This window comes from Kocuria sp., from assembly GCF_030538595.1.
Taxonomy (GTDB): Bacteria; Actinomycetota; Actinomycetes; order Actinomycetales; family Micrococcaceae; genus Kocuria.
The window spans coordinates 1-46,410 of record NZ_JAUNTS010000015.1 but is presented as its reverse complement, the minus strand read 5'-3'; the positions used below and the strand labels follow the sequence as shown (position 1 = coordinate 46,410).

Below are 46,410 nucleotides of genomic sequence, written 5' to 3'. Positions count from 1 at the left end.
GGTGGCCGCCCTGGATCAGGTAGCCCCATGGGGCGTGGAGCAGGTGCCGGAGGCCCAGGTGCTCGCAGCGGCAAGCCCGGTGCAGGAAAGCCGAGCTCCGGCAGGCCCGGTGCAGATCGGAGCGGTGCACCTAAGTCAGGCCCGGCCAAGGCCGGCGCACCCAAATCCGGCCCCGCCAAGTCGAGTTCCGCTCCGGGCAGCAAGCCTCGTCCGGGGAAAGCCGGTGCAGGCAAGCTGGGAGCCAAGGGCAACATCCCAGCGCGGGACAGGAGCGAGCGCGCCTACGGCAACACCGACCGCTACGGCCGGAAGATGCCGGACAAGGTGGCAATCTACGGGCCGCACCGTCGGCGTCGTCCCAAGAACCCGCCGGTGGATCGCCTGGACATCCATGATTCTGAGGGTGTGCGCCTGCAGAAGCTGCTGGCCAACGCAGGTGTGGCATCGCGGCGAGTGTGTGAGGACATGATCACCGAAGGCCGTGTGATGGTCGATGGTGAAGTGATCACCGAACTGGGCGTGCGAGTAGACCCCAAGACCGCGGAAATCACCGTGGACGGGTTGCCGATTCAGCTGGATGACAAGCTGGTGTACTACGCCTTCAACAAACCCGAAGGTGTCATTTCCACCATGGAAGATCAGGAGGGGCGCCCGTGCATCTCCGATTTCCTGGTTTCGCACCGTCACCAGCACCGGGTGTTCCACGTGGGGCGCCTGGACATTGAAACCGAAGGGTTGCTGCTGCTGACCAACGACGGCGAGTTGACCAACCGCCTCACCCACCCCTCCTACGAAGTTCCCAAGACCTATCTGGTGCAGGTCCGCGGCCCCATGGAAAAGGGCATTGGCGAACAGATGAAGGAGGGAATCATGTTGGAGGACGGAATCGCCAAGGTGGATTCCTTCCGTCTGGTGGATTCCGTACCTGGGCACATTCTGGTGGAGGTGATCCTGCACTCGGGCCGTAACCGCATTGTGCGCCGCCTCTTTGATGCCGTGGGCCACCCCGTGGAGCGCCTGGTCCGCACCCAGATCGGCCCCATCCGCATTGGCAACCAGAAACAGGGTGTGGTCCGTGACCTTTCCAAGACGGAGGTGGGTCATCTGCTGGCTTCCGTGGGATTGAGCAGCTGAGGTGGCTGACCAGGGGCGTTCGGCTCCTGAGCGCACCCCGGAGATGACGACGACGGCCCCGGTTGGTTCCGTCCTGATCATCGGCGCCGGGTTGCTGGGTGCTTCCATCGGGTTGGGCCTGCGCAACCTAGGGGTGGAAACCTGGCTGCGGGATGCCTCCCCGACCACTGAAGCCGTGGGGGAGGACATTGGCGCTGGACTGAGTGAACGTGCCTGGGCTGCAGGGGCGGCTGCGGGTGGCGGTGGTGCCGGCCCAGCAGAGGGGCCGCAGGATCGCCCGGTGCTGGCTCCGCAGCTGGTGGTGGTGGCCACCCCGCCGGATGTGACAGTGGATCTTGTGGCGGCTGCCCTGCGGGAGTTCCCAGACGCCGTGGTCACAGATGTGGCATCGGTCAAGGGCTCCATCCTGCGCGGGCTGGAAGAACGCGGGGCTGATCTGACACGTTACGTGGGTTCTCACCCCATGGCCGGGCGGGAGAAATCCGGGCCGGTGGCAGCACGCGGTGAACTCTTCACCTCCATGCCGTGGGTGTTGTGCTCGGCGCCGCAGACCGCTCCCTCCACTCGTCGGTTGGTCAAGGCGCTCGCGGTGGAGCTGGGAGCCACCGTCACGGAGATGTCCGCCGATGAACACGACACCACCGTGGCACTGATTTCCCACCTGCCCCAGGTGATGTCCTCCCTGCTGGCCTCCCGGCTGCAGGACACCCCGCTGCACCACCTGGCGCTGTCCGGTCAGGGGTTGCGGGACACCACCCGGATTGCCGGGTCCGATCCCGGGTTGTGGGTACAGATCCTGACCGCCAATGCGGCCTCCGTGGTCCCAGCGTTGCACGGAGTGCAGGAGGACCTGCAACGGCTCATCGCCACCTTGGAGGCTCCCACGGCACCGGGGTCTCGGTTGGATGTGGCGCAGCTGATTTCCGAAGGCAACGCCGGTCAGGCCCGCATCCCGGGCAAACACGGCGGAGCGCCCAAGGCATTCGCGCAGCTCACCGTCCTGGTGGATGACGTGCCGGGCACCATTGCCCATCTGCTCAGCTTCATCGGGGAGATCGGGATCAACCTGGAAGACTTGAGACTTGATCACTCACCGGGCCAACCGGTGGGTCTGGCGGAGGTCTCCGTGGAGCCCAACCGCCGGGACGAACTGGTGGAAGCGCTCACCGCAAACGGATGGAAGGTGGTCCAGTGACCAACTCGGGGCAGACACCAACACAGGTGGTAGTGGCCATTGACGGACCCTCGGGCTCCGGCAAGTCCTCCGTGTCCAAGGAGATCGCCCGTCGCCTGGACCTGGGTTACCTGGACACCGGTGCCATGTACCGCGCGGTCACCTGGTGGGCCATGACGGAGGGTACTGACTGGGAGGATGGCGGCGCCGTCGTCGTTGCTGCCCAGGAAGCTCCCGTGGAGATTTCTACGGACCCCGACCGCCAGTTCGTGCAGGTGGGGGCCACGGATGTGACGGCTGCGATCCGCACTCCGGAGGTGACCTCCCATGTGTCTGCGGTGGCCACCGTGCCTGCCGCGCGGGAGGTTTTGGTGGCCCGGCAGCGCCAGATCATTGCCGATTCCGGGCGGCGCATTGTGGCTGAAGGCCGGGACATCACCACCGTGGTGGCCCCCGATGCCGAGGTGCGGATTTTGCTGGTGGCCAATGAGCAGGCGCGGATGAATCGTCGCGGTGCCCAGCTGGGCGGCTCTCAGGATGCCGAGTCCCTGCGCGCGCAGGTTGTGGGGCGGGATGCCAAGGACTCAACTGTGGTCAATTTCTCCACTGCGGCCGATGGTGTGATCACCCTGGACAACTCGGAGTTGAACCTGGAACAGACCGTGCAAGCGGTGCTGGACCTGATTTTCCGGGCCGTGCCGGACCTGGCGTGAAACCCCGGCATTGCCCGCCCAAGTAACAGACTTGACTATTTTTGAGAGGAGAGTGCTCCATGACTGAGAACTCAACCCCAAACCTGGAACCCTGGCAGCACCCGGTGGACCCCTACGTGGAATCGGTGCTGGGAGGGGAGGCGGACGACGTCGTTGAACGCTTGGCCGCGATTGACGACGACGAAGCCGACCAGCGTGCCGATGCCCTCCGTGCCGGGCTGGACGAGTACGAACTGGACGATGAAGACCTGGCCCTCTTGCAAGACTGGGAGGATGACGCCTTTGGTGGGCTGACCCGGAAGCCTGCCCCGGTGGTGGCTGTGGTGGGACGGCCCAATGTGGGTAAATCCACCCTGGTCAACCGTGTGATCGGACGCCGTGAGGCTGTGGTGGAGGATGTCCCGGGCGTGACCCGTGACCGGGTTTCCTACAGTGCGGAGTGGCTGGGCCGTCCGTTCACCATGGTGGACACCGGCGGGTGGGAATCGGATGCCCGCGGGATCGACAAGTCCGTGGCGGAGCAGGCCGAACTGGCCGTGGCCCGCGCGGATGCGGTGCTGCTGGTCCTGGACACCACGGTGGGGGTGACGGCCACGGATGAGGCGATCGTGAAGATGCTGCGCCGTGCCGGGCGCCCCGTGATTCTGGTGGCCAACAAGTGTGACTCCCCGGCGTTGGAGTTGCAGGCCACCGAGCTGTGGTCGCTGGGGATGGGGGAGCCGTACCCCGTCTCCGCGCTGCACGGCAAGGGCGCCGGTGACCTACTGGATGCCCTGTTCGAGGTCTTGCCGGAGTTTTCTGAGGTCGCTGAGCCGGAGGTGCTGGGCGGTCCGCGCCGTGTGGCCCTGATCGGACGGCCCAACGTGGGCAAGTCCTCTCTGCTGAACAAGTTGGCAGGCGCTGAGCGCGTGGTGGTCAATGATCTGGCCGGCACCACCCGTGATCCCGTGGATGAAATGGTGGAACTGGGTGGGCGTCCGTGGCGTTTTGTGGACACCGCGGGTATTCGCAGGCGGGTGCACATGGCGCAAGGCGCTGACTATTACGCCTCGTTGCGTACCCAGTCGGCTTTGGAGCGCACCGAAGTTGCGGTGGTGCTCCTGGATGTTTCGGAGCCTCTGGCGGAGCAGGACGTTCGGATCCTGCAGATGGCCATTGATTCCGGGCGTGCCCTGGTGCTGGCCTTCAACAAGTGGGATCTGCTGGATGAGGAGCGCAGATACTACCTGGAGCGCGAGATCGAGAAGGATCTGGCGCACGTGGCCTGGGCGCCGCGGGTGAACATCTCCGCCAAGACCGGGTGGCACAAGGACAAGCTGGTGCCGGCTCTGGAGAAGTCCTTGGATTCCTGGGACACCCGCATCTCCACCGGGCGACTCAACGCGTTCCTGGGTGAGCTGGTGGCCGCCCACCCGCACCCGCTGCGTGGTGGCAAGCAGCCGCGCATCCTGTTCGGTACGCAAGCCTCCGCCCGCCCGCCCAAGTTCGTGCTGTTCACCACCGGGTTCCTGGATCCCGGATACCGGCGCTTCATCACCCGGCGGCTGCGGGAGACCTTCGGGTTTGAGGGCACCCCCATTGAGGTGGCCATGCGCGTGCGGGAGCGCCGTCCGCGCAAGCGCTGATTCTTTGCTCTCCGGCTGCGCTCGCCGGGTTCCCAGATCATGGGGGACGTAGTGATTTCACCTGAAATTGCTACGTCCCCCATGATTTCGCCAGCACCCCCACGACGACGACGCCCGGGTCACCTCCCGTGGGGTGCACACGTGGAGCCGGTACCCTTGTTCGGTGCATGAGATTCCGGCCCGCAGCCATATTTTCGTGGACGAGTCCAAGGCGGGTGCGTACTACGTAGTGGCTAGTGCCTTGGCCGCCGTTGACGTTTCGCGTGCCCGGCGCAACGTCCAGCGCTTGCTGTTGCCGGGGCAGAAGCGCATCCACTTCACCGATGAGAAAGATGCACGTCGAAAGCAGCTGTTGGACGCATTTGCACAACTGGATGTCACGGTCCATGTCTACCTGACCAAAGGAATGAAAGATCGCCAAGCCCGCCCGCTTTGTCTAGAACGTCTGGTGGAGGACCTTTTGGGCGCCGGGGCCGATCGGCTATGTATCGAACGCGACGATTCCACATTGGTGGCCGACAAGCGGATCCTGGCTGACTGCTTACGCGGTAGGGGCGACGCCTTCAGATACGACTTCTTGAAGGCTTCAGAGGAGCCGCTGCTGTGGATATCTGACGCCGTGGCGTGGTGCTATCAGCGTGGGGGCCAGTGGAAGGTCAGGTCCAAAGCTCTGGTGGCGGGCGTAACCACGGTGTCAGCCTGAGTCCGGAAAAGCGTAAGCCAGGCTCGTCGAACCGTCCGGATGACTGCCTGGCTTACTTCGCGGGGCTAGTGCCCGTTGCACCCCTAACTATACGCCCACCGGCACAGCAGTACCAGAGGGGTGGACTGCGCACTCGCTCGCCGAGATCATGTGGTAGTGCACATTTCAGCTTCAAATGTGCACTACCACATGATCTCGGCTTCTGCCTTTCCTGGCCGACGACGACGCCCGGGTCACCTCCCGTGGGGCGCACACCTGGCACCGGTTACACCCGGGACACGTCATGCTGGTATGAAGTAACCAAGGGGCCCGGCCCGGCGTGACGGTCACAAAATAGACAGGTGTCACCTAAGCTGGTCCCAGCACCGCACACACTCAACGCCGAGTGGAGCGGGTAACCGCATGAAACTGCGTCAGGGACTGGGGCCCGTTTGATCACGACGACGCCCCCATCCAGTCCCGGATAGAAGGAGTGCCTGTGTTCAAGAAGATCCTGGTGGCCAACCGCGGCGAAATCGCCGTACGTGCCTTCCGAGCCGCCTACGAGCTGGGCGCCAAGACGGTGGCTGTCTACCCGATCGAGGACCGCAACTCGATTCACCGCCAGAAGGCGGATGAGGCTTACCGCATTGGCACGGAGGGCCACCCCGTCAAGGCATACCTGGACGTGGATGAAATCATCCGTGTGGCCAAGGAATCCGGGGCAGACGCCGTGTACCCGGGCTACGGTTTCCTTTCCGAGAACCCCGGCTTGGCCAAGGCTTGCGCGGAGAACGGCATCACGTTCATCGGCCCCTCCGCCGATGTCCTGGATCTGGCCGGGAACAAGGTTGCTGCTCTGAAGGCTGCCAAGAAGGCGGGCATTCCCACGCTGCAGGATTCGGAGCCGTCGTCGGACCCGGAAGAATTGCTTGCGGTGGCGGATGAGATCGGGTTCCCCATCTTTGTGAAGGCCGTGGCCGGTGGTGGCGGCCGCGGTATGCGCCGCGTGGAAACTCCAGAGGAACTGCCGGAGGCTCTGGAATCCGCCATGCGGGAGGCTGGGACCGCATTCGGTGATCCCACCGTGTTCCTGGAGCAGGCCGTGCTGCGCCCGCGCCACATTGAGGTGCAGATCCTGGCCGATGCCACGGGCGAGACCGTGCACCTGTTCGAGCGTGACTGCTCCCTGCAGCGCCGTCACCAAAAGGTGGTGGAGATTGCGCCCGCCCCCAACCTGGACCCAGACGTCCGGGAGGCCCTGCACAACGACGCCGTGAAGTTCGCCAGGGAGCTCGGTTACGTCAATGCCGGTACGGTCGAGTTCCTGCTGGACACCGTGGGGGAGCGTGCCGGTGAGCACGTGTTCATCGAGATGAACCCGCGTATCCAGGTGGAGCACACCGTGACAGAGGAAGTCACGGACGTGGACCTGGTCCAGGCCCAGATGCGCATTGCCGCCGGCGAGACCCTGGAACAGATCGGGATTCGCCAGGAAGAACTGGGCGTGCGTGGTTTTGCCATGCAGTGCCGTATCACCACGGAGGATCCGGCCAATGGGTTCCGCCCCGACGTCGGGAAAGTCACCGCATACCGTTCGGCCGGTGGCGCCGGGGTGCGGTTGGATGGCGGCACGTTGTACGCCGGGGCGGAGATTTCTCCCCACTTTGATTCCATGCTGGTCAAGCTCACCTGCCGCGGGCGGGATTACGAAACCACTGTGCACCGCGCTCGTCGTGCGCTGGCTGAGTTCCGTATCCGCGGTGTGGCCACCAACATCCCGTTCCTGCAGTCCGTGCTGGAGGACCCGGAGTTCCTGGCAGGCAATGTGACCACGGACTTCATCGAGCGTCGTCCGGAGCTGCTGGAGGCTCGCGGCACCGCCGATCGCGGCACCCGCGCGCTGACCTACCTGGCCGAAGTCACGGTCAACAAGCCCAACGGTGAGCGCATTGAGGGCATTGACCCCCGCACCAAGCTGCCGCGGTACCCCGGTGACAAGGTGGAGGACCCGGACCGGTCCCCGTTGGACGGGCCCGGTGAGCACACTCCGCCGGATGGCTGGCGCAAGGTTCTCCTGGATGAGGGGCCGGAAGGTTTTGCGGCCAAGCTGCGCGCACAGACCGCCGTGGCTGTCACGGACACCACCATGCGCGATGCCCACCAGTCCCTGCTGGCCACCCGCATCCGTACCCGCGACCTCTTGGCCGCAGCGCCCGCGTACGCGCACACGCTGCCGCAGCTGTTCTCCATGGAGGCATGGGGCGGGGCCACGTACGACGTCGCGCTGCGATTCCTGGGTGAGGACCCGTGGGAGCGGCTGCGGTACCTGCGTTCGGCCATGCCGAACATTCCCATCCAGATGCTGCTGCGCGGCCGCAACACCGTGGGCTACACCCCGTATCCCACGGAGGTCACGGACGCCTTTGTGAAGGAGGCGGCGGAGACCGGGATTGACATTTTCCGCATCTTTGACGCACTCAACGATGTCTCCCAGATGGCGCCCGCCATTTCTGCCGTCCGGTCCACCGGGACCGCGGTGGCTGAGGTGGCGCTGTGCTACACATCTGATCTGCTGGATCCGGCGGAGAAGGTCTACACGCTGGAGTACTATCTGGATCTGGCGCAGCAGTGCGTGGATGCCGGTGCGCACATTCTGGCGATCAAGGACATGGCAGGTCTGCTGCGTCCAGAGGCGGCACGCCGCCTGGTCACGGCACTGCGCGAGCGGTTTGACCTGCCCGTACACCTGCACACCCACGACACCGCCGGCGGTCAGATCGGTACACTGCTGGCAGCGATCGACGCCGGGGTGGATGCGGTGGACGTTGCCACGGCCACCATGGCGGGAACGACGTCGCAGCCCTCGGCTTCCGCGCTGGTGGCCGCTTTGGCGCACACCGAGCGGGACACCGGGCTCTCTCTGGATGCCGTGTGCGACATGGAACCGTACTGGGAGATCATTCGCGGGATTTACAAGCCGTTCGAGTCCGGTCTGTCCGGGCCCACGGGTCGTGTGTACCGGCACGAGATTCCCGGTGGTCAGCTCTCCAACTTGCGCCAGCAGGCCATTGCGCTGGGGCTGGGGGAGAAGTTTGAGCAGGTCGAGGACATGTACTACGCCGCAGACCGCATGCTGGGGCACCTGGTGAAGGTGACGCCGTCGTCCAAGGTGGTGGGGGATCTGGCCCTGCAACTGGTGGGGATGAACGTGGATCCGGCGGAGTTCGAGGAGAATCCGCAAAACTTTGACATCCCGGATTCGGTGATCGGGTTCCTCAACGGTGAACTGGGCACCCCGCCTGCTGGCTGGCCGGAGCCGTTCCGGACCCGTGCCTTGGAAGGACGGCATGAGAAGCCTGCGGTGGCGGAGCTGTCCTCCGAGGATTTGGCCGGTTTGTCCGGTGAGTCCGCCGTGCGGCGGGCCACGCTGAACCGTCTGCTGTTCCCCGGCCCCACGGCCGACTTTGAGTCCAAGCAGAAGGACTACGGGGACATCTCCGTGCTGCACACGCGTGACTTCCTGTACGGGTTGATCCCGGAGCGGGAGCACGTGATTTCGTTGGGCAAGGGTGTGCGTCTGCTGGTGACCCTGCAGGCCATTGGCCCAGCTGACGACAAGGGCATGCGCACCGTGATGGTCACCCTGAACGGTCAGATGCGGATGTTGGAAATTCGGGACACCTCTGTGGCCACGGAGTTTGTGGAGGCGGAGAAGGCTGATACCTCCAAGCCGGGCCACGTGGCGGCACCGTTTGCGGGTTCCATCACTGCCACCGTTTCTGAGGGCGATTCCGTGTCTGCGGGCGACCGTGTGGCCACCATTGAGGCCATGAAGATGGAAGCCTCCGTGACCACGCCCGTGGGCGGCACGGTCAAGCGCGTGGTGATCACGGGTCCGTCGCCGGTGGCCGGTGGGGACCTGGTGGTGGAGATCGAGCCGGAGTGATGCCGGTTTTGTCCTGGCCGGCGCTGCCGGTGAGGACTTGATGGTTGGACGGCCCGGTGCCCCTGATGCGGGGGTGCCGGGCTGTTCCGTGTGGAGCGGGATGGCGATGTGAAATCGCCTGGCGGTTGGGGTAATGTATGGCGGGTGCTTGAGGCGGTCTGACCGTCTTGTGAAGCACATGTGGGCGGCTCACCGCCTGCGGGATGTGGCGCAGCTTGGTAGCGCACTTGACTGGGGGTCAAGGGGTCGCAGGTTCAAATCCTGTCATCCCGACATAACAGCCCAGGTGAGAGAAGGTTTCTCACCTGGGCTTCGTCATGTTCGGGTTAGCGGACAAAATGGGGGTTATAGGCAGGAATGTGTGTATGGGCCGGGCGTGTTACGGGCGCCAGCGGCCTGCCCAGCCGTGTTGGATACCGTTGCCGTCTTCCCAGGAGAACGCGGTGCCAAGTTGTGGTCCTTTGGGTTCTTCAAGGTAAGCCCGGGCTGTGGTTGTGGTTGTGGGTGCCCAGTGCTCGGGGCGGGCCAAGCTCCAGGGGCTGTGGGGCGCGTCAGTGAGGCTGTTGAGCAGCCACTCGATCGCTGTGCGGGCGTGGGCCTCGGGTAGGCCCCGGTGGTGGCGTAGGAGGTCTTTGATAGCCGTGTTCGGTCCGCCTTCCAGTGGGGGGTGGTTCGTGGTCGTGGTGTTGAGGGGTCGATGGTGAGCCAGGTGAAAAGTTCGTCGCGAGTCAGCAGGCCCCGGAACAGGTTGCGGCAGGTTCGTAGCTGGCGGTGGGTGTACCACCACTGCGGATGGGCTGAGATTCCTCGGGGGCGTTGGTTGTGTTTGCCGGGGTAGCTGCGGTGTTTCAAGAACCCGTCCCAGCGTGTTTCCCACCGGGCGTATTCAAGGATCCAGGCCCAGGCCTGGTCAAGGTCTTTGACTTTCATCAACGCTTTCGTCAGCGCGCGTAACTGCTTACCAGCTTCCAATCTGGGGTTCATCGTCACGTGCCTGGTCACGGTTTGGAAGATATGGAAATAGCAGCGCTGCACCCGAGTCTCAGGCCAGGACTGGGCTAGTGCGGCAGCGATACCGCGACCACCGTCGATGACAACCATCTGTGGGGCGGGTAGGCGTTGCAATAGCGCCGTCCAAGCAGCGGTGGACTCCCGGTCACACCATTGCCATCTGAGTACGTGGTGGCCGTCGTGAGCGATGTGTAGACACCAGCCCTGCAGGTAGGTGCCATCAAGTATGACCGTGGACGAAACTTCCCCAGTTGAGGGTGGTTGGGGCACGGGGATGTTCCAACACCACCTCGTGGCAGCCCGGAACGAACGCCCTGTACCGCCCTGGCTGCGTTGTGAACCGGTGCCTTGTACCCAGGTGATGAAGTCGGCTAGTTGGGCCTTGCCGGTGATGTCTTGCCGGTAGCGCACAGTGGAGGCACCGCAGTATTTGCATCGCCATCGGGTGCGACCGGCACTGGTTAAGCCGTTCTTCACGAGTTTGGTCGCACATACCTCACAGCGAGGGTGATTTCGGGTAGCGGGCACTGAACATGCTCCCCGAGCATGTTCAACCCAGCATCATCCCTGACCAGACCCGGGAAAACCGTGGTTCTGTACACACATTCCTGCCGCTAACCCTCAGGGCCGTGTCCCATGGGGTCAGCGCAGTGGGCCGAGATAGTTCCGGATCGGGTCGATGGTGTGGCGAGCGATGACCTCACCGGTATCGGCGTTGGAGATGTCCACCACACGGCCGTGGGTTAACAGCAGCACGGGCACACCGATATGACGGGGCCCGACACCGAGATAACGCATGCTACTTGCGGAGCCCAGTGAGATCTTCCCGCTCTTTCGACCCAGTCGGTCCGGGGAGTCTGCTGCATGGATGAATGACAGGTGGGGTTACGTTGCCTGAGCCGCTGGTGTGGTCGTGATGGTCCCGTATTCGAAGGGGGTCAATGGGCCGAGTGCGTCTTGTCGGCGTCCGCGGTGGTAGGTTCTCCCGATCCGGCGCACGATCGCAGTCCGGAGTTTTCGTGGATGCGCCAGGAACGGCGGGCGACCACGATCTTCTGGAGCAGTGTGAAGAAGGACTCCATAGCGGCGTTGTTACCGGCCGCGCCGACAAGACCCATCGACCCGGCCACGTCGTGGCGGTTGACCAGGTCTCTATGGACCGGGCCTGCCGGTCTCACCCCGACTGGGCTTCTTGCCCAACGTGCTCCACCAGGCATTGTTCGAGCAGATTCGCCATGCCCTCCGTTCGGTCATCGGCTGACCAGCCTTGCGGGCCTCATCGAGGACGAACCGTTAGCCGAACTCCCGGCCGTCGCGGTGCGCGTCGAGCGGCGGGTTGGTCCGATATGCCTCGTCGTATTCGACATCAGTCACCGGGCATGCACGCCACCGGTCATAGGGCTGGAGGGCGAGCGCGAGGAACCGACACGTCACCGCGACGGCAATACCATCGGCGGGGAGCTCCTCCACGTGCCGGTAGAGCCTTTTCGCGGCAGATTGGCTCGCGACAGTTTGGTGGCCGGACGTCGCAGAACCTCGTTCTCGCTCTCAAGCAGCCTATTTCGGCGACGCTGCTCGGCTTGCTCGCTGGCAGTGGCGCCCTTCTTCATGCCGTCTTCGGCGTCGGCCTTCTTCAACTACGCCTACAACGTCGTGAAATGGATCCCGAAGTCCTTCGCGATCTGGGACAGCTCCACACCGGGTTCGCGGTTCCTGGCCACTCGCACGACATCGTCACGGAACTTTTTGGGATACGGCTTCAACACAGTGCACATCCTTCCAGCCCAGCCGCACATGGTCTAAGCAGTTCAGAGGTCACCTACCCGTGCAGCAGACCCGGTGGACATACCCCGGACAGTCCCCGTAGCTGGGGAATTTCGACGTTGATTCAGACATGTATTCCCACGTCCCGCCGCTGAACACCGTCATATCAACACGAAAAACCTGGTGAGGGTGTGCCTGGCTTGAACTTCGTCGAGTTACTTCTCAAGTCATTCATCGAGCGCCTTGACGAGAGCGTCCTGGGCATCACTGTAGAAAATGAACGAGACTTTCGTTGCTACCTCGTCGCTGACATCGAGGAGCTGGCGGCGCGCGGACACAGGCAGGAGCAAAGCAGATGCCCCCTTCTCCATCGCGTGCTCTGCGAGCGCTGCGGCGTTCAGGACTGCCTCGACCCCGCCCCCTAGAGACAGGTTGCCGACCGCAATCAACCCGCCACGCAACGACCGCTGAAGCATTGCGGAAGCAAGTGCGAGAAGAATAGGGAGGCCGAGGCCAGCCCCGGTTTTGGCAGCGTCCAGGGCTCGGACCTGCGCGGTGAGGTTGTGTTCGCGCGGATCGCGGTCAGCCACAAGATAACGCGCCTGGGTGATGAGGTTCTGCTCAGCTACCTTGAAACTTTCCCGGAGGGTTGCCGGTGCGGCTTGATTAAGGAGCCCCCGCCCCCCCGATCCAGGTGTATCGGCCGCCTCGACCCGGTAGAGCCCGGGACCGGCGTCACCGCTCCCCTCGGAGATCGCCCAGACTTGACCTGGCGGCAGTGGGTCAATACTGATTGAATCGGGACTCGCTAGTTCAGGGGTCGCTACAAACTGTTCGATGCCCTCGCCAAGGCGATAACCGAACTGGGTGTTCCTGAACTCGGCAGCACCGATGCGACGCTGCTGCTCCTTAACTCGGCGGCGGCACTCAAGGGCAATGCGCACTGCCCACTCTAGGTCCTCGTCGGTGATGGCGGTTTCGGCATCGGGGTAAAGCAATTTGATCAACCCGTCCACCGTCTTGTTCACTGCGGACAGGTCGCGACCCGAGAGAGCCTCAGAGTAGTGGACACGGCCCTGGATCGATGTGAGACGTGACTGGTCTCGCAGTCGCGACCAGCACTCGGACAGAAAGTCGCTCACGAGCCCAAAGTGATGGGTGAGGTATGCCGGGTTGAGCTTCGGTACATCCCAGCCGGGCAGGTAGGCGTGGATGCGGTCCATGAACGCGGTATCGTCGCGCATCTCTGGGGGCAGCGGCGAGAGTAGGTGGCCAATGCGCTGCTGATGCGCGACATCGACATCGAAGTTGCCGACAAGCACGATCGAACCGTCGGCGCGGATGGACTCACGGCCGCGGGAGAACTCGCCGGACTCCATGTATCCCTTCATGATGTTGACCCCGTCCTTTTGATCAAAGGACACTCCTGAGACTTCGTCGAAGCACACCACGTCGTACTGAGCAATGAGGCCGCGTTGGCCGGTCGCGTTGTTGACGAACATGCGCGCGACGGTTGCCTTGCCGCCGGAAATCAGGTGCGCGTACGGCGAAACTTGTTGGAACAGGTGTGACTTGCCGGTACCACGAGGCCCGAGCTCCACCATGTTGAAATTCCGCTGCACGAACGGCACCATGCGCAGCAGCAGGACATCTTGTTCGCGTTCACTGAGTTGCGCGGGTTCGAAGCCAACCGATCGAAGCAACAGGTGCTTCCATTGCTGCGTTGTGAATCGTGAGCGACCTTCGGCCAGTCGTGCGAGTGAGTCGCGGGTTGAGAGCTGGATGGGGCGCAACGACCCTACGGCGAAGGGCTTGCCGTTGTTTTCTTCCGCAATCGCGGAGTCGTAGAACAGGTCCACCTCGGCGTAGAAGCCTCCAGTCAGCATGCGCTCGTTGTCACGCACGACCGCATCATCGATCCTCACGTCGCTCAGGCCCAAGCTTGGCAGCTCGGCGACATACGCGTTCGACTTCGCGTCGAGTCGGGCCTTCACAAGATCGATGAGCTTGATTGTCATGCGCTCGCGTGCGCGCGACTTGAACAGCTCCTCCTCACCCGCGCGAACGGTGCGGTCGGCGAGCAGACGCCGCACGACCTGGAGGCCCTCTTCGATCTCTTCGGGATCGGTCGTGGCACAGTAGCGACCAATGAGGAACTCACCCACGTAAGTCGGGACGGGGTACGCACCCTTGAACTGTTGCGCGAGGTCCTTGCGGACCACGTACCCCTCGAATGCCGCGGCCGCGGTCTCGTCGATTTCGTCCAGCGTGATCGCGTCGGTCATGCGGCGCCTCCCACCGTTGTTCGTTCTTGTGCTACAACCGTTCCGTTCGCGTCCAGAAGGACGACCCACGCAGTGGCGCCCTCGGGGGCTTGTTCTTCATCAACGAGTACCTTGACTTCGCCTGGTTCTGTGGGAGCCTTCGGGCCACCCACAACGCTCGATGCGTCTGCCGGGCTGAGCCGAATCTCACCGACGATATCGGCTTCGGCGGGGCCGTAGTCGATGCGACACCGCTGTCCCGTCCATCGGACGGTCTCGATCCGGGCCGGTGACCCCGCGGAGTCGCCGTGTGTCACAGTGACGACAGGAATCACACACTCCTGAAGACTCAGTCCACCGTGCTCGTACAGGCGACCTGCCTCGAACGCTGTAGCTCCGGGAGCACTCACCATGTCGACAGACAGGTCCCACGTCCACGGCAGGATGGGAAAGTCCGGGCGCGCCGCTGCGGCCTTCAACCGCGCCACGCGCGGCTTGCGTGCCGCGTCACCTTCCGTCACCTGAAGCGGCAACACGACCTTCTTCGCCGGCTGGCCAGGCAAAAGGAAGCCGTGATCAGTGACGATGACGACTTTGCGCCATCCTGCTTCGAGCAGCCCACGAACCCGCTCAGCAATAAGGTCGAGTTGCTGGTCAACGAGATCGGCCAGTGCATGTCCGTGGGAGTGCCCGAGCGAGTCGATCGAGTTCGTTTGTGTCCACGCCTTGCCGCGCGCGTCACCAACGTCGGCGGCGTCCCATTCGAGGAACTGCACGTTCGCTTCCGCGAGCGCTGATCGCAGAATGGGCCCCTTGAGAGAGCGCCCTCGGCTGTCGGCCGCGTCGAAGGCGGTTCCTCCGCCAGCGGTGATCGCTATGGGGGCGACCGCCGGCTGGCCGGTCGGTGTCACACTCGGGAATGCGGCCAATCTTGGCTCGACGACAACGGCGAACGGCGAGAGATGTCGCGTCACTCTTGAAGCGAGATCGAAGCGCAGCGCGTCAACGTAGACGACGACGGTACCTGCTGAGATGTCCAGACCAGCCTGACCGCCGTAGTCCTTCACCGATGCTTGCTGGAACGTCCGCGCGCGCTCGTCGACCCATGGATCATAGAGCGAGCCAAGCGCAGTGGTGACTGCGGCACGGTCTTGTGCGCTCTTGGCGGCAGCAATAGCCCGCAAGGCGAGGTCATCGATCACATGCCCTTCGTTGCCATACCAGTCGACCTGGGTTTTCAGGTCTGTCGCGAGCGCTGCGGCCGATGCCCGATTCGATAGCTCGGCGAGGTACCCAACCGCACGCGCGAGCGGTGCCTGGCCGAGAGTGGCCCAGACGCTGTCTTCACGCGCCGAGTGTGTGGCAGCGAGTTGCTTTACGCGCGCGCCAGGATTCGGGTGAGTCTCCAGCGCACGGAGCTCGGTCCGGAGCGCCTCCTCCTGGTCGCGATTCCACGACGGCCAGGAGTCGGCATGAGATTCTGCGTCTTCAAAGAGCGGCACAATAGACGGGCGTGATTGGTCTAGAAGACCAGGGATATTCGGATACCGTTCGGGACTTTCCACAAACCGCTGCCATACGGCGTTCCAATCGCCCTGACGTGCTCCGAGCTTGCTAGCCGCGCTGAGCGCACCATCCTTCTCTGGGGTGAATCCGTAGACCGACTTGCAGGAGGCAATGAAGGCTTGCCATCGCGCGCCTTCAATCGAGGCCTGTACTGTGTTCGGATCATTCATCCATTCGAGGAGGGTGCGAACTGAGTCATCAAGCACGAGGCGGTGCAGGCGCGACGAGTCGAGTCTCCCCATGCGCTTGAGGTCGTCAACCTTCTCGAAGAGGAGCTTGCCCAAGACATGCGTAAGGGCAGACCTGGTAGCAACGTCCCCAGGGATGTCGAGGCCTGCGCCCTGCTTTGAGGCGAGGAACGAGTGGGGTGTCCATGGCCTCTGGTGATGAGCGGACGGCCACCAATTTGAGCGGACGGCCACTTCGGCGAGCGGTGAAAGTGAATCGTCGAGAGTCGATGCCTCGGCGACGGAGCTTCTGCTGATACCGGGTAAATAGATCACCCAAGGGTTGCGATCACCGCGCTCGGCGAGATGCGCCGGGAGTTCTATGGCGTCTGGTGAGGCAAGGACGGCACGGAGCCAGAGTGCAGGACCACGCGCGGCTGCGGGGTCGTACTCACCGAGAACGAGGATGGGCACCGCCTCCTGAAGGCTGCGGATCACTGGTTCCCATGCGCGCTCGGGATCGGCCCACAGCACGGCGGCGGGCTCCGATGCGGCGCCCGGGTTGAAGGCAGCCGCGTCGCGCAGGGCCTTGGCGACGACGGCACGGACGAGGGTCATTGAGCGGCCTCCGCCTCGCGTCGAGCTCTACGACGTTCTTCCAATGTTGGATGAAGGTCGTTGTGGCGCTCTGTACCATCGGGGTTCTTGCCGCGATCCTTCTTCCAGTGCACGTTAACCTTCGACCGGAGCGCTCCGGCCTCTACGAAAGGCCGGATGTTGAGGCGCACGCCGTCGTCAAGGTCAGGTTCCCAGCCGATCGGCTGCTCGGACATGGCTTTCCAACGCACGTAGATGTCGTAGGGAGGTGCGCCTTCGAGGATGAGCTTGAGGCGCCGCTGGAGCTCCTCAGCCGCGGCAAGGCGCGCATCGGCCCCCGCTCGCTTGGCGCGGGCCTCGTGCTTCTGCCGCTCAATCCAGGCTCCAAGCGACGTGAAGGTCAACTTCTCCAGCGTTCGTCGGTCGAGCTTGTGATAGTTAACGATCACCGCGAACCCGTCCTTGCGGCCATCCCAGATGTGCCACAGGAACGGCCGGTTGTCGAATACTCGGACGTGCTGGTTGAAGAAGAAGTCTCGGAGCCAGTCGTCGAGCCGCCCGTTCTTGCCACCCGCCTCGGTGACGAGTTGGCGTTCCAGACCACTGGACCACCCTGCGCCGTAGGCAGTCGCGAGCAGTTGTCTGAGACGAGTCGCGAGATCGGGCTCCCCTGGCAGTGGTGTAAGCGCCGCTATGCCATCCGCGTCGACCAGTTGATCGAGAGCGTCAGGTAGCTGGTCTCGCCACCGGAAACCGAGTAGTCGCGCCACGCCCACCTGAAGCGGGTACGCCGACCCCGGCAAGCTTCCCGAGAATAGCCACTGCGATGGATTTACGACCTCGGGCAACGGAATGTGCGCACCGTCGACAGCCTTGCGCCATTTGTCTACGTCAAACGCAGCATTTAGGACAGTTGCAGTTGATGCGCCAACTTTCGTGTCAATCGCGCGTACCGCACGCTCAAGCTCCCCAGACTCAGCAAATGCCCAGATAGCGGCGAGATCGTCCTGGCGCCTAGGAACTGCAATGACGCAACTCTTGTCGAAGAGGCCCCCGAGATATATTGCGCACCGGAAGGTGCTCATACGACCGATAATTACCCCGCGTTGGTTCAAGTGATTGAGTCCCTGGATTCTCGCTCCGTCAGATTCGACCAGCGCCCCGGCTCCACGGTCCCAGCGGACGACGTACTCAAGTCCCGCGTACGGGGCGGTCGCAGTTGGTGCGCCTTGCATCCCGGCCCAACGCTGCCCATCGAAGTTGATCTCCCAGAAATGCCGGACAAAGCGGCCGTTGTCGCCGGTAGATAGACCTTCCGCGCCCGTTGAAACCGATGACAGCCTTGTGGTGAAGTTCTGCACAGTGGCGCTGAACGCGATCCCCTTGTTTGCACGCCAAGACTCCGGATCGATGAGGGCGAACGGGCCATCGCGGAGCTGCCGAGCTTTCCCTTCAAGGGAGTCTTCTTCCACGGCAGTCACACTCAACGCACGCACCTCGCTTTTGGAGGCGGCTGGTGCACCAATGCCAATGAGCGCGGGCTGCACCACCTCCCCGCCGATCTCTCGGAAGGCACGTGGACCAAGCGGGCAGTACATCCTCATGGCAGCATGCTCAAGTAGATCCTTCCTGAACTCTCCAAAGCTCCGAAGAAACCCCAGCTGTCCCGGGACGACTGCGGCGATGTGCTTCGATGCCCCCGAAGTGGCTGACCATCGGAGAAGGAAAGCGGCCCCGAGTTCGCCACCGGCCTGGGGGAACTCCCACTGGATGTGGTCCCGGAGGTTCTCTGACTGCAACTGTGAACCCAGATACGGAACATTCGTCGCGATCAGTGTGTAGCTGCGCCCTAGCAGACCAGCAGCCGCGACGACGTCATCGACCGCGTCGCCCAGGACCGGACTTGCTGGACGCTCGTTCTGAACGGCGACTCGGAGCACATCGCCCACCTGTCTCCACCCGATTCCGACACTCGTGTCTTTCGAGAAGAGACCGTCTCCCATTCCATCTGGGCGTGGGTCGATAAGCGACCCTAGGGTGTCCGCATTGCGGAACAGGGCGTGTAGCGCGCCCATCACCTTTCGCAGTTCTCCGTCGTCTCTCGCAAGGCTTTCCCAGTCCATGCGCGACGCACGCACGGGAACGCCAGAGCAGGCGATCTGGGGAGCGGGCAAGTCCCGGAATCCGCCCTGCTTCCAAGCTTCGAGGGCGACGTTGAAGGTAGCGATCTGCGTGCAGCGTGGGTCGAGTTCGAGACCGTGGAGGTTGTCCCGCAGGACCGCATCTTGCGCCTTGGCAGTGGCCAGCCCCTCCTCCTCGGCGCGCATGCGCCACAGCATCCCGAACATGGCAACCAGGAAGTGACCCGAGCCGCAGCAGGGGTCCATAACCGTCACGTCCGCGGCGCGATCAGGCCACTCGTTGAACGAACCCGCCGCAAGCGTGCCATCGTCGCTGCGTCGCAGATACTCCCAGCCTTCAATCAGCGGGGAGTCGGGGTGACGCGCAGCCCACCATGCGCCGAGGGAGTTCTCCAGCAGGAAGCGCACCATGTAGTTCTCGGTGAACAATTGCGTGACGGGTGAGAGGTCGGCTCCGCCGATTTTGACCCCCGAGTCGTTCACTCGCTTTTTTTCCGCCGTCTGCCAGAACTGATACACCCACCCGAGTGCGTCCTCAGTTGTGAACACTTCGGCAGGGATCGCCAGCAGGAGCCGTTCCAGGACGTTGCGATGCTCGGCGGGGAATCGCACCTGGACCGCAGGGTCGGTGAGACGGAAGACGCCGGGCAGAATCTCGGACGCGAACTGTGCGGCGACCGCCCACGCGTCCGGCTCACCAAGGTCGGGTGCGAGGTCGCTGCAGTCGTCGAGCGACAGCGGGATGTCGCGAAACTCGGGGTGCCGCAGGAGGCCGTTCACCTCCAGGAAGCGCGCAAACAGCAACCGGTGCCACTGTTCGTAGGCCACGTCATGAATCAAGTTGGTGAGCGGCGCACCCGCATGTGCGGTGTCGTCCCCAAGTTGCCGAGCCTTATCTCGAAGCGCCAGGCGAAGCGTGTTCTGTTCGTCATTCAGATAAGCGGGTCGACTCGGCTCACCAATCGCGAGTGCCCGCAGTGCGTCCTCAGCTGCGCGCTGTGCCGCCTCACGGGCGCGTTGCGTCTGGGTATCGAGGAAACGGCGTTGCTCTGAGTTGAGCACAGTGGTTGTAGATGTGGTCATGGTTAGCCCTTCACCACGACCGTGTCGTTGCTGCTCATGGCATCGAGCAGCTGCACTCGCAGGTCATCGACGTACCGCTCAACTTCGTCGGCGCTGCTCAAGCTCGCAGTTGCCACAGTGACCGTAGTGGTCGTCGCGGCTGGGGTCGTGAGCCGCAAGGCCGCCTCCAAGGCGCGAGAGGCACGCTGAGGAATCGCATCCAGTTCGGCCGTCCACCCTTGGAGCGGCCGCGCCCGCGCTGCCGACAGCACAGCCGCCGGATCAGCAAGGTTCGGCTCCTGCTCTTCCATGAGGCGGTTTTCCTCAAGGATTGCTGCGCGATGTGCGTCGTCGAGGGCGTTCCACCCTGTCTGCTGCTCAAGTCCCTCGACAGCCTGCTTCCGGGCAGTGGCCAGTGAAGCCGCAGCTGTGTGGATTGCGTCGCGGAGCGCGTCGGCGAGGTCCTTGACGATCGGTGCCACGGGGTCGGAGTCAGCAAAGAGGTCGCGGCTCACGTCGAGCGCGTCCAGCCGGTCACGGACCGCCGTCGCGCTGGCGAGGCCCCTGGAAGACGCGGCGAGCGAACGAGCCAGTTCCAGCGAAGGCAGCCGGCTCCTGCGCCGCCACTCGTACTCCGCGAGCTCGTTGCTGAAGCTCGTGAGGTCGTCCTTCGCGCTCAGCAGGGCATGCACTCGGTCGTTGCCAGAGTTGGAGACGATGATCTGGATGTTGCTCGGCACGCTTATGTCGGGCAGTGGCGCGGGTCCGCTCACGTCCTTCGCGCGCTGAAAGAGCGACTTCACGGCCTGCTCGACCGCTGAGATGAGCCCATCGTTGTCGGTCGGGAACCCGAGAGTGCTAAGCACCTGACGTGCCTGAATCTTCTCGGCGGGCTTAAGAACCGTAATCTCGCGGCGGAACTGCACGTTGCCGAGGCGAGTCTGTTTGAGCACGTCGGCCGTTGTCGCGTCGCTTCCGTTGATCGTTGCGCGGATCACCCCTGTATCGAGGAGCACTCCAAGCGATGCCATAAGCGCATCCCTGGGCCAGCCGAGCGGCTTTGAGGTGACAGCCTTCTCGACGTCACTCGCAGACGTGCCGGCCGCACCGATGTGGCTCAGCACTTCCTTGACCACCCGATGTTGCTCAGGGTCTGCGTCATACTGGACGGCTTTGAGAGCATCGGCGGCCGACCCGTTCCGGACCCGGGCGATCACCTGCGGCCAGCGACTGTCGTCGGCCTCCGAGAAGCGCGGGAACAGACGCGTGGCGGCATCCTGGGCGCCCGCTTCGATCCTCTCACGCAGCGTGACTCCGCTTGGCGAAGTCCCGCCTCCAAGGAGGACGGACGCCTTCGAAATCACGTCACGGACGTGAGCGTTGACCTGGTCCGTTGCTCGGTTGAGACGGGTCTGCATTGCGCTTCGCGCCTGCTTGCCTTCGTCGTCCTGCGGGATCCCCTGCTGGTCGATCACGCGCTGCGCCGCGATCTTGTTGCGGACTGCTGCGACGAACGCGGGTGCCTGGATACGAGGAAGGTGTACGAGAACGATCGGCGATTCGACGCCGAGGCTTCGGGCCGCCTCGTCAAACTGCTTTGCGGTGATGCCTTCGTCCCACTCAGAGCGGAGCCACACCGGGATTGCCTCAGACTCTGGCGGCAACGAGGCGTCGGCGTGCAGGGCGATTTTGCGGGACTCCTTGGCGCGACCTTGCTGGATTGTTGTGGGGAGCGCCCGATTGACTTCCGCGAGCAGCAGCGAATTGCGCTCAGTGCTCACTTCACTGTCGGTGACTTGCGCGTGGTGCCTGCGAAGGGATTCGTCCCACTCGCGGCCGGCCTTGGTCTGAAGTCGATACTCCTCACCGTCTCGTTGGAGAACGCCCTCGTCGGAGAGTGCGTCGAGCACGGTGGGCATCTTCTGTCGAAGCAGGTCGCCGTCATGTGCGAGGTCTTCGACGAGGAGGTCGACGAGGTGTTCCGCCGTCGCGCGCACACCGATGTCACCGTGACCGGACGTTGGGAGCAGGCCGATGAGGTGGATGAGGCCGAGGACGCGGCCGCGGAGAGCGTCCTTCTGTGCCTCTTCGTGGATAAGCGTCTGCGTCTCCTTGAGGAGGAACCCTGCGCCATTCAGGTCCTCGTTCTTCTGCGCATACAGGAAGTCGGCGCCGACGACGGTTCCCACTGAATCGGATGCGACCTTCCGATTCGCCTCATGCACGATGCGGAGCTGGGAGCGCAGTTGACCTGCGCGGCCGGCGTCGGCCTGGCGAAGGACGCTCGCCCAGAAACGGCGGCGTACTGGGAGCAGTGGGTAGTCCTCGTCGAGGTCCTTGTCATCCTCGGCAGTGTGCTGAATCTTGCTGCCGATGAGCTGCCGAGAAACCGGCCCGGCTACCGACGCTAGAGTGCTGGCGAGAACGGGCTTCGCCGCGGGCTCCTTGCTCAGCAGTACACGCCGGACGACGGCGTCGACATCCTGGTTCTTGAGCACAACCTTGACGGTGAAACGGTCCTGAATCTTCTGGAGCGTTGAGTCTGCCGTCAGTTCCTGCTGACCGGTCGCCACGAGGAGCACGTGCCCATCGAGTTCCCGTGAGACGGACTCGACGAGGTTCTGCACCTCCATGGCCCGGCCGCCGTCGCTACTGATGTACTGCTGTACCTCGTCGAGGACGATCAGCGATGGCGGGGTCTGCCCCCCGCCGACGTAATCAAGGATCTTTTTGAGCAGCGCAATCGTCTCATCCGTGGAGAACGAGCGGGTGTCTGGCGGGAACTGGTTGCGCAGCGCCGCACGGACGTCCTTGGCCGATGCAGCGAACTCCGGGTCGGTGGCGAGTATGGCGTTCGCGAGCAGCGTGCTGAGGTTGTACTCGCCCAACTCTTGGATGAGGTCACCGCCGTTGGCCGTGACGTGGTCACGCACGGCATCAAGGTGCCCGTTGGTCGCCAGCCACAGCGCAACTTGGGCGGGCGCGATGCGTGTGGGCAGCCCTGCCGCGCCCAGAACGATGGAAAGGAACACAGAGTTCAACGTCTCGCCGCTGCGGTCAAGTGCACCCGCGGCGGCCCAGGGCGCAGCACCATCGCGTCGGCCGAGCGTCGTCAGCTCTGTCAACTGATCCTGGACACCCTGCGGGATGTCCGTGAGGCCGCGCGCGGTGGCACCGTTCGGGAACTTCGTGTCACCCCACAGATGCTGGAGCACACGAACGAGATGCGACTTACCGCTGCCGTAGAAGCCCGAAACCCACACCGCTGGCTGGGTCGTCCGGTTGCGGTGGCTGGTGTACGAATCGAGAATGCGCTGGAGGCCGTGTTCGTACTCGCCCTCGCAGACGAAACTCTCCAACTCGTACTTGAGTACGTCCCATTGGTTGGAGTCCTCGGGCCGGTCAACGTTGGTCACGCCGTCGTTCGGAATCTCGAAGCTGAGTGGAGGTCGGACGAAGAGATTGTTGTTGGTAGTCACACGAGGTCCTTCTGCGGGTCGATGACGCGAGCGCGGTAGTTGAACCCATCGCGTGCGTCGAGCAAACGGAATGAATGAGTCTCCGGCTCGTGAAGCCCGGGGAAGAGTACGAGAAGTCGACCTGTCACCGCAGAGTCAACTGACTTGATCACGCTCGACGCCCGCAAGAACGGAAAGATCGCCCCGATGCCGACAAGCGCCACAACGGCACTCGCGGGAGCCGCTTCGAGGGCTTCACGGATGCGGGACCCCAGCGCCGTCTCGAATTGGTCAAGGATCGACTGCGTGAGGTCACTCGGCTCCTCGAAGAAGGCCTCCGCGTGGCGGTGCGAAGACACCCAGTGCCCGAAGTCATCGGTGACATCCACGACGTGCCAGCCGTGCCCCGATTGAATCGTCGCCAGCTCCAGGCTCGGCAAAGCGTGCCGAAGCTGGCGCTCTAGGTCCGGCGGGTAGACGAGCATCCACACACGCTCGCCACCGGAAACGTCGTCCTTCCAGGAGAGAGCTAGCTCGGCTTTGTATGCATCGACCAGGTCTGAGACGCGACTCATGCCTCACCACCTAGGGCTGGGAACGACACATCGACCACGCTGCCTGCCACCAGGAGGTCGAGGACCCCCTGTGTGTGAGCATCACGCAGCTTCTCCAATGAACGGCCGGGGGTGATCCCGAGGATCTGAGACCACGGGTTGTCGAGGACTCTCAGGCCGCGGCCGCCAGCAAGATGACCAAGATAAGCCGAGTAGGCGATCGCTGCGGGGCGGGCCTCTACCGCAATGCGCACCTTCTTGGATCGTCCGACAAGATGCCCCGTCTGAGTCTAGGAGGCACCCGTGTTGCGGCCAGTCTTTCCGAGCGTCGACTCCGACATCTCTTCACCCAACTCGGCTGTGACCGCAGCGGTGAGGTCAGCTGACGTGACGCTCGACCCCGCCGGGAGGTCGACGATTGCGGCGAACGACGCTCGAAGTATCTGGTCGCGAGTGAAAGCTAGTAGGCCCGCGAGGAGTGGTCGTGAGCTGGGGTCGATGTCCCAGAAGCGCCTCAGCGCCGCGAACTCGGCACGGCCTGGGTCGAGAAAGTACAACTCGCGTAGGTGGCGGAACGACCGCTGCCGACCAGCCTGAGTCGGCCGACCGAGAACGTTGCCTTCAACGACCGCATCGCGGTATTGCTCTGCGGATGCATCAAACGGCATTTCCCGCAGCAGCTCGACCAGGTGCGGAATGCCGATGGTGTGGCTCGCGGTGGTGCGCAGGGTGCCCATGGCGAAGTTGTTCTCAGCACTTCCAGCACTCGTTATCACTAGCTCCTCTTTCCCAACAGGCACGGATCACCGCTCGCCAATAGATGTCAGGCAGAACCCTCGTGCTGGCCAGATTCCAGTAGGACCCATCGACATTCCAACCTCCATCCGGGGTTCTCTCGTGCTGCGCCGCCTCGCCATCTCACCATCGTCGCTCATGCTCGCTTCGAACGCTAAAGCACGACCAACCTAGGGGCTGGTCGAGGTCGTCGCTCTCATTCAGGTCCAGATAGTGACTTCGGCGCGCCATAGTCGGTGTAAATGCCGTCTGCTAGCAGCCAAAGCGCCTCCGCAGTGCATACTCCTCATTCTATGACCCAAATACGCCGACTTATCCACCTTGTCGGGTGCTGTGCGCTTCGAACAAGGCCGGACCGAGCGTGGCGTGGGAATGAGGTGCACCGGATTGGGCTTATGTCAGGCTCAGGATTTTCCCACATCCAACGGCAATGACCTAACTCTCGAGACCATCGAACCAATCGGTGCAGGTATGTTGGAAGGAGCTAGCTGGGAGATGCAGTTGCACTCACCCCCTGAAACCGCCCAAACCCATGGTGACGAGGTCGTTTGCGTGGCACCTGTGGTTTAACCAGACGCGGTGGCGTCCGCCGATTCTCTGCGGTCGCGTGTGATGCATGTCGTGTGCATGTTCAGTATGCTTAATGTATGACAACCATCCAAGTGCGAAACGTCTCAGACTCCACTAGCCGGGCACTCAAGGCCAAGGCTGCACTCGAGGGCCGTTCGCTAAGCGACTACCTCCTGGCTGAGCTGGAGCGTCTGGCCCAAGCTCCGAGCCGGGCCGAACTCCTGGGCCAACTTGCCGCTCAGTCTCGCAAGAGCCTGCCTGCCGCCGAGGACATGCTGGCCGCTGAGCGGGCAAGCCGGTGACACTCGTTGTTGATGCGTCTGCAATTGCCGAGCTTCTCCTGAGAACTGATCGAGGTGCCCAGATGGCTGGCGTCATCGCTCAGGAACACCTGGTGGCCCCGCCGCACCTGACGGTCGAGGTTGTCTCTGTCTTGCGCCGCTGGAACTTGAGCGATCTCATCACGGGCCAAGAAGCACGTAGAGCCCTGCAAATATTCAGGCAGTTGGGGATTCATGAGCTTCCTGCGGCAGATCTCCTCAACGATGTCTGGGAACTCCGTCACAACACGTCTGCTTATGACGCCATGTACGTTGCTCTGGCTCGTCGACTCGGCTGCAAGCTCCTCACCCTGGACGCCAGGCTCGGCAAAACTGCCCCAGAAACGGTCATGACCATCTAAGACCAACGGCCCCGGTCCTCACCTGAAACAGCAAGTGAGGAGCGGGGCCGCTGTCGTCAGCCTTTACCAGGCCATCAACCAGCTCACTTCACGTCGAACCGGTCCGCGTTCATGACCTTGGCCCATGCGGCAACAAAGTCGTGCACGAACTTCTCGGTCGCGTCATCAGCCGCGTAGACCTCGGCAACGGTGCGCAGCTCCGAGTTGGAGCCGAACACCAGGTCGTTGCGGGTACCGGTCAGCTCAACACCATCGGCAGTCACACCGCGGTACTGGCCCTCAGCCACCTTCTCCCAGGACGTGTCGATGTCCGTCAACGCCACCAGGAAGTCGTTGGACAGCACACCCACCCGGTCGGTGAACACACCATCGGCAGAAGAGCCGTACACAGCCCCCAACACACGCAGGCCTGCCACCAGTACGGTCATCTCCGGAGCGGAGAGACCCAACAGGTTGGCCCGATCAATCAGCGCGAACTCCGCTGGGAACTCCTTGTTCCCACGCGGATCGTAGTTGCGGAAACCATCCACCTTGGGCTCCAGGTAACCAAAGGACTCAACATCGGTCTGCTCCTGGGTGGCATCGCCACGGCCGCCGGTAAACGGCACGGACACCTCAAAACCGCCGTCGGCAGCAGCCTTCTCCACGGCCCAGTTGCCCGCGATCACCAAGGTGTCCGCAAAGGAAACCCCGTGATCAGCGGCAATGGACTCCAGCGCAGAAATCACCGGCCCGGTCACGGCAGGCTCGTTGACCTCCCAGGACCGCTGCGGTTCCAGGCGAATACGCCCACCGTTGGCGCCACCCCGGAAATCAGAATGACGGAAGGTAGAAGCAGCAGCCCAGGCAGTCTTGACCACATCGGTCACGGACAGCCCGGCACCAGCCACGGCCTCCTTCACAGCGGACACCTCAGAAGCACCCGGCACGGACGGTGCGGCCGGAATCGGATCCATCCACACCAGTTCCTCGGAGGGAACCTCGGCGCCCAAGTGGCGAGCCAACGGTCCCATGTCACGGTGCGTCAGCTTGAACCAGGCACGGGAGTACGCATCCTGGAACGCCGCAAAATCGTCCTTGAACCGCCGAGAAACGGCATCGTAGGCAGGATCAAAACGCAGCGCCAAGTCGGAGGTCAGCATGCGCGGCTCACGCCGCCCGTTGCCGTCGGCCTCCGGAACCATGTCCGAACCGCCACCGTTGACCGGACGCCACTGCTGGGCACCGGCGGGGGAGTGGAACAGCTCCCACTCGTAGGCGTAGAGGATGTGGAAGAACTCGTTGTCCCAGCGGGTGGGGTGGTAGGTCCAGGTCACTTCCAGGCCGGAGGTGATGGCATCCCGGCCGGAACCGGAGCCGTAAGAGGACTTCCAGCCCAGACCCATCTGCTCCAACGGGGCAGCCTCGGGCTCTGGACCAACATGGTCCGGAACTTCAGCCGCACCGTGGGTCTTGCCGAACGTGTGACCACCGGCAATCAGGGCCACGGTCTCCTCATCGTTCATCCCCATGCGGCCAAAGGTGTCGCGGATGTCCCGTGCGGACTTGATGGGATCGGGTTCGCCTTCCGGGCCCTCCGGGTTGACGTAGATCAGACCCATTTCCACGGCAGCCAGCGGGTTCTCCAGATCGCGGTCACCCTTGTACCGCTCGGAACCGCCGTTGGTCCACTCGGTCTCCGGACCCCAGTAAACATCGTCCTCGGGTTCGTAAGCGTCCATGCGACCACCGGAGAAACCAAACGTGGGCATGCCCATGATCTCGTGAGCCACATTGCCGGTCAGCACAATCAGGTCAGCCCAGGACAAGTTCTGGCCGTACTTCTTCTTGACCGGCCACAGCAGACGCCGAGCCTTGTCCAGGGAGGCGTTGTCCGGCCAGGAGTTCAGCGGAGCAAACCGCTGCTGACCGGTACCGGCGCCGCCGCGGCCGTCCTGGGAACGGTAGGTACCGGCCGAGTGCCACGCCATACGGATCATGAACGGGCCGTAGTTGCCAAAGTCAGCGGGCCACCAGTCCTTGGAGGTGGTCAGCACTTCAGCAATGGCAGCCTTGACCTCCGCCAGATCCAGCGACTCGAAAGCGGCGCCGTAATCAAAATCCGGATCGTGTGGGCTGATCACCGGCTGTTCCTTGGCCAGGATCTTCAGGTTCAAGCGGTTGGGCCACCACTGCTGGTTGGCGTCCCCGGAGGTGGGGTGCGGCAGTGCGCCACCGTGCGCCACGGGGCACTTGCCCTCCGGGGAAGCATGGATGGGCTCCGAAGGCAGGCCCGTGGCCTCGGTCTCGGTCATCTCACCAACGGTGGTGGAGTCATTGCCGTAGGGCAGGTTTTCAGTGCTCACTTGCGTTCCTTTCAATCGTGACAAATCGGGGGTCTGGAAAGTTGCGTACTCAGGTGACCCTGGACGACGACGTCGCCGTGGTTGCCCGGGCATTCTCCGCCCGGCAATCCGGGCACAGCCCCCAGTAGTAGATCTCCGCCTCATCCACCAGGTACCCGTGGTTGTCCTCCAGATGGAGACAGGGGGCAACCCCGGTGGAACACGGAACGTCCACCAGCTGGGAGCAGCCGCGGCACACCAGGTGATGGTGGTTGTCATGGCGCCGGAGTTCATAGCGCGCGGAGGAGCCGGCCGGCTGCAAAGAACGCACCAGACCCGCTTGGGTCAGGGCATGGAGACAGTCGTACACGGCTTGGTGAGACACCGCCGGAATCTGCTCACGGACCGCCTCCAGAATGGTGGCAGCATCCGAATGCTGATGATCCCGTAAAGCGCTCAACACAGCCACGCGGGGCCGCGTAACCCGCAGCCCGGCATGGCGCAGCAGAGTGCGCTCCGGGTGATGGTCAGCGGTGTCTGTGCTCATGGTCACCATGGTGCACGCTTTTCTGGAATGCTTCAAGAAAGGCAGCCCTGCCCTGCGTGTCGGCAGGCTGAACCGCCGGTGAATTTTCCCGTCAACGCCCGGTCACCTGCGCGTCATGGCGAATCTGCCCGGCACCAACCCATGCTCTGGGATACTTCTCCCGTGACAGATTCGCCACAGGATGTACCCCAGAACACCCACCCCAGTCCGCTGATGCCCAGTCCGCTGCTGGCCGGTGGTCGTGCCCCGGCTCCACGCACGCTGGTGGATGTTTTCTTGGGTACCGTGCAACGCCACGGCACCTCCCCGGCGCTGGATGCCGGGGGGACCACGCTGACCTATGACGAGTTTCATCACGCGGCGGGGGAAGTGGCTGCACACCTCAACCACTTGGGCATTGGCCCCGGTGACAAGGTGGGTGTGCGTGTCCCCTCCGGCACCGCTGATCTGTACGTGGCCATCATGGGAACCCTGCTGGCCGGGGCCGCTTACGTCCCGGTGGACGCCGACGACCCCGACGAGCGCGCCCGAACCGTCTTCTCCGAATCCCACGCGGCCGCCGTGATCACCGCAGATTTAGTGATCACCAGCCGCCTCACCGAAACCCGCGAGCCTGGCCAACCCGCGGCGTCGTCGTTGACCGATGACTGCTGGGTGATTTTCACCTCCGGCTCCACGGGCAAACCCAAGGGTGTGGCGGTGAGCCACCGCAGCGCAGCGGCCTTTGTGGACGCAGAATCACGCCTGTTTCTGCAAGCCCAACCCATCGGCCCCGGGGATCGTGTGATGGCGGGGCTGTCCGTGGCATTCGATGCCAGCTGTGAGGAAATGTGGCTGGCCTGGGCCCACGGTGCCTGTCTGGTTCCCGCACCGCGCTCGCTGGTGCGTTCTGGCATGGACCTGGGGCCCTGGCTGGTGGCCAATGCGGTCACGGTGGTCTCCACGGTCCCCACGCTGGTCTCCCTGTGGCCGGCCGAGGCCCTGAACAACGTGCGCTTGCTGATCCTGGGTGGAGAGGCGTGCCCGCCGGAGATCGGCGCGCGACTGGCCAATCAGAACCGCGAAGTCTGGAACACCTACGGCCCCACGGAAGCCACCGTGGTGGCCTGCGCCGCACAGCTCACGGGCGAACCTCCGGTGCGAATCGGCCTGCCCCTGGACGGTTGGGATCTGGCGGTGGTGGACGCTGACGGGCACCCCGTCCCGGAGGGCGAAAGCGGGGAACTCATCATCGGCGGCGTGGGACTGGCCCGCTATCTGGACCCGGCCAAGGACGCCGAAAAATACGCCCCCATGCCCACGCTGGGCTGGGAACGCGCGTACCGCTCAGGCGATGTGGTGGTCAACGATCCCGCCGGGCTGCTGTTCAAAGGCCGCGCCGATGACCAGGTCAAGGTGGGTGGTCGCCGCATTGAACTGGGGGAGATCGACGCCGCCCTGCTGGCACTGCCCGGGGTGGTGGGTGCCGCCGCAGCGGTGCGCAAGACCGCCAGCGGCAACTCGCTGATCGTGGGCTATCTGACCGTGGATGACACCTTCGACCGCGCAGCCGGCCTGGAGACACTACGGGCGGACATGCCCGCCGCCCTGGTGCCGCGCCTGGCCGTGGTGGATGACCTCCCCACCCGAACCAGCGGCAAGATCGACCGTGACGCCTTACCCTGGCCGCTTCCCGACGACGGCGCGACCGCCTCCGGGGAGCTGGGGGAGACCGCCGCATGGCTCGGGGAGATCTGGAAGGACGTGTTGGGCTCACGCCCGAGCACTGCCGAGGAGGACTTTTTTGCCCTGGGAGGTGGGTCCCTCACGGCAGCTCAGATCATCGCCCGGGTGCGGGAACGCCACGTCAACGCCACGGTGGCTGACGTCTACGAACACCCGCAGCTCCATGATTTCGCCGCGTGGCTGGATGCCTCGGACAGCCCCGTGGGTCGTCTGAACGAGCACGTCAACCCGGTTCCGCCCAAAACCCAGATCGGGCAGACAGCGGCCCTGCTGGCGCTACGCACCGTAGGGGGTCTGCGGCTCCTGCTCTGGCTGGCCGTGGGCGTCAAGGTGGCAGACCTCTTGGGCTGGACGCTGCCCGGTCAAACCGTGGGCCTGGTGCCCTGGTGGCTGTTGGTGGTCGGCTGGGTCCTGCTGATCTCCCCACCGGGACGCCTGATGGTGGCCGCAGGGGGAGCCCGGGGCATCCTGGCCGGGGTGGGTCCGGGGCGCTATCCCCGCGGCGGCAAGATCCACCTGCGACTGTGGCTGGCTGAACGCTGGGTGGATGAAATGGGGGTTGGCACCATCGGTGCAGCCGGCATGATCCGCTGGTACGCAAGGATGCTGGGCTGCCAGGTGGGCCGCGACGTCGACCTCCATGCCGTGCCCCCCGTGACCGGTCTGCTGAAACTCGGGGCCGGGGCGTCCGTGGAACCAGAAGTGGACCTTCAAGGTCACTGGATCGACGGCGCCACCGTCCACATCGGTCAGATCACGGTGGGCAAGCAGGCCCGGGTTGGTGCTCGCTCCACGTTGACCCCCGGCGCTCGCATTGGCGCCGGTGCTGAAGTGGCTCCCGGCTCCACGGTTTTTGGCACGGTGGAGAGCCAGGAGCGCTGGTCCGGATGCCCTGCAGCCCCGATCGGAGATGCCCGCGGTCCCTGGGGGGATCGGCCCGCGTCTCGTCCGGTGTTCACGGTGTTGTACGGACTCACGGCGGTGATGATCGCGTGCCTGCCTGCGGTGGCCACCCTGGTGGGACTGGCCGTGCTGTGGTTACCGGTCAGTGGTACAACCACCTTGGGTCAGGCGGTGCTCACGGCCGCTGTGTGGCTGCCACTGGCGGGCATGGTGGGCTACGCGGCCTTGGCCCTCATGATCCTTGTGCTGGTCCGCCTGTGCGCCATCGGACTCACAGGCGGACCACACCCCGTCCAAAGCCGCCAGGCGCTTCAGGCCTGGACCACGCTGCGCCTCATGGACGAGGCCCGGACCTGGCTGTTCCCGCTCTACGCCGGGATGGCCACCACGTGGTGGCTTCGGGCGCTGGGTGCGCACGTGGGCCGGGATGCTGAAGCCTCCACCGTGCTGATGATCCCCAGCCTGACCCGAGTGGGTGCCCAAGCCTTCCTGGCCGATGACACCTTGATCGGCGGCTATGAATTAGGCGGTGGCTGGTTGCGCATCGAGCGGGTCAAGATTGGCCGCGGTGCCTTTGTGGGCAATTCCGGGATGACGGCTCCGGGGCGTAAGGTTCCCAAGGAATCGCTGGTGGCGGTGCTGTCAGCAGCCCCGCGGCGCAAGAAGGCCAAGGCCGGTTCCTCCTGGGTGGGCTCCCCGCCGGAGAAACTGCGCCGCACCCCGGGCGAGGTCGATTCCTCCCGGACCTACCAGCCCACCACGGGACTGCGGGTGATGCGCGGATTGATCGAAACCTTGCGCATCCTGGCCTTGCTGGCACACCTCTACCTGTACCTGTTGGCTTTCGCCGCGCTTGCTGCGGTGGCTGCCCACTGGAACCTGATGGCGGCAGGTGCGGTGTCCGGCGTCGTTCTGCTGGGGTGCGGGTTGTTGGCCGTGCTGGGTGCAGCTCTGGCCAAATGGGCCTTGGTGGGGCGGTGGAAGGTCTCTGAACACCCCCTGTGGTCAAGTCATGTGTGGCGCGGCGAATTGGCCGATGCCTTTGTGGAGGCCGTGGCCGTACCGTGGCTGCTGCGCTTCATCCCCGGCACGGCGCTGCTCAACCTCTACTTCAGACTCATGGGTGCCACTGTGGGCCGCGGTGTGTGGAGTGAAACGTACTGGTTACCCGAACACGATTTGATTGAGCTGGGAGAGGCAGCCACGATCAACCGCGGATGCGTGGTGCAAACCCACCTGTTCCACGACCGTGTGCTGGCCATGGACACCGTGCGTTTGGGGCCGGGGGCCACGTTGGGACCCAACTCCGTGATCCTGCCGGCGGCAATCTTGGGCCGTTATGCCACCGTGGGCCCAGGCTCCCTGGTCATGCGCGGGGAATCCGCACCAGACAAAACGCGCTGGGTGGGCAACCCCATTGGACCCTGGGTGGAGGACGACGACTAGACTTCCGGACTGTCAGCCCACGTTGTATCTGTCCCGATCGGAGCCGAATGACCAACCCAGACCCGTACCTGAGAGGCCACGGTGACACCCGCTACCGGGTGTCTCATTACGATCTCAACCTCAGGTACAAGGTGTCATCCAACCGGTTGGAGGAGCAGGCTCAGCTCTACGTGGAGATCGTGGAACCCACGCCTAAGATCGACGTCGACCTTTACGGGCTGCGCGTGGGCAAAGTGCTGCTGGATGGCCGCCCGGCCAAGTTCCGGCACCGCGGACACCGGGTGACGGTGGAAGTGGGGGACCGGGTCCCGGGCAGCCGATTCCTGTTGACCTTCAAGGTCACCGGAAACCCGCGCCCCGTACCCGGAGTGCACGGGGCTGCGGGCTGGGAAGAACTCACGGACGGTTCCATGGTGGGCTCCCAGCCGCAGGGTGCCTCCGGTTGGTTCCCCTGCAACAACGACGCCGCCAACAAAGCCACCTACCGCATTCAAGTCATCACCGATCCTGAGTACCACGTGGTGGCCAACGGAACCCTGACGGATTCCACCCGCAGTGGCGCCACCCGTACCTGGACCTACGTGATGGATCGGCCCATGGCACCGTATCTGGCCACCGTCCAGATCGGTCCCTATGTGGCTCAGAAGCGGCCGGCCTCCGTGCCGGTGGAAGTGGTGCATCCGCGTGGCGTTCATGTGGGTCCCGGGTCCGCGTTTGAACGCCAGGCTGACATGGTGGAGTTCTTCTCTGAGGTGTTCGGTCCCTACCCGTTTGCGGAATACCGTGCCGTGATCGTGGACGACGACCTTGAGATTCCACTGGAGGCTCAAGGCTTGAGCACGTTCGGTCGGAATCTGGTGGCTCCGGAATGGAACAACGAACGGCTGGTGGCCCACGAACTGGCCCACCAGTGGTTCGGCAACAGTGTGACCAGCCGCCAGCTCAGTGACATCTGGTTGCATGAGGGATTCGCCTGCTACGCCGAATGGCTCTGGTCAGAACATCGGGGATCGTCTGCTTCTGCGCAACAGCGCGCGGAAGAGCACTACGCGGGGCTGTCCTCCACGCCCATGTTCCGGACTCTGGCTGATCCCGGCGTGCGCAACATGTTCGACGACTGGGTCTACAAACGCGGTGCGCTGACCCTGCACGCCCTGCGCGCTGAGTTGGGGGATGCCACGTTCTTTGACCTCCTGCGCGCGTGGACCCGTCAGTACGCCGGCTCCACGGTCACCACCGACGACTTTGAGGCCCACTGTCTGCGCTGGGCCGGATCATCTGCCGCTGCTGTGGATGACCTTTTGCGAGCATGGTTGCATCAGTCGGAGCTGCCTGAATTGCCCGAGCTTTCCACGGAGCCGGGTCGGGGCTGAAAGGCACTGGTGCGGGACTGAACCTGCCGTTCGGAGCTGAACAGTCCCGGTCAGTGCAGCCGCACGTTGACCCTTTCCGGGCCGACTGCGGGTGTGATTGCCACCGAGCAGCACCAATCGGGGCGCAGATCGACGTCGATCACCGTGCCCGCAGGCCCTTCCAGCACTGCTCCCGATGGGCTGAGGTGGACTGAGCGCGGGTCGGTGACCAGCCCGGTGCCGTGCGCTTTGAGTAGAGCTTCCTTGCGGACCCAGAGGCGGGTGCGGTCGTCGTCGTTGTGGCAGTGCTCCTGCGGGTGCGGGGCCACGGAGTCGAAGCCGGGAAAAGAGGCGGCACCGGTGGCCTCCAGGTCGATGCCAACCTGTGCGCCGGTGCACACGGCGACCACGCCCTGATCACCCACGCGTGGCCGGGACAGGGACACACCCGGAAGTGAGGCGGTGACGCCGTCCGCGCCCCCGCGTACCACGGGCCTGCCGTGCTGCGAGCTTCCACAGGAGGCGCACGCGTGGGTGAGGTGCAAGTTTGTCAGTCCGGTGATTTCACTTGCCAGTGCGGAAAGCGCTGTGTGCAGCTGCGCGATCGGAGCCATCCGGACATGGACATCCAGGTGCCGGTTTGCAGAAGAGCTCTGATTCATGTCGTATATGATGCTATTCTCTTGATCGTGACCCAGGTCACATTTGTTAACTCGCCACGCTCCTGCGGGTCCTCACCGTCGGGAAGTGTGACCGGGGATACTTGAGGCCATTCGCGGGAAGCACAACCACCCGCAGGGGACCGTACTGGCAGCACAGGCTAGTGCGCACGCACCACACAGGAGGATCCATGTCCGGACGTACCCATATCTTCAAGGCTGCCGCGTTGACCGGCATTGCTGCATTGGCCCTCACCGCGTGCGGTGACAGCGGAAGCGGTGGCGGTGGGGAAGAGGGCGATCCCTACAAGATCGGTATCACTCAGATTGTCTCCCATCCCTCCCTGGACGCTGCCCGCGAGGGCTTCAAGTCTGCCTTCGATGAAGAAGGCATTGACGTCGAGTGGGATGAACAGAATGCCCAGGGTGAGCAGGCCACCGCCTCCAACATCGCGGGCACCTTTGCCAATGACAACAAGGACCTGGTCCTGGCCATCGCCACCCCCACCGCGCAGGCAGCCGCCCAGGCCATCCAGGACAAGCCCATCATCTTCACGGCTGTAACTGATCCCGTGGAAGCCGGTTTGGTGGACTCCTGGGAGGAACCCGGTGGCAATGTCACGGGTACTTCTGACATGAACCCCGTCAAGGAGCAGCTGGAACTGCTCAAGGAACTGGACCCGAATGTCCAGACCGTGGGCATTGTCTACTCCTCCGGTGAGGCCAACTCGCAGGTGCAGGTGGACATGGCCAAGGAAGCCGCCTCCGAACTGGACCTGGAGATCCAGGAAGCCACGGTGACCAATTCCTCCGAGGTCCAGCAGGGCTTGCAGTCCCTGAATGTTGACGCCATCTACGTCCCCACGGACAACGTGGTGGTTTCCGCCCTGGAAACCGTGATCCAGTACGGGGAGGAAAACCAGCTGCCCATCCTGGCTGCTGAGGGCGATTCCGTGACCCGCGGAGCTGTTGCCACCTACGGCATCGACTACGAGGCCCTGGGCAAGCAGGCCGGTGAAATGGCCATCCGCGTGCTGCGCGATGGCGAGGACCCGGCCACCATGCCGGTTGAGCAGCAAACCGAACTCCAGCTCTACATCAACCCGGAGGCTGCTGCCGCTCAGGGTGTTGAGATCCCGCAGGAGGTGCGCGACCGCGCCGACGTCGTTGTGGGTGAGGACGTGGAGGCCCAGGATCCCGCCGAGGCCGGCGACCAGTGATCTGGGCGGAGTGGGCCGCTCCGGTGGACATCGGAGCGGCCCACCCTCTGCCGTATTTCACGTGACTCTGATCTGACGAGGACCCATGACAACTGCTGTTGAACTCGGGCTGATTTACGCCATTGTGGCGCTGGGCGTGTATCTCACGTTCCGCGTCCTGAACTTTCCTGACCTCACCGTGGACGGGTCTTTTACGGCCGGCGCGGGAACTGCCGGGGTATTGATCGTCCAGGGTGTCAACCCATTCCTGGCCACCGCTGCGGCGTTCGTGGCCGGTGCCATTGCGGGATTGATCACCGGCCTGTTGCACACCAAAGGCAATATCAACGGGCTTTTGGCGGGCATCCTGACCATGATCGGGTTGTATTCCATCAACCTGCGCATCATGGGCGCCGCCAACGTGCCCCTGCTGCGCGAGGACACGTTGTTCACGCTGCTGTACAGCAATGTCAGCCGGGGTATCGGCTCCATTGCGGTGCTGCTGATCGTGGCACTGCTGTTCAAAGTGGTGATTGATTGGTACCTGCACACGGATGCGGGATTGGCTTTGCAAGCCACCGGCGACAACGAAATGATGATCCGCTCCTTTGCGGTGTCCACGGATCGGCAAAAGATTTATGGCCTCATGATTTCCAACGGGCTGGTGGCTGTGGCCGGCGCTCTGATTGCCCAATATCAGGGCTTTGTGGACATTCAAATGGGTATCGGTCTGATTCTGGTGGGGCTAGCCTCCGTGATTGTGGGTCAGGCGATCTTTGGCAGCCGCGTGGTCATTCAGGCCACCCTGGCGGTGGTCCTGGGGGCGGTGCTCTACCGCTTGGCCATCCAGTTCGCGCTCAACGCCGGCCTGAACCCCAACGACATGAAATTGCTCTCAGCTCTCCTGGTCATTGCCGCGTTGCTGCTGCCGCAGTGGTCCGGGTTCCGCAAGTTTGCGCGCTGGCGGCGCGGGCTGGGTGCGGGTAGTGCCGGAGCCGGTTTGACCAACGACGGCGCCGCGGCCGCCTCTGAGGCCACCATGCCGGAGCGCGACCCCAACCAGCCACCCACCGTGGCGACTGAAACCGTTGCGGCGAATGGAACGGGTGGTGGCGGCGTCAGCGATGCCGGTGGAGCTGCTGGTACTGCTGGCGGTGCGGGTGCCGCTGGAAACAAGGGGGTTTGAGCATGCTCAACATCAGCGATGTGTCCAAGACCTTTTTCCCGGGGACCGTCAATGAGCGCAAGGCTCTGGTGAATGTTTCCCTGAACTTGGCCCAGGGCGATTTTGTGACCGTGATTGGCTCCAACGGCGCCGGTAAGTCCACCATTCTGAACACCATTGCCGGGCGCATTCAGCAGGACCGCGGGCGCGTTGAGATTGCAGGCAAGGAGATTTCCAAGCAGAAGGAGTTTCAACGGGCCTCCCGGATTGGTCGGGTGTTCCAGGACCCCATGGCAGGCACCGCTCCCAACCTCACGGTGGAGGAGAACCTGTCCTTGGCTGACCGGCGCGGAGCTTTCCGCGGTTTGGCTCGTGCAGTCTCCGGATCAAAACGGGAACGGTTTGCAGAAGAACTCAAAGCCCTGGAACTGGGGCTGGAGAACCGGCTGAAAACCAAGGTGGGTTTGCTCTCCGGAGGTCAGCGCCAAGCATTGAGCTTGCTCATGGCCACGTTCTCCAAGCCCAAGGTGCTGTTACTGGATGAACACACAGCGGCCTTGGACCCCCAACGCGCCGAGTTGGTTACCCGCCTGACCAAACAGGTGGTCCAAGCCCAGGGCCTCACCACGCTCATGGTCACGCACAACATGGCCCAAGCGTTGGAGGTGGGCAACAGGCTGATCATGATGCACGAAGGCCGGATCATCCTGGATGCAACCCCGGCGGAGAAAAGCCAGATGACACCGGAGGATTTGCTGCACCGCTTCTCCCAACTCAAAGGTGCCGCACTGGATGACAAAACCATGCTCCAGTAGGTGTTTTCGTGGCCGCTCGTCCTGCTGGGTACGGGTTCGCCACTTTTGGGTACGCAAACGACCACTGGATCACCCGATTCGTGGTCGTTTGCGTACTCACGGTTGGCGCAGCCGCACGTTTGATCCACTCAGCAACGACGACGACCTACCGCCTCCCGCGTGCAGAGCACAGATCCCACAGGATCAGCACAGCTTCACGCTGAGGTGCCCACAGCACGCGGGCGTGTACTACTGCCATGTCCATACAGGAACACGTCACGCGGGCCAGCGACCCCGCCGCCCACCGCAGCGAATCCGCGGAAACCGTCACAGGCAGAACACCCGCCGAGTTGTCGGCTTATCACAGGGCCATGGCAAGCCTCAGAGGCCGACGAAACACAGTGGCCACCTGGTGGCTGGCAGCCATGGCCCTGGTGGGCGGTGTGGTGATGGCCCTGACGGTGGAGTCCATCTTCCCGATCGTGCTGAGCACCTCTGGCGTGCTGGATGCCATCTCCGTTGTCAGTGCGGCAGCTGGAACCCTCGGCATCTTGTTCTTGGTGGTGCTGGCATCCCGCGTTCCAGCGTTGGAGAAAGCTGTTGGCCAGGACGGCCTGATTGCGTGGCACAAAGTCTTGGGCCCCGTGTCCCTGTGGCTGATTGCCGTACACATCACTGCCACGGTGCTCTCCACTGCCTTTGCGGCTACGGGCAATGCCGTGAGCGCAACCATTTCCTTCCTGTTCTCCGACGGTGATTTGATCCTGGCGCTCCTGGGTGCCCTGGTGTTCCTGCTGGGTGGGGTGACTTCCTGGTCCAAGGTCCGTGGCAGATTGCCCCGTTCCCTGTGGTGGAGCATCCACCTGAGTTTGTACGCCGGCATCATCCTGGCGTTCTTCCACCAGATCACGGCTGGTGGGCCCTTTGTCAGCGGCTTGAGCAAGGTGCTGTGGATCGGGGTGTACGTGGGTGTTGCAGCAGTGGTTGTGGTGTATCGCGTGCTGCGTCCACTGATGGCCTCCAACCGTCATGCGATCAGGGTGGAAGCCGTGGTCAACGAGTCCCCGGGCGTTGTCTCCATCTGGATGCGCGGTCACAAACTGGAGGAGCTGGGTGTTGAACCCGGCCAGTTCATGTCCTTCCGCTTCTTCACGGCCGGACTTGCCTGGCACGCTCATCCGTTCTCGGTTTCCGCCGTGCCCGGTAATGGACTGGTTCGGATCACGGTGGCAGAAGCGGGGCGAGCCACACAGCGGATGCGTTACCTGCGGGCCGGTACTCGCGTGTCCGTGGAAGGACCGTACGGTGTGCTGACCCCCATGCACTTTGGCGGTGAGCGTGCAGTTCTTGTGGGCGGTGGGGTGGGAATTGCCCCGTTGATCCCGCTGGCACGCGAGTTTGCGCAGCAAGGGGTGCGGACCGACGTCGTATATAGGGTCTCCACAAGTCAGCGCGCTCCGCTGTTGCAGGAGTTGGAGGATTTGGACCGTGACGGGTGGATCCGCTTGCACGTTCTGGCCGGCCCGCGCCTGACACAGCCCTTGCATGCGGCGCGGTTGCGCAGCCTGCTCGGCGATGTCAGCCAGGCTGAAATCTACCTGTGTGGACCCACCGGCATGACCAACGAAGTCCGTGTGGCCGCCCGAGCGTTGGGTACGGCGCCGGACCGAATCCACAGCGAACTCTTCCAGATGTGAGGACTCAGAGCATGACCACCACTCGCAAACACGCAGTAGGCCGCACGGTCGCAGTGGGTGCCGCCGCAACCGTCGGGGTGCTTTCCACCGTGGTGCTGAACCCCAGCGCCATGGCCCTGCTGGCCCAGGACACGCCGTGGGTGCAATCCCAGACCAGCGCTGTGTCGGAAAGCAGTACGGCCGTAACGGCGTCGGGAACCACCACAGCCGGCGCGCAGACCTACACCGGCTCCACGGTGCAGACCCGCTACGGGCCCGTGCAGGTCCAAGCCACCGTGGACAGCAGCGGCACCATCACGGATGTGACGTGGTTGCAATCGCCCACCGCGGAGGGCAAGTCGGTGCAAATCAACCAGCGCGCCATGCCCGCACTGACGGATGAAGCGTTGAAGGCCCAGTCCGCGCAGGTTTCGACCATCGCCGGGGCCTCCTACAGCTCCGCTGGGTTCCAGCAATCCCTGCAGTCGGCACTGGACCAGGCCGGGGTCTGACGTGAACGCGCAACTGGCAGCCCCCGCCTGCCCCGGTTTCCGGCACCTGGAGGAGGTGTGGGGAACCGTGGTGACCGTGGATGTGCGCGACGTGGACGGGAGCCTACCCGCGCCCGAGGCCGTGGAGGCGGCGCTCGCGGAAGCAGGTGCGTTCATGGCACGGGTGGATCGGGTGTTTTCCACGTACCGGCCGGATTCGTTGGTGAGCGCCTACCGCGCGGGTGATCTCCCGGTGATTCCTGTCAGCGGGTTCGGCTCCTTTTCCGACGACGACGTTGCGTGGTTCCGTCACATTCTTGCTCTCTGTGAGCAGGGGCGTGAGGTGACCGAGGGTGCTTTTGATCCGTGGGCAGTTGACGGTGGATTTGATCCATCCGGAGTGGTCAAGGGGTGGGCTGCTGAGGCGGTTGCCGACTTGTTGGTGGAGCGCGGGTTGCGCAACGTGTGCGTCAACGCTGCCGGGGACCTCACCGTGCGGGGACTGGCGGATGTGGGGACGCCCTGGGTGGTGGGAGTTCCACACCCGGAGGATCGGCACTCGATTGTGCATTCATTCCCGCTCGATGGGGGATCGGCGGCCACCTCCGGGCTGTCTGAAAAGGGCGAGCACATTGTGCTGCCCGGTGGGCGGTGGCCCGGCTACGGTGCCCGCCAGGCCACCGTGTCCGGACCCGACGCGGCGTGGTGCGAGATCCTCTCCACTGGCCTGATGGTGGCCGGGCGTTACGGGCTGGACTGGTTTGCGCAGCTGCCCGGCTATCAGGCGTTCTGCGTGGACGCCACGGAGGACCGAGTCTTCCGCCTGGGATAACCCCGCCTCCCTCCTTCCCTCTCCCCTTCCGCACCCTCGCCGAAATCATGGTTTCGCGGAGTTTTGGGCCAATTTTTTGGGTCAAACCATGTTTTCGGCGGAGGGGGGTTAAAGGATGCAGGCGTGTAGATGAGCTACATGACTGCGACGTGTGGCCTGCTCCGCGAGGTCCGTCAGCCTGAAAATTCTTGATGTTCGTCACATACTTGATCGTTGCGCCTGGTCAAACCTAGTCTCTGGTAGGGGTGCACGGCGAACTTGCTAGTTGGAGGCGCGCGATGGCTGATCTGCAGACGTGGCTTATCCGGGTCAAAAGGGACTCGCAACACGGCAGCGAGGCGTTCTGGAGAGATGAGACTTCGCAACTGGAGGTCGTCAGCAAACACGATACCTACGTGGTGCTCCGGAACCTCAAAACTCAGCGACAGTGGCGACAGCCCTCCGGAACCTATGAGTGTTTTGGAGATGGTCGGCCGGTGCCAGTTCCAGCGGGAAAACGGCTCAGGATTCGTGGATCTGTGTGGAACTCGGGGCCCGTTGCCGTGGCATTCGGCAGCGACGGACCGTCCCAAGAGCTCGATGGCGCCCGCCTTCTGCGCATTTTCTGGACTACGAAGGCCGGGGAGCAAAAATCTGGTGTCTATGAAACAACCGATGTCGAGATTGTTACAGACATTGCTCAAGTGGAAGGGCCATCGCAAATTCTTGAGTATTGGCATCGGACCGCAGAACTCTTGGAAGGGAAACCAGATTCTCACGACGGCAGGCTGAGAGATAATCCGACCAGGTTGGCTTATCAAAAATTCAATTGGGTGGATGAGAACTCAGCATTAGCTTGCTACTTGAATGGATTCCTGGGCGAATCCACATGGATACCACGGCCTGTGATTCTGCCATTTCAAAGCAACGAAGATCAACGTATGGCAGTGGAGAGAGCACTTCGTAACAGGGTGAGCGTCATTAAAGGGCCGCCAGGTACCGGGAAAACGGAGACCATCCTCAATATCATTGCGAACGTGATTCTGGATCCGAATCAGACCGTGGGAGTGGTGTCTTCAGGGAACTCAGCAGTCAACAACGTTCAAGAAAAATTGGTTGATGAAGGATTCGGATTTGTTACTGCTCGTCTGGGAAACACGAATTGCGTAAAGAAATTTGTGTTAGACCAGAAAGACCGTAATCTTGATCTCTCAAGATGGCTTGGTGAAATTAAGCGCCAACGCGCAGATGCCGTTAGCTCAGATGCAGATGTCACACTTGCCGTTCCCGGGCTGGATGAGCTGAGCAAGTCCGAAGCAGCATTGACCGATGTTTGGCGATATTCCAGGGAGTTGGCTCAAATCCAGCGTGAGATCGCTGCCTACAGACTGGAGAAGCGGCACTTCGATCAAAGTACCATTGGTGACCAACTCCCGGACCTTGATCACTATCCCTTGTTGAAGAAGTCATCGAGTCGCATCATCGAGTATCTGGTCGATCGGACAGTTCACCCTGATCCGCCTACCGGCCTGTCGGGTTTGGTGAAACGGATCCGTGACTACTTCACATATGGTCGCCTTAAAGACTTGGAAACAGGTGATGGAGACACCGTGCTGGGGTTGCAGCGAGCTTTCTACGTTCGCCGACTGCAGGAGCTTGAAGCGCAGCAAGCGGAGATTCAACGTCAGTTGGATGGACTGGGTGAGTCCGCCACCCGCGCTCAGCATCAGAAACTGTCCTCAGAAATCTTGCGATCGGCCCTTGTGAGTAGATACCAAGGAGCGGACCGGTCGGAATTTTCCGACCCTGCGGTCAGCTCTCCGAAATTTCAGCGAGAGTATCCAGTGATCTTGAGTACCTGTCACTCCCTTCGTTCCAATATGGGGAATGATGAATACCTCCTGGATTGGTTGATTATTGATGAAGCCACTCAAGTTGACCTTCTGATCAGTGGGTTGGCCATGAGTAGATCTCGTAACGTTGTGATTGTTGGTGATCTCAAACAGTTGGGTCACATTACTGACAAGGCCGTAGAGAAACAGCCGATAGTTCCTCCGAATGACGGATACGATGTGGTGAGACATAATATCTTGTCTTCCGTGATTGAAGTATATGGAGCCAATGTGCCTCAAACGCAACTTCGTGAGCATTTTCGCTGCCCACCTGCGATCATCGAATTCTGCAACAAAATGTTTTATGATGGTGAACTTATTCCTATCGAAACAAGGCATGAAGGGGCAGCGCGTGAAGCTGAGATGCTGATATTCCTCCTGGCTCCAGGAAATCACGCTCGACGATTGACGCATGGGAATGTCAAGGGAACATATAATCAGCGCGAGATTGAGGTCATCAGGGATGAGGTTCTAACTGCTCAAAATGTCTTGGATGCAAGCTTGAAAAATTCTGCTTCATCAGGTGATGGGGTTGCCGATCTGGATATTGGTGTAGCATCACCCTACAGGCTGCAAGCGAATCGGTTGAGCGTGTCGCTGAATGCTGCTGAAAAAACTATTACCCATGATGCCGCTGATACGATTCATCGTTATCAAGGGCGTGGTGTGAAAACCATGGTTTTGAGTACAGTAATTGACGAATCTTGGGTTGGCCGAACAGGTGCCAAGTTCGTCGATGACCCCAGAATGGTCAATGTTGCAGTCTCTCGGGCCAAGTCGAAATTTATTGTTGTGGTTCACCATGACGAGCTGCCTAAGACCAAATACTTGAGCGCTCTGGTAGATTACATTCGCTATCAAGATCCGCAACAAGTGGTTCAAAGTGAGATTCTTTCTGTGTTCGATTTGCTGTACGCTGAATACTCGGAACGCCTAAATGAATTTGCAGCTAAAATCGAAAAGATTACACCCTATGATTCTGAGAACTCTGTACATGCTGCACTGGTGGAAGTGTTATGCGAAGACCGCTTTTGTCACCTCTCGGTTGTATCCCAGGTTCGGCTCAAGAATCTCCTTCCCGCCCTGGATCTCCTTGATGACGAACAGAAGCGGTTTGTCAACACTGTCGCATCCGTCGATTTTGCGATTTATCATCGTGTGACGAACCGACTTGTTCTAACTGTTGAGGTTGATGGATTTTCATTTCACGAAAACTGCCCTGAACAGCGAGTCCGAGACGCCAGAAAGGACTCCATTCTGGCCACTTACAACGTGCCATTGTTGCGCCTACCGACGACCGGTAGTCGTGAGCATCAACAGATTCGTGATGCTCTCGACCAGATCGGTGCGTAGATTCGGTCGAGAGGTAAGCCATCGAAGGTGGCGTAAAGGTCTTCATCTGAACTGAATCACGGGCGGAGAGTCGACAAAAGGTGCCCAGCTCAAGGTTCGGTCATAGAATCAAGCGTTAAGGAGTTTCATTTGCCGTCCACCTATGAGCGCATCGGATGAAGCGAGGAGTTGATCAGTGCCCCAGCATTATGACGAATCACCTTCCACGGGTTCCTGGGAAGACTGCGTTCAGGCCTTCTGGAGGTCTGCGGACCTGACCGATCGTGCGGCGTCGGTGAAGGCCATGGAGGCGTTGGCGGATGAGCGTCCGCCCGACGATCCCGCAGCCCGCTTTGAGATGGGCTGCGTTTATGACCCGACCGGGTATGAACAACAAGCAGCAGCGGAGTACCAGGCGGCTCGGAATTTGGGCCTCAGTGGCGCGCGTCTGGCCCGGTTGAACATCCAACAGGGTTCCACTTTGCGGAATGTGGGGCGCCTGGATGAAGCCATCACCATGCTGGAGGCTGCGGAGCCACATCCGGAGATCGGGCAGGCGCGAGCCGTTTTTCTGGCGTTGGCCTTACACGACGCCGGGCGCCATGCTGAGGCTCTTCGCGTTGCGTTAGGGGCAGTGATCCCAGATCTGCCCCGTTACCGGCAGTCGGCCGCTGCCTATGCGCAAGCGCTGACTGATGACAGCGCGAAAGACGGAATGGATGAGTGACATCCAGTCCCTACTGACGGGTTCGCGGGGTAGGCGGTTCCTGCTGGAGCTGGCCTTGCTGCTCGACGCCGAATCTGCCGGAAGCTATCGGATCGGGACTTTGGGCAACGCCGTCTACGAGGCAGCTCATTCGCTGGACCCGAACCCCGGCGTCGAATTTGTGATGGTTGCTGAAGGGACCGAGCAGGTGGGGGCCGTTGATGAGGTGACGGACGGCGCCGTCGTCGTGGGGACTGCGGAGAGCGTAGGTGAGCTCCTGGCTCAGATCGACCTGTTGCAGCCCACGGACCTTGCCGTGCAGCGGGCTCTCTCGCAAGCCGTCAGTACGGCGTATTACTGGCAAGAGCCCGATGGGGTGGACGTTGTGTGCGCTTCACCTCCCGTTGCTCGGGGATTGGAGCGTGTGGTGACGCTGATGTCCGGATCACAGGTGGACACGCAGTGGTGGTCCGGCGGTGTTTTGCCGCAGAATCAGTGGTCGGTCGCCTGGGAGGGGGAGGGTCCGATCACCAGCGAGCTGACTGTGGCCGAGAGGCTGCGCCGGTGGCGTGCACATCAAGAGGCCCTGGAACAGCCGGCTAAACGCCCATGGCCTTGGTCTTCCAGTGATGCCAGCGGCGAATGGTGGTCCGCACCCAGCACCACGGGTCTGCTGTCCTCCACAGGCACGTTTCCCGACGGCAGCCCCGTGGGCGTGTGGTTGGTTGAGGATGCCTTGGGTTGGGAGGAAGGTCAGGCTCGGAAACTTTTGGAGGTTCCTACTGGGGCAGTCCATGAGATCCATGAGCCGGAGCACTGGGCCGCGCTGTGCCGCAACTACCCGTTGGATGTCACGCACGCCAAACAGGCTGACTGGTTTCGGGTGACCGGCCGCCGCGGTCGATGGGTCATGCCAGATTGGGAGCGCGTTGCGCAGGACTTCACGGGAGTTCACCTGAGCCTGGCTGGTTACTTGTCTGCTGCATGCCAAGAGATACCTGTTGCACCGGGAGTGTCCAGCGTGATCGCGGGGTGGAATCCTGACCAAACCTTCTGGTTTGTGGACGGTCTGGAACTTGGCCAGAAAACTGTGTGGACCATGCATGACCATGGCTTTCAGGGGCCCACTTGGGTGTCACGGTCCTGAACTGGGTAGGAGGACGCTTAGCAGGCGCATGATTGACGACGACGAAAACCTCCCGCCTAACGTCCACACCGCCCGGCAACAGAGGCAAGAGCAGGCGGCTCAGTCATGCGCTGAACGGGGCCGGACACGAATGCAGACACGTTCGGTTTGGGGATGCTAACCCCTGCCGGGTGAGAGCACCGGTTCTTGTTGAGACCACCGGTTGTAGGCGGTGGTCTCAACAACAACCGGTGCTCTCACGGGTGGGTTGCCCGAGCACTTGCCTTAGGAGGCTTTCGCGGCTCTTCACAATCCAGGGTGTAGTCGCGGTCTGAACCCGCCGGCTTCCAGAAG

The 46,410-nt window shown here is 62.8% G+C and carries 30 protein-coding genes, 1 tRNA gene and 1 pseudogene; 21 read left to right on the top strand and 11 right to left on the bottom strand.

Annotated elements, in window-relative coordinates; genetic code table 11:
- The 7 genes from Q4G32_RS11965 to Q4G32_RS11935 form a co-directional block, all read left to right on the top strand.
- Positions 1 to 1,134 (top strand): pseudouridine synthase (locus tag Q4G32_RS11965; RefSeq protein ID WP_368660395.1); only part of this gene is annotated, 1,134 nt, incomplete at its 5' end.
- A 43-nt stretch (positions 1,135 to 1,177) separates the two neighbouring features.
- On the top strand, positions 1,178 to 2,329 hold the full coding sequence (locus tag Q4G32_RS11960; protein WP_303351758.1) for a prephenate dehydrogenase: 1,152 nt from the start codon (positions 1,178 to 1,180) through the stop codon (positions 2,327 to 2,329).
- A complete protein-coding gene (gene cmk, locus Q4G32_RS11955) occupies positions 2,311 to 3,021 on the top strand; it encodes a (d)CMP kinase (RefSeq protein ID WP_441327507.1) in 711 nt (236 codons plus the stop codon). The genes Q4G32_RS11960 and cmk overlap by 19 nt, the downstream gene beginning before the upstream one ends.
- 59 nt (positions 3,022 to 3,080) lie before the next feature.
- Positions 3,081 to 4,646: a ribosome biogenesis GTPase Der gene (der, locus tag Q4G32_RS11950; RefSeq protein ID WP_303351689.1), complete on the top strand. Its 1,566-nt coding sequence runs from the start codon at positions 3,081 to 3,083 to the stop codon at positions 4,644 to 4,646.
- Between the two features lie 163 nt (positions 4,647 to 4,809).
- Positions 4,810 to 5,349 (top strand): hypothetical protein, encoded by a 540-nt coding sequence (locus tag Q4G32_RS11945; protein WP_303351687.1) that lies wholly within the window; start codon positions 4,810 to 4,812, stop codon positions 5,347 to 5,349.
- Positions 5,350 to 5,827: 478 nt separating this feature from the next.
- A complete protein-coding gene (locus Q4G32_RS11940; RefSeq protein ID WP_303351685.1) occupies positions 5,828 to 9,277 on the top strand; it encodes a pyruvate carboxylase in 3,450 nt (1,149 codons plus the stop codon).
- Positions 9,278 to 9,476: 199 nt separating this feature from the next.
- Positions 9,477 to 9,550, top strand: a tRNA-Pro gene (locus tag Q4G32_RS11935).
- A gap of 106 nt (positions 9,551 to 9,656) precedes the next feature.
- Here the strand turns inward: Q4G32_RS11935 and Q4G32_RS11930 are convergent.
- Positions 9,657 to 10,816: pseudogene (locus tag Q4G32_RS11930) on the bottom strand (IS1249 family transposase).
- A gap of 114 nt (positions 10,817 to 10,930) precedes the next feature.
- Positions 10,931 to 11,086 carry a hypothetical protein gene (locus Q4G32_RS11925; protein WP_303351683.1) on the bottom strand — a complete coding sequence of 52 codons (156 nt, stop codon included), beginning with the start codon at positions 11,084 to 11,086 and terminating at the stop codon, positions 10,931 to 10,933.
- A gap of 225 nt (positions 11,087 to 11,311) precedes the next feature.
- Here Q4G32_RS11925 and Q4G32_RS14040 point away from each other — a divergent pair, with 225 nt between their 5' ends.
- Positions 11,312 to 12,091 (top strand): hypothetical protein, encoded by a 780-nt coding sequence (locus Q4G32_RS14040; protein WP_441327506.1) that lies wholly within the window; start codon positions 11,312 to 11,314, stop codon positions 12,089 to 12,091.
- 188 nt (positions 12,092 to 12,279) lie between these two features.
- Here the strand turns inward: Q4G32_RS14040 and brxL are convergent, their stop codons facing one another.
- The 6 genes from brxL to Q4G32_RS11890 form a co-directional block, all read right to left on the bottom strand.
- Positions 12,280 to 14,337, bottom strand: a complete 2,058-nt coding sequence (brxL, locus tag Q4G32_RS11915; RefSeq protein WP_303351682.1) for a protease Lon-related BREX system protein BrxL — start codon at positions 14,335 to 14,337, stop codon at positions 12,280 to 12,282.
- Positions 14,334 to 16,667: a BREX-1 system phosphatase PglZ type B gene (gene pglZ, locus Q4G32_RS11910; protein ID WP_303351681.1), complete on the bottom strand. Its 2,334-nt coding sequence runs from the start codon at positions 16,665 to 16,667 to the stop codon at positions 14,334 to 14,336. The genes brxL and pglZ overlap by 4 nt, the downstream gene beginning before the upstream one ends.
- A complete protein-coding gene (locus Q4G32_RS11905; RefSeq protein WP_303351679.1) occupies positions 16,664 to 19,870 on the bottom strand; it encodes a DNA methyltransferase in 3,207 nt (1,068 codons plus the stop codon). Before Q4G32_RS11905 ends, pglZ begins: the two co-directional genes overlap by 4 nt.
- Before the next feature lie 2 nt (positions 19,871 to 19,872).
- On the bottom strand, positions 19,873 to 23,328 hold the full coding sequence (gene brxC / locus Q4G32_RS11900; RefSeq protein ID WP_303351677.1) for a BREX system P-loop protein BrxC: 3,456 nt from the start codon (positions 23,326 to 23,328) through the stop codon (positions 19,873 to 19,875).
- Positions 23,325 to 23,882 carry a BREX protein BrxB domain-containing protein gene (locus tag Q4G32_RS11895; RefSeq protein ID WP_303351676.1) on the bottom strand — a complete coding sequence of 186 codons (558 nt, stop codon included), beginning with the start codon at positions 23,880 to 23,882 and terminating at the stop codon, positions 23,325 to 23,327. The genes brxC and Q4G32_RS11895 overlap by 4 nt, the downstream gene beginning before the upstream one ends.
- 269 nt (positions 23,883 to 24,151) lie before the next feature.
- Positions 24,152 to 24,598 (bottom strand): hypothetical protein, encoded by a 447-nt coding sequence (locus Q4G32_RS11890; protein ID WP_303351675.1) that lies wholly within the window; start codon positions 24,596 to 24,598, stop codon positions 24,152 to 24,154.
- Positions 24,599 to 25,303: 705 nt separating this feature from the next.
- Between Q4G32_RS11890 and Q4G32_RS11885 the strand changes: the two genes are divergently transcribed.
- Positions 25,304 to 25,528 (top strand): FitA-like ribbon-helix-helix domain-containing protein, encoded by a 225-nt coding sequence (locus Q4G32_RS11885; protein ID WP_303351674.1) that lies wholly within the window; start codon positions 25,304 to 25,306, stop codon positions 25,526 to 25,528.
- Positions 25,525 to 25,908, top strand: coding sequence for a type II toxin-antitoxin system VapC family toxin (locus tag Q4G32_RS11880; protein ID WP_303351673.1), 384 nt, complete (start codon positions 25,525 to 25,527; stop codon positions 25,906 to 25,908). The genes Q4G32_RS11885 and Q4G32_RS11880 overlap by 4 nt, the downstream gene beginning before the upstream one ends.
- Positions 25,909 to 25,991: 83 nt before the next feature.
- On the opposite strand, the gene katG is transcribed toward Q4G32_RS11880, so the two are convergent.
- Together katG and Q4G32_RS11870 are read right to left on the bottom strand one after the other, a co-directional pair.
- Complete coding sequence (gene katG, locus Q4G32_RS11875; RefSeq protein WP_303351757.1) at positions 25,992 to 28,202, bottom strand: catalase/peroxidase HPI; 2,211 nt, start codon at positions 28,200 to 28,202, stop codon at positions 25,992 to 25,994.
- Between the two features lie 100 nt (positions 28,203 to 28,302).
- Positions 28,303 to 28,779, bottom strand: a complete 477-nt coding sequence (locus tag Q4G32_RS11870; protein ID WP_303351671.1) for a Fur family transcriptional regulator — start codon at positions 28,777 to 28,779, stop codon at positions 28,303 to 28,305.
- 213 nt (positions 28,780 to 28,992) lie between these two features.
- On the opposite strand from Q4G32_RS11870, the gene Q4G32_RS11865 reads away from it, so the two are divergent.
- Complete coding sequence (locus Q4G32_RS11865; RefSeq protein WP_303351756.1) at positions 28,993 to 32,853, top strand: Pls/PosA family non-ribosomal peptide synthetase; 3,861 nt, start codon at positions 28,993 to 28,995, stop codon at positions 32,851 to 32,853.
- A 47-nt stretch (positions 32,854 to 32,900) separates the two neighbouring features.
- Positions 32,901 to 34,226, top strand: a complete 1,326-nt coding sequence (locus Q4G32_RS11860; RefSeq protein ID WP_303351669.1) for a M1 family metallopeptidase — start codon at positions 32,901 to 32,903, stop codon at positions 34,224 to 34,226.
- 50 nt (positions 34,227 to 34,276) lie between these two features.
- Here Q4G32_RS11860 and Q4G32_RS11855 read toward each other — a convergent pair whose 3' ends face one another.
- Positions 34,277 to 34,867, bottom strand: coding sequence for a 4'-phosphopantetheinyl transferase family protein (locus Q4G32_RS11855; protein ID WP_303351667.1), 591 nt, complete (start codon positions 34,865 to 34,867; stop codon positions 34,277 to 34,279).
- A 188-nt stretch (positions 34,868 to 35,055) separates the two neighbouring features.
- Here Q4G32_RS11855 and Q4G32_RS11850 point away from each other — a divergent pair, with 188 nt between their 5' ends.
- The 9 genes from Q4G32_RS11850 to Q4G32_RS11810 all read left to right on the top strand — a co-directional run bounded on the left by Q4G32_RS11850 (position 35,056) and on the right by Q4G32_RS11810 (position 46,077).
- Positions 35,056 to 36,084, top strand: a complete 1,029-nt coding sequence (locus tag Q4G32_RS11850; protein WP_303351665.1) for an ABC transporter substrate-binding protein — start codon at positions 35,056 to 35,058, stop codon at positions 36,082 to 36,084.
- Between the two features lie 85 nt (positions 36,085 to 36,169).
- Complete coding sequence (locus Q4G32_RS11845; protein WP_303351663.1) at positions 36,170 to 37,249, top strand: ABC transporter permease; 1,080 nt, start codon at positions 36,170 to 36,172, stop codon at positions 37,247 to 37,249.
- A 2-nt stretch (positions 37,250 to 37,251) separates the two neighbouring features.
- Complete coding sequence (locus Q4G32_RS11840) at positions 37,252 to 38,043, top strand: ABC transporter ATP-binding protein (protein ID WP_303351661.1); 792 nt, start codon at positions 37,252 to 37,254, stop codon at positions 38,041 to 38,043.
- Between the two features lie 236 nt (positions 38,044 to 38,279).
- Positions 38,280 to 39,719: a ferredoxin reductase family protein gene (locus tag Q4G32_RS11835; protein ID WP_303351657.1), complete on the top strand. Its 1,440-nt coding sequence runs from the start codon at positions 38,280 to 38,282 to the stop codon at positions 39,717 to 39,719.
- A gap of 11 nt (positions 39,720 to 39,730) precedes the next feature.
- A complete protein-coding gene (locus Q4G32_RS11830; RefSeq protein WP_303351656.1) occupies positions 39,731 to 40,210 on the top strand; it encodes an FMN-binding protein in 480 nt (159 codons plus the stop codon).
- A 1-nt stretch (position 40,211) separates the two neighbouring features.
- Positions 40,212 to 41,021, top strand: coding sequence for an FAD:protein FMN transferase (locus Q4G32_RS11825; protein ID WP_303351654.1), 810 nt, complete (start codon positions 40,212 to 40,214; stop codon positions 41,019 to 41,021).
- A 278-nt stretch (positions 41,022 to 41,299) separates the two neighbouring features.
- Complete coding sequence (locus tag Q4G32_RS11820; RefSeq protein WP_303351653.1) at positions 41,300 to 44,245, top strand: AAA domain-containing protein; 2,946 nt, start codon at positions 41,300 to 41,302, stop codon at positions 44,243 to 44,245.
- A gap of 175 nt (positions 44,246 to 44,420) precedes the next feature.
- Positions 44,421 to 44,951: a tetratricopeptide repeat protein gene (locus Q4G32_RS11815; protein WP_303351652.1), complete on the top strand. Its 531-nt coding sequence runs from the start codon at positions 44,421 to 44,423 to the stop codon at positions 44,949 to 44,951.
- Positions 44,944 to 46,077 (top strand): hypothetical protein, encoded by a 1,134-nt coding sequence (locus tag Q4G32_RS11810; RefSeq protein WP_303351651.1) that lies wholly within the window; start codon positions 44,944 to 44,946, stop codon positions 46,075 to 46,077. Before Q4G32_RS11815 ends, Q4G32_RS11810 begins: the two co-directional genes overlap by 8 nt.
- Positions 46,078 to 46,410: the final 333 nt, after the last annotated feature.

Bases quoted from the DNA above. Each gene is read 5' to 3' on its own strand.
- Q4G32_RS11960 (WP_303351758.1), top strand. From the start codon at position 1,178: ATGACGACGACGGCCCCGGTTGGTTCCGTCCTGATCATCGGCGCCGGG.
- cmk (WP_441327507.1), top strand. From the start codon at position 2,311: ATGGAAGGTGGTCCAGTGACCAACTCGGGGCAGACACCAACACAGGTG.
- der (WP_303351689.1), top strand. From the start codon at position 3,081: ATGACTGAGAACTCAACCCCAAACCTGGAACCCTGGCAGCACCCGGTG.
- Q4G32_RS11925 (WP_303351683.1), bottom strand. From the start codon at position 11,086: ATGCGTTATCTCGGTGTCGGGCCCCGTCATATCGGTGTGCCCGTGCTG.
- Q4G32_RS14040 (WP_441327506.1), top strand. From the start codon at position 11,312: ATGCGCCAGGAACGGCGGGCGACCACGATCTTCTGGAGCAGTGTGAAG.
- brxL (WP_303351682.1), bottom strand. From the start codon at position 14,337: ATGACCGACGCGATCACGCTGGACGAAATCGACGAGACCGCGGCCGCG.
- pglZ (WP_303351681.1), bottom strand. From the start codon at position 16,667: ATGACCCTCGTCCGTGCCGTCGTCGCCAAGGCCCTGCGCGACGCGGCT.
- Q4G32_RS11905 (WP_303351679.1), bottom strand. From the start codon at position 19,870: ATGACCACATCTACAACCACTGTGCTCAACTCAGAGCAACGCCGTTTC.
- Q4G32_RS11895 (WP_303351676.1), bottom strand. From the start codon at position 23,882: ATGAGTCGCGTCTCAGACCTGGTCGATGCATACAAAGCCGAGCTAGCT.
- Q4G32_RS11890 (WP_303351675.1), bottom strand. From the start codon at position 24,598: ATGGGCACCCTGCGCACCACCGCGAGCCACACCATCGGCATTCCGCAC.
- Q4G32_RS11885 (WP_303351674.1), top strand. From the start codon at position 25,304: ATGACAACCATCCAAGTGCGAAACGTCTCAGACTCCACTAGCCGGGCA.
- katG (WP_303351757.1), bottom strand. From the start codon at position 28,202: ATGACCGAGACCGAGGCCACGGGCCTGCCTTCGGAGCCCATCCATGCT.
- Q4G32_RS11870 (WP_303351671.1), bottom strand. From the start codon at position 28,779: ATGAGCACAGACACCGCTGACCATCACCCGGAGCGCACTCTGCTGCGC.
- Q4G32_RS11865 (WP_303351756.1), top strand. From the start codon at position 28,993: ATGCCCAGTCCGCTGCTGGCCGGTGGTCGTGCCCCGGCTCCACGCACG.
- Q4G32_RS11860 (WP_303351669.1), top strand. From the start codon at position 32,901: ATGACCAACCCAGACCCGTACCTGAGAGGCCACGGTGACACCCGCTAC.
- Q4G32_RS11855 (WP_303351667.1), bottom strand. From the start codon at position 34,867: ATGAATCAGAGCTCTTCTGCAAACCGGCACCTGGATGTCCATGTCCGG.
- Q4G32_RS11850 (WP_303351665.1), top strand. From the start codon at position 35,056: ATGTCCGGACGTACCCATATCTTCAAGGCTGCCGCGTTGACCGGCATT.
- Q4G32_RS11845 (WP_303351663.1), top strand. From the start codon at position 36,170: ATGACAACTGCTGTTGAACTCGGGCTGATTTACGCCATTGTGGCGCTG.
- Q4G32_RS11840 (WP_303351661.1), top strand. From the start codon at position 37,252: ATGCTCAACATCAGCGATGTGTCCAAGACCTTTTTCCCGGGGACCGTC.
- Q4G32_RS11835 (WP_303351657.1), top strand. From the start codon at position 38,280: ATGTCCATACAGGAACACGTCACGCGGGCCAGCGACCCCGCCGCCCAC.
- Q4G32_RS11830 (WP_303351656.1), top strand. From the start codon at position 39,731: ATGACCACCACTCGCAAACACGCAGTAGGCCGCACGGTCGCAGTGGGT.
- Q4G32_RS11820 (WP_303351653.1), top strand. From the start codon at position 41,300: ATGGCTGATCTGCAGACGTGGCTTATCCGGGTCAAAAGGGACTCGCAA.
- Q4G32_RS11810 (WP_303351651.1), top strand. From the start codon at position 44,944: ATGAGTGACATCCAGTCCCTACTGACGGGTTCGCGGGGTAGGCGGTTC.